This is a genomic window from uncultured Clostridium sp., from assembly GCF_963527835.1.
GTDB lineage: Bacteria > Bacillota > Clostridia > Clostridiales > Clostridiaceae > Clostridium.
Window position 1 is genome coordinate 1 of the sequence record NZ_CAURTC010000003.1, and the last position, 57,671, is coordinate 57,671.

Below are 57,671 nucleotides of genomic sequence, written 5' to 3' on the forward strand. Positions count from 1 at the left end.
ACGGTGGTGTGAGAGGACGCTAAATAAAATAATTATTTAGCTCCTACTCGATTTTGTATAAATAAAAATAAAAGTTTAAAAGCATATCTGAATATTTATTATAAAAAAGGTCTTGACTAATTATAATAAATGTGTGATAATCAATTCAAGTTAGTTACTAAATGTAACTAACTTGAATAAAATACTAAAATAAATTTTTGTAAGATAGTAAAGTTATTATAGAAGGGTTCAGCAATGTTTTAAGTTAAAATTCTAAATAATAATCAGGAGGAGGGATATAGAATGTTAAGTAAGATAAAAAGTGACGATATGGGTAATAGTAATCTTGGATGGCTAAGAACTAAATTCCATTTTTCCTTTGCAGAATATTACAATCCATATAATATGAGATTTGGAGCTTTAAGAGTTATAAATGATGATTTAATTAAACCTGACACTGGATTTGATACTCACCCTCATAAAGATATGGAAATAATAACATATGTAATTAATGGTGAACTTACACATGAAGATAGCATGGGTAATAAAAACACAATAACTCGTGGTCATGTTCAATACATGAGTGCGGGAACCGGAGTGTATCATAGTGAATTTAACTTTAGAGAAGATACATTAAGATTGTTACAGATATGGATTTTGCCAGATAAACAAGGATATAATCCTGACTATGGAGACTATAGGTTTAATTGGACTGATAGACAAAACAAATGGCTTCATATGGTTTCAAGAAAAGATGGAAATGCACCAATAAAAATAAATCAAGATATGAATGTTTATTCTTTAGAACTTGGAAAAGAAAAAGAGATTAATTTCACGGTTAATGAAGGAAGACAGGTATATCTAGTTCAGATAGAGGGCACTTCTATAATAAATGATATTGAGTTAAATGATAGAGATGGAATGAAAATAATTGAGGAAGATATTTTAATCCAAGGAAAAGAAACGTCCCATATTTTAATTTTAGAAATGAAAAAAGAATACTAATATTAAATATGTATATATTAATTATATTAAAAATAATATTTTATATAAGTTCTAATTAATATTCTACAGTTAATTTATCATACGGTTAACAAATATATGTAGTATCTTTAATAGAACATATATAAATTAGGAGGAATGATTAATGTCAAAAGATTTTTTTACTGCTGTGGCAGATAGACGTTCATTTTATGGAATTAGCAAGGAGGCCGTGGTTTCAGATGATAGAATTAAAGAGATTGTAGACCATGCTGTGAAACATACTCCATCAGCATTTAATTCACAAAGTACAAGAGTAGTGTTAGTATTAGGAACTCATCATGATAAATTATGGGATATTACAAAAGAAGCTTTGAGAAAAGTTATACCAGTTGATCAATTTAGTACTACTGAAGATAAAATAAATTCATTTAAAAATGGATATGGGACAGTATTGTTCTATGACGATAATAGTATAGTAGAAGATCTGCAACAAAAATTTACTCTTTATAAAGATAATTTCCCAATTTGGGCTCAACAAACAAATGGAATGCATCAATTTGTTATTTGGACTGCATTAGAAACAGAAGGATTTGGAGCATCATTACAACATTATAATGAACTTATTGAAAATGATGTAAAGAAAGAATGGAACATACCTGATAACTGGAAGCTTATTGGACAAATGCCATTTGGAAAACCAACAGCAGAGCCAAAGGAAAAGGAGTACCAACCGTTAGACGAACGTGTCAAGGTATTTAAGTAAACTGTTCTTAAATAAATACTAAGATTAATATAATTGAAGATAATATAAAATAGGACTTTTTTTATGGGATAATAAAAGAATTAGAGCAAGGCATAGAAAGGAATATATGAATTAGGAGGTAAATCTACTTTTTCACAGTATAGTGGATTTTAAAGGTCGTGCTTCGCCTCCACCATAGAAAAAACTGTACATTTATTTGTACAGTTTTTTATTTTATAGACATAAACTTATTATAAAATTCTTCTTTAAGTCTTAATAATTCATTAGAATATCTACCATTTCCAGGTGTAATAGCTCTATATTTTTCTTTATCCAATTTAATTTATTTTATAATAGTAATTTTATTACAATAATAAGAAAGATTTAGATTAAGGTAAATGTAAAGTTAAAAAGAATTTTAGATATTATTTACTACAATAGATTATATATTATCTGCAGGAAAAACTATATCCAGCTTATTTCTTATTGAATCTATAGTACTAATAGTATCAAGTGTATTATCTAAAGTATTAAGACATGAATAAGTAGCTTTAACATCACTAGAATTAATTAATTTAATAAATTCCTCAATTTCATAATACATATCATTATCATATTGATTTTCACTTAAACTTTCGATAGTTCCGTCATTGTATACTAATTTTACATTTTTGAATGTATTTATTTTGTCAATTATAATACTTCCTTTTTCACCTTGTATCTCTGATAGTATATTAGAGTTTGCTATCTTAGAGTAAAGTATTACTGCATCCATATCACCATAATCAAGTATTGCACTTCCTTGCCCATCAACACCATTACTTAAAAATAATGTATTACATTTTATATCGTGGGGTTTTCCAAATAAATTTATCATGGGTGATAAACAATATATCCCTATATCCATAAGAGATCCATTTGATAATTCTTTTTTAAAAGCATTCATTATAATGCCTTCTTTAAATTTATCATATCTAGATGAATATTGGCAGTAACTTGCAAAATACCTCCTAATTTTACCGATCTTATGAAGGTTATTTTTAACATTTATAAAGTTTGGAAGACAAGTAAGTCTCATAGCTTCCATTATTACTACATTATTTTTTTTAGATGTATCTATAATATTTAAAGCTTGAGCATAATTTGATGCAAATGCCTTCTCACATAAAACATGCTTTTTATTTTCAAGAAAAAGTATAGCTTGATCGTGGTGAAGTGCGTTTGGTGAAGCTATATACACAGCATCTAATTCTTTATCTTTTGACATTTCATTTAATGAAGTAGATGCTTTATAAAAATTATATTTATTTTTAAATCTTTTAGCTGTATCCTCATTTCTTGAATAAAATGTGTGAAAGTTTAAATTTTTAAAATTAGAGGCAGCATCTAAAAAACTTTCAGCTATAAATCCACTACCTATTACACCTAAATTAATAATTTTTTTCATCGTTATCCTCCTAAAACTAATAAGAAATAGATTTTTCAAGTTTAGCAATGGTGGTATCTTTTATTTTTTCATAATGGTCACAAACTTTCTCAACTAAATATTACTTTATTTAGTTTGTTTTATTGTGTTTACTATTTTATATTAACATCATAAAGATAAATTTAAAAGTTACACTAAAAAATTTTTAAAAGGATATAATATCAAAGACAATGATAAGATAAATTATTTTCAACTATATAAGAATTTATAGTAAGTATTAAAGCATAAATATTTATCATTATATTTGATGTTGATGATATAATTAGCCTTAGATAAAATATTAAAATGTAAGGAAGATAAATATGAAAAAAAGTGTTAAAATGATATATCCATCATATATAGATAAGTTTCAGTGTATTGGAGGAAAATGTGAAGATAACTGTTGCATTGGATGGGATATAGATATTGATAAAGAAACATTTAAAAAATATCATAAAGTTAAAGATGAAACGATGAAGAAGATGTTCCAAAAAAATGTTCATAACAATAAATATTGTACTAATGAAGATTTAGATTATGGAAGAATTAAATTAAATAAAAGGAAAAGATGCCCGTTTCTAGATGATGAGAATTATTGTTTGATTCAAGGAAAATTTGGTGAAGATTATCTTTCTAGTGTTTGTACTCAATTTCCTAGAGTACTAAATAAAGTAGATGATTATTATGAAATATGTCTTGATGCAGCATGTCCAGAGGCAGCAAGAATTATTCTTGGAAGTAAAGAGAAAATAGAATTTAAGGAAAGTGAAAAGCGTTTAGGCAAGTACACTATGGCAGGTGTACTTGATACTACATCATCTGAATTCAAAGATACACCTATAGAGTATTTCAAAGAGATACGAGACTTTTCAATAAAAATAATGCAAAATAGAAATTTAAATTTGAGTTCTAGATTATATGTTCTAGGTGATTTTTTAAATGAGCTAGAAGATATAGAAAGTGATAAAATAAAAGAATTTATAAGTAAATATGATATAGAAACTGAATCTAAGTTTTGCAAAAGAGAGCGTATGAATTATGCACTTCAGGTTTCATTTTTGAAGAATGTAGTTGATTCTTTAGATATAGTAAATGAAACTGATAGTAATAAATTTAAAAAGTACACTAAAGAACTTTTACAGGGATATAATATTAAAGATAATGAGGGTGTAATTGAAAATAGAGAGGAATATATAAATGCATTTGAAAAATATACAGAAAAGTATATAGAAATTAACAGCCACATATTCGAAAATTATATGGTTAATTTTATATATAATAATTTATTCCCTTTTTCAGAAAGCGATTTTATGTTTGAAGGATATATTATGCTTTTATTTAGATATTCATTAATGAGATTTTATCTAGTTGGGAAATACATATATAATGGAAAAGATTCTGTAGAAGATATGGTAGAGTTTATTCAAGTATTTGTAAAAGCAGTAGAGCACGATAAGAACTATAGAAGCGAGATTTTAGAATATATTAAAGAAAATAGCTTTGATAATATGGAATTTGCAAAAATGATTTTGTAATTTTAAATAAGTAGATTACAATAAAGATTAACAGATTATATTGCTATTAAGTAACTATAAATAAGTTATAATGGTGGATTTCAAAGGTTACGTATCGCCTCCACCATGAAAACCACGAAAATCTTAATTTGAACTACCCCCTGTCAAGTAGACAGGATAAATAATAAAAAATTATGCTACTAAAGTATGACTTCGATATTCTATTGGAGTCATACTTTTTAACTTTTTCTGTAATCCTTTTGTATTATAAAAATCTATATATTCATCAATAGCTTGTTCAAGCTCTTCATATGTATCGAATTTTCTTAGGTAATACATTTCAGATTTAAGTGTACCCCAAAATCCTTCCATCGGACCATTATCTATGCAACGACCAGCTCTAGACATACTTTGAATTGCATTAATTTTATCTAGTTTATTCTTAAATATTTTATTTGTATATTGAAAACTGCGATCACTATGAAATAGTGGCCTTGCGTCGAGATTATCATCTATAGCTTTATCTAATTCAGTATCCTTATGGTTAAACCATTTATAGTAAGAAGAACGTGCAATATTAGCTAAAACGCATAACTCCGCTATCGGATAGCAATTTTCTTTATGCAATTCTTTTATAGTTATATATTTATTGTCTTGCCTTATTCTTGCATTTATCGCCTTCTTTCTATTTGCTCTAATTTTTTTAAGAAATCATTCTCCATTTTTAAACGTTTATTTTCTGCTTCAATAAGTTTTAATTGCATAGATAATTTTTCAGATTCACTAATATTAGTAGCTTCTTTTCGCTTACCGCGACGGTCTAGTAATGCCTCATATACATTATTTTCATATTTCCTTACCCATGCATAAACCTGTTGGTAAGAAACCTTGAATTTATCTGCAGTTTCCTGATAATCATCATTATTCGCAATGCAGAATGCAACAATTTTAATTCTTTCCTCATAAGTAGTTTTTCGCCCATTAGCCATAATCCTATCTCCTTGCCTTTTACGAGATTCTTCTATATTAGACCATTATACTTCTTAATCCTGAAATTCCATATATGTTACATATACTTCTTAAAGAACCTTCCCTGGCAAGATAATCTTCAACTGCCTTAAGTTTAAGTGAGTCAGAATAACATTTATTTTTTGTAGAAATTATTAAATTTAATTCTCTAAGATCATTATATATTTTTACCCAGTCGTAAAATGTAGATCCATTAATTGAAAGTTCATCACATATCTCTACGACCGATTTTTCTCCTGATAGATATTTCTTAATTCCTTTTAATTTCTCATCAAGAGAACATTTGGTTTTTCTTGACATAAAAAATACCCCTTTATAGAAACAGTTTTATTATTTTAACTGTCTACTATAAAGGAAGCATATCAAATTTGGATTTTTGTGGGTCTTTTTAGTTTGCTGTGATTTAGAGAATCGTTTCACATAAGGCACAATCAAAAAATAACAAACCCAACCTGAATCAAGTTTCACTTAATTGAATATTCTTTAGGATGGGAATTGGTATTTCATCAAGAGAATATTCTTAATAAGTATTTACAGAAATTTCAAAGTGATGAATGAATTTAAGTAGAAGAAATAGGCCTTCGGCACCACAGACAATGGAAAATATATTAATGCTAATATAAAAATTGACATTAATATAAGCTGTCACTTTTCCTCCTCTTATGATAGCAAGAACAATGAGATTTTCATCTTTAAATTTCTTAAGTACTATAGAATAGTGGTGGATTTTAACTATATTATTTATTAAGTAATTTATTTAAGTGATAAAATGGAAATGCAAGAATATGAATATAATACTAATAAATTAAATTGTTGGAATAATTTAATTAATATGGTAAAATATTATATAATCAAAGTAAGATAAATTTTTATTAGAATTACATAATAAAGCATTTTCTATTAGTATGATTTTAGTTGTAATTGTTAATATAGTACTAATTTCGGTAGAAATATTAACACCAATATATGTTTAGGAGGACAGTAGATGATAAAAAAGTTATTAGCTATTGGAGTGAGCATACTTTTAATCATATCAATGGTTTCCTGTTCAAAAAAAGATGAAAAAGTTGATAAATATGCTACTAAAATGGATACTATTATGCATTTAACTGCTTATGGTCCTAATGCTAGCAAAGCAATAGATGTAGCCTTTAATAGAGTAGATGAAATTGAAAAGATGGCAAGTAGCTCAATTAACACCAGCGATGTTAGTAAGATCAACGAAGCTGCAGGGAAAGAATACGTAAAGGTACATTCAGAGATCATTAAGATTATAAAAACTTCATTAGAATACTCTAAGATAAGTAATGGAGCTTTCGATATAACAGTAAGCCCGCTTATAAAACTGTGGGGAATTGGTACAGCTGATGAGAGAATCCCAACAAATTCTGAAATCAATGAGAAAGTAGCTCTTGTAGGTTATAATAATATCAGCATTAATGAGGCTGATAGTAGTATTAAGCTTATGAAAGCAGGTATGTCTATAGATCTTGGAGGAGTTGCTAAGGGCTTCACAGCAGATGAGATTATAAAAGTTTTAAAAAAATATGGAGTTGCGAGCGCCATTATAAATCTTGGTGGGAGCTCTATATATACACTTGGAGAAAAACCTGATAAAACCTTATGGTCAATTGCGATTCAAAATCCAAGAAAAGAAAAAAATGAAGGTAATATTGGTATAATTAATCTGAATCAAGGTGCACTTTCTACATCTGGAGATTATCAAAGATTCTTTATAAAGGATGATAAACGCTATCATCACATATTGGATCCATCTACTGGATACCCAGCAGATGCAGGGGTTATGAGTGATACAATACTTGTTGACAGCAGTATAGATGATTGCAATATGATTGCAGATATTCTTACAAAGATTACTTTTGTAAGTGGGGTGGACAAGGGGCTTAAAATTATTGATAGTCTTGAAGGTATCTCATGCATGGCTGTAACTACAGATTTTAATATTTATAAATCTTCAAAGTGGGGCACTAAAATGGAAGATTTAAGTCCTGAATTTATCATGGCAAATTAAATTCGATACTAATCAGTCTTTTTAAAATTTTGGAAATCATAATTTAATGGAAGGAGTGATAATTTGTCAATAAATAAATTTTTTCAATTGGTGGAAATAAGAACCAAACTGGCAAGTTTTATCCCATTTTCTTTAGGATCAGTCTACGCTATATATAGATATAAGAGCTTTAATTTAAGCAATTTTATAATAATGTTTATTTCATTAATTGCTCTTGACATGGCTACTACGGCAATAAACAATTATATTGATAATACAAAAGAAAAAGATAATCTAGCAAATAATAATTTAATTGCTAAATATGGAGTAAATCAATCAAAAGTGCTACTTATAATTTTTACATTACTAACAATTGCAACTATAGCTGGAATTATGCTGACTTTTAATACTAATATAGTAGTTTTATTTCTAGGGATTATTTCTTTCATTGTAGGGATATTTTATACCTTTGGTCCTATTCCAATTTCAAGAATGCCACTCGGAGAATTATTTTCTGGATTTTTTGAGGGTTTTTTACTTATATTTTTGTCAGTATACATTCACATTTATGACACTAATATAATATCTTTTACATATCAAAATAATATTCTAAATGTTGGTATTAATGTATTAGAAATTCTTTCTATTTTTTTAGTTTCCATCCCTTCTACAACAGGGATAGCAAACATAATGCTTGCTAATAATATTTGCGATTTAGAAGAGGATATTCAAAACAATAGATTTACTTTGCCATATTATATAGGAAAGCCAATGGCTTTAAATCTTTTTAAATTATTATATTATATTGGTTATGCAGATATAGTAGTGCTTGTAGCATTAAAAATGCTTCCATTAGCCTCATTGCTTATACTTTTAACGTTTATTATAGTAAATAAAAATATTAAGCTATTTGAAGATAGACCAATTAAAAGTGAAAATTTTGTCCTATCTGTAAAGAATTTTGTGGTGATGAATGCCTCGCAAGTGATTATAATAGTAATTTTGGTTATGACATCACATTAATTTTTAAATATTGCTTTAAAATTACGTGAATAAGACTAGATTTTGTGGTAATATATAATTGGATGTTTTTTCATTATAAGTAATAATATAGAAAATATTTTATTTTAAAGACTAGTAAAATGAAAAAGATAATGCTACGAATTATTTAGATTACGTAAGTTATTCGTACAATATAAACTCAGATAAATTCTGTTTTATAGACATTTTTATAGAAATGACTTAAAAGATATGATGATATTAGAGTTTTAATGAGTAATAAAATAAATAATACGGGGTGATTAAAGTGGTGTCAAAGAAGAATATTGTCATTTTAGGCGCAGGTTATGGTGGTGTACATGCTGCAAAAATTTTAAGTAAAAAATATAAAAAAAACAAAGATATAGAAATTACCCTAATTGATAGGAATCCAATTCATACACTAATGACTGAACTACATGAAGTAGCCGGTGGAAGAGTAGAGCCTGATTCAGTACAAGTTGATTTAAGAAAGATATTTTACAGGTCTAAAGTAAATATTATCACTGAGGAAGTAAAAAATGTAGATGTTAACAATCAAGTTTTAGCTACAGAATTCGGTGAGTATAAATATGATTATTTAATATTAGGTACAGGAAGTGAAACAGCATATTTTGGAGTACTAGGGGTTCAGGAACATGGATTTTCTCTTTGGTCCCTAGATAATGCAATTAAAATAAGACATCACATTGAAAATATGTTTAAGCTTGCCAGCAGAGAAAGAAATGAACAAAAAAGACAAGCTATGCTTACTTTCGCCGTTGCAGGTGCCGGATTTACAGGCATAGAGATGGTTGGAGAGTTCATAGAGTGGAAGAAGAAACTTTGTAGAGAATATAATGTAGACCCAAACGATGTTAAATTAATGGTTGTAGAAGCATTAGGAAATATTCTTAATATTTTAGATGATAAAATGGCATTAAAAGCAGAAAGATATATGATTAAACATAAGGTTGAGATATTAAAAAATTCTGCTATTACACAAGTCACACCAAATGAAGTAAGTCTTAAGGATGGAAGAAAAATCTCAACAAGAACATTGATTTGGACTTGTGGAGTACAGGGAAATTCCTTCTCTAAAAGTTTTGGGTTATCCTTAACAAATAGAGAAAGAATAAATACTAATGAATTTATGCAATCACTTGATAAAGAAAATGTTTATGTTGTGGGCGATGCAGCTTTCCTAGAAGAAGGAAAATCTAAGGGATTACCTCAAATAGTTGAAGCTGCACTTCAAACTGCTAAAACCGCAGCACATAATATTATAGCGGATATTGAGAAAACTGATAAAAAAGCGTTTAAATCAAACTATCATGGTTTTATGGTTTCAATCGGTAGCCATTATGCGGTTGCCGATGTTGGTGGAATTAAACTTACAGGATTTTTAGCTACAGCAATGAAACATTTGGTGAATTTACACTATTTATTTGGTGTTGGTGGATTTTATTTAATTTTTAGATACTTATTCCATGAATTTTTTGATATTAAGGAAAGACGTTCTATACTAGGAGGACATTTATCTGCTAAATCTCCATCAATATGGCTAATTCCTTTAAGATTATACATTGGTTCAATGTGGGTACTAGAAGGAGCGAAAAAGTTAATTGGTGAAGAAACTTGGACAAAAGCTTCAGGACTTCATAAAATAACTTCCGGAATCGGAGCAGATAGCTGGCTTTTAAATGGAAATGTTAAAATGCCTTTTGAATGGTTACATGTTGCTGCAGATGGTACAGCTAGTGCTTCTGTAGAGGCAACTACTACTAATGTATCTAATGCATTACCTTCACCTATATTAAGCAGTATGCCAGGATTCTTTCAGTCAATTATGAAGGTTTTAATACCAAACCCTGAAGTTGCTGTTTGGTTCCAAAGAATAGTTGTATGTACAGAAATAGGTATAGGTCTATGCCTTCTTGCTGGATTATTTACTTGGCTTGCAAGTGCAGCCTCAGCATTCCTAGTTGTAAACTTTGTTTTATCAGCAATGGCTGGATATGACATACTTTGGTACTTCTTTGGTGCAATAGCTCTTATGGCTGGTGCTGGAAAATCTTTTGGACTTGATTACTTTGTAATGCCTTGGCTTGGCAAACATTTAGGAAATTTTTGGCTTGGTAAACAAAAACCATTATATAGGAATGGGACATCATCTAACCTTTAAAAATAGGTGACGAAAAAGGGGGAATAATGAAAAAATGGGATGTAATCATAATAGCTGCATTAATTATAATATCATTGATTCCTGAAGGAGTTATGTTTATTACAAATAGTAATAAATACAACAGTTCATATGTAGAGGTGTATTCACAGGGGAAGTTATATAAAAAACTTCCTCTAAATGAAGATTCAGGAAAGACATCCCTTACTATTGATAATGAACTAGGGGAAAATGTTATTGAAATAAATAATGAACAGGTAAAAATCATTGATGCAGACTGCCCTGACAAAATATGTGTGAAGGCTCATGCTATCAGCAAACCTGGAGAATCCTTAATATGTTTACCCCATAAGTTAGTTGTAAGAATAATAGGTGAAGGAAAACAGGAGACGGATGAAGTATCCTTTTAAGGTGAATTAAATGACAAAAACGAGAAAGATGGTATTCTTATCTTTGCTTGTGTCACAAGCACTGGTGCTTCATATAATTGAATCTATGATACCAGTGCCATTTATAACTCCAGGAGCAAAACTTGGGTTAGCTAATATTGTGACTGTTGTATCACTATATTTATTTGGTGAAATAGAAACTCTCTTAGTTATTATAGTTAGGTTGCTGCTTTCATCTATGCTTGGTGGAAGCATATCTAGTCTATTATATAGCATTGCTGGGGCATTATTTAGCTTTATTATAATGGTATTAATAAAGAGAATGGGCAAAGATAAGGTAAGTTTAATAGGCGTTAGTACTGCCGGTGCAGTGTTTCATAATATAGGTCAAATTATTATAGCTGCATTAGTAGTTCAAAATGTAAATATGAGTTTATATCTTCCGATTTTAACAGTATCAGGTATAGGTACAGGTTTTTTTGTTGGTTTAACTTCGAGATATATTTTAAACCATTTAAATAAGATAAACACAACTACTAAACTATTTGACGATAAAGGGTGATTGCATGGATAAATTTTGGAATGAATATCCAATTGTAAAAAATGACTTAGAAGAAGTTATTAAAATAATGAAGAAAAATATTAAGTGTAAAGAAAAGGTTGTTGAAAATGCAATTTTAGAACTCATAAATTCAGGTGGTAAGCTTCTTAGACCAGCATTTTTGACTATTGCTGCAAGATTTGGTGAGTTTAAGGAGGAAGAGATTTATTCCCTAGCAGTTGTGCTTGAGATGATTCATATGGCTACTTTGGTTCATGATGATATAGTAGATGAATCTAAACTTAGAAGAGGAGCTGAAACTATTCAGGCTAAGTATGGGAAAGATTATGCTGTATACATAGGAGATTTTTTATTCTGCAGGTGCTTTAAAATTTTATCTGAACATTCTACTTTAAAAAATATTAACGTAGACTCAAATGTTATGTCTAAAATATGCATGGGGGAAATAGAACAATTCTCCTCTAAGTACAACAAACAAGTATCCGTAAGAAAATATTTAAAAAGAATATCTGCAAAGACTGCAGAGCTTTTCGCCTTAAGTTTCTATAGTGGTGCTACGGCAAGTGGATGTGATAATAAACTATGCAGAAAACTTTCCAATATCGGACATAATATAGGTATGGCTTTTCAAATAATAGATGACATCTTAGATTATACAGGGGATGAAATAATAATTGGGAAGTCTATAGGTAATGACATAAAACAAGGTATTTATACTTTGCCGCTAATATATGCTCTTGAGAAGAAAAATCTTAATTTATCCTCCATTCTTGATAAAGAATCCTTTGACGAAAATGATCTTAAGAGCATTGCTGATATCGTAAAAGAGCTTAGGGGGATTGAAAAGTCTAGAGTATTAGCTGAAAAATATACTAATAGAGCTTTTAATTTAATTAATACTTTACCAAACAGTGAAAACAAAAATATCTTATTAAATATAACAGAAAAATTATTAGTAAGATTTTATTAAATAAAGAATAAAATTAAATAAAAATAAAATAAAAGCGAATTCAACATTAAATAGAAATTTTTCAAATATATTAAAAATAGTTATTGTTTGTAATTATAATTATAAATTATAATATCATGGTATTATTTTTTATCAATTATATTATAATAAATTATAAAAAAATAGGGGGGGACTTCTCATGAGGATTAAAGCATTATTATTATCAGCAGTTATGGTTGCTGCATTATTGGTTGGATGTGGTTCCAAAGACTCTTCGCCAAATGTACCAACAAAAGCACCAGCAGAAACAGCAGAAGCTGATGCGGTAACATCAGCATCAGTAACAAGTGATCCAGATGTGTTCACTAAGGCAATAAGCAAGGATGGAAAATGGATTATTGCTATTACAAAGGACTTGACATTCGACAAGGATCTAGTATTAGAAGGTGAATTCAAGAATGGTAAAAAGGATGATGCAGGTAAAGAACTTATACAAAGAAAGATAGCTCTTTATACTCAAGATGAAAGTCGTAAAGTAACAGATAAATTTACTTTAACAGCACCAAAATTAACTATTAAGAGTCCAGTAGCTAGTATTCAATATGGAACTTTTAAAGGTGATATATATGTTGAAACTAACGACTTCCAGTTAGTTGATACTAAAGTTGAAGGAAATATCTATTTTAAAGACGACGCAGCTAAGGCTGGATTTAAAATGGATGATACATCTTCTGTAAGTGGAAAACAAGAAGTAAAGAAATAATTTTATATTATTTAACTTTAAATCTTAGTTGGGTTTTAAATAAGAAAACAGTTAATGGCGGGTATATAACAGAAAAAGAACTTAAACAAATACTTTACAAGATATAATACATTTAAATAAAATCTCTGATTAGTTGAACGAAATTTAATAAGATATAAAGAGGTGGATTTTAAAGGTCGTGCTTCGCCTCCACCATTTAAATCCTTGATAGAGATGTCAGGGATTTTGCTTTTTTGCATAAATTTAAATTATTCAGAATGAACCATAAGTACGGAATTTTTTGTTTAGGGTAGCAATAGTATGCTTTATTTCTGTATTTCAATAACTTATTGTTGGATAATAACATTAGGAATTTCTTGCAGTAAAGATAAAGTTAATGTTTAAAAATTCCATTAACATAATACACTTGAATAGTTTAAGCTATTCGTTTACAAATTAATTCAGTTATGCAATAAAATTGTATTAAAAATGAGTTTTAAACCATAATAAATAATTTAATGAATTATTATGGTTTTATCTAAATTTCATAAATAACTGTCCGTAGGTCAGATTAAAATATATCCTTTACTAAATATTAAATTTTAATCTAATTTTAATCTTTCTTATATTTTAGATTAATCTTCTAAAAGTATTATATAACCAGATGAATGATTAACAAATACATGGAGGTAAATCAAATGGAAAGAAATGAAATGATTGAAATTATAATTGCAAAGGCTAATGTAACTCGTGAAGAAGCAATAGAAGAATTACTTGCAAGGATAAGAACAGCACTTAAAAAGAGAATGGTTACAGCAAAAAAGGATGAAGGCATAATAAGATGTGGTTTATTGTCATTAGATAAAATCAGACATAAAGTAATGTATGATAGCACAGAGATAGAACTTACCAATAGAGAGTTTAATTTGTTACAAATATTAATGGAAAACAAGAATATAGTCTTAACTAGAAACACACTTATGGAAAAGGTATGTGGTTATGATTATATTGGAGAAACGAATGTTATAGATGTCTATATAAGATTTTTAAGAACAAAAATAGACGATGTTTTTAAGGTAAAAATAATAACTACAGTTCGTGGTGTAGGATATGTAATTAAAGATGAGTAGAAAAAATAAAACAAAAAATGTTACATCTATTGCAATAAAACTAAATTCTATTTTTGTAAGAGATTTATTTTTAAAGTTTCTTATCATTGATATATGCATAATTGCTGGATTTATTGGAGTTTGGTGTATTGAAAGTGAACTAAGCTTTTATGGTGAGTTTGTAAAAAATGCTCAAAGGTCCTTTGAGTTTTATCCTATAGAAATAGCAAGTTATAAAGTTGTTTTTGATAATGGAAAAGTTATGATAAGAGAAGCTAGCACTTTTCTTAATCTTCTTATAAGAGTAATTGGCGCTATTGGAATTATAGAAGGAATAATGCTATTAAATCAAATGATATTTGGTACTACAAAAAATAGAAGAATTTTAAAACCACTTAATGAAATAGCAGAAGCTACAAGTAGGCTTAGCGATATAGCTTTTGATGAACAAAAATTTCAAAGTCTTGAGGCTGCTATATCTAAGATTAGTCCTGTTACATCTGATGAAAGAATTCATATTGGAGATAGTGATCTTCAAGGTCTTGAGGAAGCAATTAATAACTTATTAGATAGAATGAGAGATTCTTATAGGCAGCAAGCAAGATTTGTTTCAGATGCATCACATGAGCTTAGAACTCCTATATCTGTAATTCAGGGTTATGCTAATATGTTGGATCGTTGGGGGAAAGATGATGAGGAAGTATTAGAAGAATCTATTGCAGCTATAAAAAGTGAATCAGAAAATATGAAAAACTTAATAGAGCAGTTATTATTTTTAGCTAGAGGTATTAATGGTAAAACTCAACTTAAGGTTATAGAATTTTCACTTAATGATGTGATGAAAGAGGTTTTAGAAGAATCTAAGATGATAGATAAAGATCATATATATAGATATATGGATTCAGAAAATATAAATGTTTATGGGGATATAGCTTTACTTAAACAAACAGCTAGAATATTAATAGAAAATGCAGCAAAGTATACAGATAAAGGTGAAGATATAATATTAAGAATAGGAAAAAATGATAAAAATGAGTCGTATTTTTCTATTCAAGATAATGGAATAGGGATAGATGAAAAAGATATATTACACATATTTGAACGTTTTTTTAGAGCTGATACTGCAAGAGTTAGAAAAAATGGTGGTACAGGACTAGGGCTTTCTATTGCTAAGTGGATTATTGATAATCATAAAGGATATTTTAGCGTTTTAAGTAGGAAAGAAATAGGTACAAGAATAACTGTTTTTTTGTCTGAAGTGCAGTAGAATATATCTATCATCTGATAGCATTTAAAGACAGGATAAATAAGTATAAAACCTTTAATATAGAAATAGTAAGGAGTGAGTTTATGGATTGGCTTGATTCGATGAACAAAGCAGTGGAATACATGGAAGCTAATATTACTGAAAAGCTTGATATTGAAAAGGTAGCTAAGATTGCATTATCATCAACATTTCACTTTCAGCGTATGTACCATATGATAACCGGTGTTACAATAGCTGAATATGTACGCAGAAGAAGACTTACAATGGCTGCACAAGACATTATATCTGGTGAAAAGATTATTAATGTGGCTTATAAGTATGGATATGAAACACCAGAAGCATTTACAAAAGCTTTTCGAAGAATGCATGGAATGAGTCCATCAGCTGCACGTGAGCCAGGAGCAAATCTTAAGGCATATCCAAAACTATCCTTTCACATTTCAATAAAAGGAGATAAAGATATGAATTATAAGATTGTTGAGAAAGAGAGTTTTAGAGTAGTTGGTAAACAAACAAGAATAACTATGGTTGATGGAGAAAATTTTGAACAAGTACCTGAATTTTGGAATAAGTGTATGAAAGATGGTTCATATGAATGGATTTCCTCAAAAGCAGGCAAGCTTGGTGTCCTAGGCATATGTAAGGATTTCAAAAAAGACGAATTTAATTATATGATAGGAGTTGAGGAAATCAAAGGCACTATTCCAAATGAATATATTTCAGCAACAATACCTGCAGCAACTTGGGCTATATTTGAAGCAGTTGGAGCAATGCCTGATGCTATACAAGATCTTACTAGAAGGATATTTACAGAGTGGTTGCCATCTACAGGATATCAGCATGATTGCGCACCAGAGATTGAAGTTTATCCAGAAGGTGATATATATTCTTCAGATTATAAATGTGAGGTTTGGATTCCTATTAAGAAGTAAACGAAGAGAGTTAAAGCTTCATCTCTACTAACAAATCCACGACAGAAATGTTGTGGATTTTAATGTTTTCAATATTTATAGGTTAATAAAAAAACTTTATTTTAGCAATGGCAGTATGTATATTCATATATTCTTTCTTCCCACCATCTGAAAGCAACTATTGCACTATTAAATTCAACTGGTAGAAATCCTTCAAGAAGTATTTTCTTATAGAACATATTTTGAACTTTTAAGATATTTAATAAATTTAATATCTAATTAATTTTATAAATAAATATAGTTAATTTGTAAAAAAATATAACAATAAATACTTATTTTTTAAGGATTTATTATTTAATTAGAGTATTTATTGGAGTTATTCTTAATAACAATATTGACAAAAAGCAAAATATAATGTTAATATGATTAAAAATTACGAAAGGGAGGAAATATTATGAAAATAAAAAAATCACAAGTTATGGAATTACAATTTAATAGAGTACTCTTATTATTAGCCAACTTACTTTAGCAATTGTGTTTATGATTTGATAAATTTATATTTTTACTGTCATAGATACAATTGCTACTTTAGGTAACTGTATCTATGACGGCTAATTTATATTCTATAGAAAAATAGCCTCATAGATTAATATGGGGCTTTTTTATATCCTAGGTTAAAAAGCTCTATAAATACTATGGGCTTTTTTATTTTATAAATATTTAAAATTAACTTAGGGGGATTTATACATGAAAGAAAATCGAGAACAATGGGGATCTAAGCTAGGTTTTATACTTGCTGCAATTGGTTCAGCAGTAGGTTTAGGGAATATATGGAGATTTCCATATGTAGTATATTCAAGTGGGGGAGGCGCATTTTTAATACCTTATTTCTTTGCTATATTTACTGCAGGAATTCCTCTTTTAATATTAGAGTATGGAATGGGTCATAAATTTAGAGGCTCTACACCACTTTCGTTATCAAGAGTTAATAAAAGATTTGAATGGATAGGATGGTGGCCAATAATTAGCTCATCAATTATATTATGTTACTATTCAATGGTATTAAGTTGGGCTATTAAATATGTAGCCCTTAGTTTTAGAAAGGGTTGGGGTGAGGATTCAAATTCATATTTTTACAATTATTTTTTAAAGTTATCTGAGTCTCCTTTAGAATTAGGGGGGATAATTTGGAGTGTATTAATAGGAATAGCATTAGTTTGGATAATAAACTGGTATATATGTTATAAGGGAGTAAAATTAGGAATTGAAAAGTCAAGCAAGATATTATTACCGTGTTTATTAATAATAATGATAATAATAGTTATAAGAGGTATTACATTAGATGGAGCTGTTGTTGGATTAAATAAATTATTTACACCAGATTGGGATAAAATAAAAGATCCTCAAATTTGGATTTCAGCATATGGGCAAGTATTTTTCTCTTTAAGTATAGCTACAGGAATTATGATGACATATTCAAGTTATCTTCCTAAAAAAACGGATATAAATAACAGTGCATTTATGACTGCATTTGCAAATTGTGGATTTGAATTTTTATGTTCTATTGGAGTATTTTCAATTCTTGGAGTAATGGCAACAAGCCAAGGTGTAGGAATTGAAGACGTGGTAACAAGTGGAATTGGACTAGCGTTTATAGCATTTCCTAAAGTATTTTCACTTATGGGAATATGGGGAAATATCTTAGGAATTTTATTCTTTATATGTTTAGTATTTGCGGGAATTACCTCATCAGTTTCATTGGTTGAAGCAATAGCAGCAGCCATAATTGATAAATTTCAATGGAAACGTAAAAAAGTTATTACTATTATGTGTGTAATTGGATTTTCAATAAGTACAGTTTTTGCAACAAATTGTGGTTTATATCTATTAGATATCATGGATAATTTTATAAATAATTATGGAATAGTAACAGTTGGATTATTAGAATCTGTTGTGATTGGATGGATAGTTAAACCTAAGATTATAAGAGATTATACAAATTCTATATCTTATTTTAAGATAGGAATTTGGTGGGATGTAATTATAAAATATGTTACACCAGCATTATTATCTTTCACATTAATTAAAAGTATTATAACAGAAATAATATCTCCTTATGGAGGCTATGATTCAATATCATTATTATTATATGGATGGTTAATTATAGGAATAGGAATTATAGGCGGAATACTAATAAGTAATAAGCCGTGGAAAAGTGAATTTGAAAATATAGTTAGTAAGGAGGAAATCTAAGTGACAAGTGAAGCTATACTATTTTTAATATTAGGAGCAACAATACTTTGGGGAGGATTAGTAATCACCGTACTAATAACTAGAAAAAATGAAAATACGATAAATTAAATGAATAATATGAAGTTTATTTATGATTAAGTTAATGTTGTTTTATAATTTTGTTATCAATTTATAACTAAGGTAAAAAAATTATGCCTCTAATAGTTTGAATGAATTTGATATACTACTGACTATAATAATTAAAATTATAAAATAAGAATGTAAAGTAATTATGAACTTTAAAAAGCTGTGAATTAGTTTCACAGCTTTTTTCGTTAGGATATGTTAAAGAATAGTGTTGATATTATAGTATTTATAAAAGCAACCCTCTGTGGGTTCCTTTATTTTACCTTTTAAGAATATTACGAATTTAATATATTCTCAATTTTTATTCTTACTTCTGATGGTACATTTCCTGTCAATGCTCTCTCTAAAAGAATAGTTTTTTTAATACCGTTAGTTAAATAGATTTGATGTATGTTTTTATTGAGTGTCTTCGTCGCTTTTGTACTCCAAAATATCACCTGGCTGACAATCCAAAGTCTTACATATCGCTTCTAATGTTGAAAAACGAACCGCTTTTGCTTTCTCATTTTTCAGAATAGAAAGATTCGCCATAGTAATTCCAACTCTCTCCGAAAGCTCCGTTACGCTCATTTTTCGTTTTGCTAACATCACATCAATATTAATAATAATTGACATATCCTCCACCTCAGACCGTCAAATCATTTTCTGATTTTATGTTAATCGCTTCTTGTAGAAGCTGTTGGAGGATAGCAGCAAAAACGGCGATAATCAACGAAGCAAAAATGATGATGAGTCCCATTAATGCAATAGGAGGGTCAACTTTCTTCGCTATAAAACGAAAGAGTGGCAAACCTAATACATACAAACCACTGATTGTAATCGCACAGCACTTTATGTTCTTTAACGCCTTTACAGATAATTCTGAAAACGCTGTGTTCTCGCCAATGTACCGTAAAAGATTGAAAGCCTGATAGAGAGCAAAGTAAAAAGGCACAGCCGCTCCATACATCACGATGAAAACGAGATATTTCATTGGGGCAATATTTGGATACAATTTTGCTGCGAAATTCGCCATATGGGGCACTAAAAATATACATAAAGCAAGTACTGCAATTCCAGCCAGAGAAATACTTACCTTTAAGAAAGTGGTTGAACCTCGTTTAACATTCATTTAAAACACCTCACTTATTTAATGACAACATGATTTTATCACATGATTTATCGTTTTACAATAAATTTGTATTGTTTTTTATTATATTATTATTGTTATTATTATATTCTGTTAACTTCAAAAAATTAAAATATTTAGGATTATTGTATAAAAATTACCTCTTTGTATCTAAAATCTCTTATTTTAGTATTTGAATGAGCTGTATGTGCTTGAACCAATAAATTTTTACTTCTAATAGTATCTTTTTCTTGGTTAAATATTTGCAACCACTTAAGCCAATACATATAATTTGAAAGGTATTTCGTTGAAACCCCATTAAACATATCCATCCATTTTTTTAGTTTACTATGGAACGCGTTGATATGTTGAATATGATACACGCCTTCTTTATGTCTACCTCTCTTTATTTGCTTTAATGTAATATCTAAACCTTCAGCAAATCGGATATAACTTTTATGCGAATCTGTACAAAGAATAGATTGGTCTTCTATCCTATCAGCAAAAAGTCTTCGTAAATCTTCATGTGTCATTCTTCCTTTGCAAATAAGTTCAGTAATGATGTTACCTTCTCTATCCATGGCACAAAGCACACAGACTTGATTTCTTGAGATACGACGTCTTCTTGGCTCATCTTCACTACTGCGGCTACCCTTGACCCATCTTTTGTGAGGTCTACGTGGCATAGTGAAAGTTGTGCTACGACTATGATTACCTTTAAACGACTCTTTAAAGAAAGCTTCATCAGCTTCTACTACTCCACCAACACTTCCAACCCCAGTGAAGTTTCGAATTGCCTCAAGTATTTTATGTCTCCAGTAAAATGATGTTGGCAAGCTAATTCCAACTATTTCTGCACATTTTCTTAAAGAATATCCATTTATCATGCATTTAGCGTAAAGAATCCACTTACTATTGTCTTTTTTGCTATTATATCGTGGCGAATATGTAAAGTCAGTAAATGTCTTATTACAAGTCTTACAAATATATCTTTGCTTTCCATTAAACTTACCATTTCTAGAAATTTCGTGATTTTCACAGTGAGGACACACTTTGCCCCTTGAAAATCTACTTTCCTTTACTTCATTAGTAATTTGAGTAGATAAAGAACCTAATATGATATTTTCCTGTAAATAATTAAGAATTTCTTCTCTTTCAGATTCATTTAATGTCTGCAAATCTAATTTTATTGACTCAACTCTTCGCATAATAAGACCTCCGAAATTATTCATATATCTATATTATACCCAGCTGTACAAAAAATATTAAATTTCAACAGCTTTTTTTAACATAGCCTTTCGTTGAAATGATCTCGTGATAAATAAAAGGTTTAATATAAATTAAAATAAAACATTAATTAAAAGCAAATTCTTTTAATCGTTTTTCATCTATAATTTTAACTTCTTTATATCCTAGAGATACTAACCCATCTTTTTGAAATCTATTTAATATTTTGGTTACAGTAACTCTACAGCATCCAATTAATTGAGCTATTTCTTCATGCGAATAATCAATGATATAGCAATTATCATTATTTTTCTTAAAATATGAACCTAAACGTATTAATAGTTGAGCAGTTTTTTTATCAGCTTCTAAAAATGCCATACTATTAATTTGAATCGATAAATTTTGAATTGACAAAGACATAAGATGAAACATTTGAATCATTAATTCAGGATACTTTGTTAAATAAGGATATAGCTGACTTAAGCTGACAGCGATTAATTCCACATCTGTAGCTGCACTACCAGAAGTCATTCTAGAACCATAGGCGAAATAAGATGATTCACCAAAAAGATTTCCTTTCCTTAAAATTTCAATTGTAAGTTCTGTGCCGTCAGGAGAGATTAGAAAAACTCTAACTCTTCCAGATTTAATTAAATAAAAATTTTCAGCTATATCATCTTGAAAATAAATAATTTCATCCTTGCGATATTTCTTTAGTGTACCTGCTTCTTCAAATACTTTATAAAATTTAGAAGTTATACTTATAGTAGAACTGGGAAAAAGTTTTAATTCATTATCCATATAATCACCATTCATAAAAAATTTACTATATAGATTGTAGTATATACTACAATCTATTTTCAAGTATCTAGTTAAAATATTGTAAGGAAAAACGAATATAGGATGGGGATAACGTAATGGATAAAAAAGAAAAACTATGGACAGGTCATTTTATATTAGCATTGTTTATTACAATAGGGGTAAACCTAGCTTGTAATTTATTATTATCAACAATATCAATTTATACAAAACAAATTACTCATGTTGATAGTTATGCAGGAATAATGACAGGTGCTTTTACATTAGCAGCATTATTTATTAGATTACTTGCAGGAAAACTTTTAGATAGGGTTGGAAGAAGGAAAATATTAATATTAGGCGTGACTATAACAGCACTTTCAACAATAGCATATTTAGTTACAAATAATATACAAATGATTATATTATTAAGAATATTTCAGGGGTTTGGATTTGGAATATCTTCTACTGCAGTAGCAACAATTGTTACAGATGTTACACCAAAATCAAGAATGCTTGAAGGAATAGGATATTCTGGAGTAGGAATAACTATAACTACAGCAATAGGACCATCAATTGCCTTAGCTTTAGTTGGTAAGAGTTATGAAAATTTTAGATTGTTATTTATTACAACAACTATTGTGGCAATTATGACTATTTTAATATCTTTAAAATTATCATATAGTGAAAACACTACAAAAATTCAGTTAAATGAGGAGTATAATAAAGTTAAAACTGAAGAAAAAATAAATAAAAAAAATATGTTTGTACCTGCAATTATATTATTTTTAGCAGCAGTTGCAGAAAGTACTATTTTAGCATTTACAGCTTTATATGGAATAGAATTAGGATTTAGTAATATTGGATTATTTTTTACAATAAATGCTTCAGGTATATTAGCATCAAGATTGTTTATAAATCAAATAGTAAGTAAATTTGGAACAAATGCGGTATTATCATATGGATTAATAATTTTTTCGGCATCTATATTTGGGATGTCAATAGTTAAAACAATGCCTCAACTAATAATATTTGGATTTTTATGTGGTATTATGATGGGGTCATTATTACCAATAATTAATCTTATGATATTAGACTCAGTAAGTGAAAATAAAAAAGGAATGGCTAATGCTATTTATTATGCACTATTAGATGGTGGATATGGAGTTGGCTCAATAATTTGGGGTAAAATAGTAATGAATTATGGATATAGAAGTATTTATGCATATGCAGGAGTTACCCTAATGATAGGGGTTGTTATATTTACAATTCATTTAATGAAAAGCAGAAAATTAGCATTAAATAAAATATAATAATTTCATAAAAATTTACATTATGTATTAAAATGTGTGTTGATATATGCATAAGTAAAGTGGACTAAGTAATTGAACTTAGGAATGCTAAAATAAGTATAGTCCTATTTTAGCTTGCTCTTAATATAAAATTAAGACAAGCAGTAAATATGACAATACTTATTAAGAATTCTCAAAGTCCAATTATAATGCCACTTTACCTATTGAATATAGCAACACTTTTTTTATAATATTAAAAATTAAACTCGACTCTAACTTAAGAATTAAATATTTCTTCATCCAATAAGTTTTCTGATTTTGCAACTACCACCGCTGTTGCACTATCCCCTATAACATTAAGGCATGTAATTAACATATCAATTGGTCTATTAATTGCAATAATAAGTGAATATGCAACAACAGTAGCAGGGTTGTTGTAACCCATTCCTGTTAAAATAGAAAATAGTATTATAGATGATGCACCAGGTGCTGAAGGTGTACCAACTGAGGCTATAAGTGCAAGTAGTGCAATAACAAATATATTAGAAATACTTATCTCATATCCAGAAGTAGATGCAATAAATACAGCAGCAATTACTTGCATTATAGCAGTACCATTCATGTTTATAGTCATACCAAGAGGTAAAATGAAGGCTGCAATATCTTCACCAACACCTAATTCTTCAACTGCTGTTTTTTTATTTAATGATAATGCGGCAGCAGAGGAGGCAGCTGAAAATCCTAACAAAGCAACTTTAGCCATTTTTTTCATAAATATAAATGGATTTAACTTTGTTTTTAAGTATACAAATAATGGGTATCCAGTAAATAGAAATAATATAGAAGCAGCTGCAACAGTTAACATATATGCAAAAGCTGGCTTCAGATGTTCAATACCATATACGGCAAAAGTTCTTGTAATAAGTACAAATATAGCTATTGGACCAAGCTTACTTATAACAAAGTTTAAAAACACAGTTACTATGTTATTAATATCTTGAAGTAATTTTTTTAAGACTAATATTTCCTCTCCAAGTTTATTAATACAAAGTCCAGTAACTACAGCTAAAAATACAATTGATAGTACCATTGAATTGCTTGAAAAAACTGAAAATATATTATTTGGAACTGCTTCAATTAAAACAAGTAGAGGGTTAGAACCACTATTTGCTTGAACTGAAGACATTTCACTAATATTTACACTAAATATTCCAGATTTGTGTGCTAAAAAAGCAAATATCCCAGCTACTATAAGTGCAAAAATAGATGTTGTTAGAAAACCAGATAAGGTTTTTGCAGATATACGACCTAACTTTTTAGTATCACTAATATGACACATTGATAGCGTTATTGATGCAAAAATCATAGGAACAATAATTAATTGCAAGGAATTAATAAATAGTTGGCCTAATATGTAAAAAATTCCTATAGCATGTTGTCCTTCTGGTACGCTTATATCTTGAAAAAGTAGATTGTTTATTATATTCCAAACGTTTTCGTTTCCAGAAGAGGTTAGGAATTCTCTTAAAAATAAAAAGGATACACCTACCAATAATCCGAAAAATAGTGAGCAAATCATACGTATTGCTAAAGTATTGGAATCATTTCTTTTGTTAATTTTAAATCTTTTGTTCATAGCATTACCTCAACCATAATATTTGAATTTCATATTATATTAGAAAATTTATTGTGTCAAGTTATTAATTTAACAATAAATCTCTGTAAAAACATTAAATATAATACATATGAAGCATAAAAAATAAAATATATAAGCCAATTTAAGTTTAATTATAGACATATAAAAAGGGCAAAAAAATGAAATAGACTGATTGTAAAGTTGAACTAAAATATTTTTATATAGTTAAATCAGCTTGTTTTACATGAGCTATAAATTTTTTTACAGCAGGATTTAAATATCTGTCCTTCACATAAGCAAGGTATATATATCTATTAATTTCTAAATCTTTTATATGCAATTGCTTTAGAGGAATATTATCTAGTTCAGGCGTCTTAGCAACAACAGCAACTCCAAAATTTTCTGATACTAATCCAGCAATTGCGTGTTCATTTCCACCTTCAAAAATGATATTAGGGGATAGACTTATAGTTCTAAACATTTCTAATGTTAATTTTCCAAGACCAGTTTCTTTTTCATAAACAATTAAAGGATAAGGCTCTATTTCTAACAAGTCTATAGAATCAAATTTACTTAATGGATGATTAAGCGGTGCAATTACTATAAGTTCTTGCTTTAATATTGGTTCAAACATAATTGTTGGTTCATTTTCTGAAAAAGAACAAAAGCCAACATCGTATTTTGATGTTTTTAATCCTTGAATTATTTCAGAAGTTATACCTTCTTTAAAAGTGAAAGTTATGTCTTTATTTTCTTGTATATCTAAGAAGTTTCTAACCGTCTTAGGTATATAAGAAGGGGCTAAAGGGAAAACATAAGAAATATCAACATTTCCAGTTTTGTTATTATTTAATTTTCTAACTTTTTCTTCACCTAATTCTAATACGCTTAATGATTTTTCAACATATTCCAAGAATATTTTACCGTATTTAGTAAGAACAACGTTTCTACCGTGTTTTTCAAATAAACATGTTTCAAGTTCTTCTTCAAGATTTGCCATAGCATAGCTAAGACTAGGTTGAGATATATTTAATTCTTGTGCTGCAAGCCTAAAGTGTTGAAGTCTAGCTATAGTTTTAAAATAGTAAAGTTGATTTAAATTCATGAAACCAATGTCCTCCTCAAATATTTTTTCTAGTATATCACAATTGATAGATAAAATATATCAATTATTATAAAAATAAGTATTAGAATTATCAGAATTTTTAAATTACAATAAGGATAAAGAAACAACCGAATGCAAAAGTGTTAAAAAAATAACTAAATAAATATATAGTTGTGGAGGAAAAAGTAGTGAAAAAGACAGTTGAAGTAAGAAATTTAAAATTAGGTGAAGGAATTCCTAAGATTTGTGTACCACTAGTAGGAAAAACAAATGAAGAAATTTTAACAGAAGCTGAAAATTTAAAAGCTCTTAAATTAGATTTAGTAGAGTGGCGTGTAGATCACTACAAAGATGTTGAAGATATAGAAAAAGTTAAAGAAATTTTATCAAAGCTTAGAGAAACAGTTCAGGATTTGCCAATATTATTTACTTTTAGAAGTGCTAAAGAAGGTGGAGAAAAAGAAGTACCTACAGAGTATTATGCTAAATTAAATAAAAATATTGCAGAAACAGAAATGGTTGATTTAATAGACGTTGAATTATTTACAGGTGATGACGTAGTAACAGATATAGTTGATTATGCTCATGAAAAAAATGTAAAGGTAGTAATGTCTAATCATGATTTTGATAAGACACCAGATAGAGAAGAAATAATAAAGCGTCTTTGCAAAATGCAAGAACTAAATGCAGATTTACCAAAGATAGCAGTAATGCCTCAAAGCACTACTGATGTATTAACTTTATTATGTGCAACAAATGATATGGTAACTAAATATGCAACAAGACCAATTATTACAATGTCAATGGCTGGACTTGGAGTTATAAGTCGTATAGCTGGAGAAACTTTTGGATCAGCACTTACATTTGGAGCAGCAAAAGTAGCATCTGCACCAGGACAAGTAGAAGTAAGTGAATTAGATAAAGTTTTAAAACTTATGCATGAAAGTAAGTAAGAAAAAAGTAGGTTTTAAATATAAAAAAATTATTTTAAGGGGAGAAATATTATGGCAGAAAGAATAACTGGACACACAGAACTTATAGGATTAATAGCAACACCAATAAGACACTCAAGTTCACCAAAGATGCATAATGAAGCATTTGCAAAATTAGGTTTAGATTATGCATACTTAGCTTTTGAAGTTGGTAATGAACAATTAGAAGATACTATAAAAGGATTTAGAGCTATGAGTGTTAGAGGATGTAACGTATCAATGCCTAACAAGACAGTAGTTCATAAGTACCTTGATAAATTATCACCAGCAGCTGAACTTTGTGGAGCAGTAAACACTGTAGTAAATGATGATGGAGTTTTAACAGGTCATATTACTGATGGGATAGGATATATGAGAGCTTTAAAAGATGCTGGAATAAATCCAATAGGAAAGAAAATGACTATAGTTGGAGCTGGCGGAGCTGCAACTGCAATAGAAATTCAAGCAGCTTTAGATGGAGTAGCAGAAATATCTATATTTAATAGAAAAGATGAATTTTTTGCAAGAGCTGAAAAAACAGTTAAAGATATTAATGAAAAAACTAACTGTAAAGCTACATTATATGATTTAACAGATTTAGATAAGTTAAAAGAAGAGATTGCAGGTAGTTATTTATTCACTAATGCAACAGGTATGGGAATGAAACCATTAGAAGGAAAAACTTATATTCCAGATTCATCATTCTTAAGAGCAGATTTAATAGTTTCAGATGTAGTATATGCACCAAGAGAAACTGAACTTTTAAAAATGGCTAGGGAAGTTGGTTGTAAAACAGTTAATGGATTAGGAATGATGTTATTCCAAGGAGCAGCAGCTTTTGAAATGTGGACAGGTAAGGAAATGCCAATAGAATATATGAAAGATATATTAGATATAAGATAGTATTCTAATACGGGGGAGAACAAATGACAAATCAAAAATCGAATAAAAAAATATTATATATAACAGCTTTTTGTATATATATGAACTACTTTATACATGGTATGGGTGCCGCTATTTTAGCACAAAATACTAATTCTTTACAATCATTATGGAGTACTAATGCAGCTGGAGTACTTTATGTAATATCTGCATTAGGAATTGGACGTTTTATAGCTTTACCTTTTTCAGGTGTTATATCTGATAAATTAGGTAGAAGAGTAACTATTATCATAGGAATGATTGTATACGCAGCTTTCTTTGGTGGAATTTTATTAGCACCAAATGCAAAAATAGGTTTCTTAGTAGCCTTATTAGCTGGTGTTGCAAATTCATTCTTAGATTCAGGATGTATTCCAGCAGTAATGGAAATATTAACTGAATCAACAGGTTTAGCTAGTATATTAACAAAATTATTTATATCAGTTGGGCAATATTTCTTACCTATTATGATAGGATTTTTAATTGGGAAAGAAATGTACTTTGGATATTCATTTATATTATGTATAGCAATACTTATTATAAATGGCTTAGTATTACTTAAATTGCCTTTCCCACAAATGGAAAATGTAAGTGCTAAGACTGAAACTGCTACAGAAGAAAAAGAAGTTGTTAAATCTAATTTCTTTGTAGAAGGTATTGCATTAATAGTAATAGGATTTACAGCGACAGCTACATTCCAAATATTTTTAAATGTTAATAAGTCATTTGGAACAGATATTGTTGGAATGAGCCAAATTGCAGCCGGAAAGATTCAATCTAATTATGCAATGGGATCAATATGGGCTGTAATAATAACTGCATTATTAGTTAAAAAATTAATTAAGCCAGCTAGATTTTTAATTATATATCCATTAATATCATTAGTTACTTTAATAACTATGTATATATTAAAGAGTGAGACAGTATCTTTAGTTGGTGGATTTTTAGTAGGATTTAGCGCAGCTGGTGGGGTATTACAACTTGCAGTTTCAACAATGTCAGATTTATTCCCAGTATCAAAGGGAAAGATCACAAGTATGGTAATGATGTCATCAAGTATAGCTACTTTTAGTGTAACAGCTATTGCAGGAATCATTACTCAAACTATGGGAACTGAATATACTTTATTACTTGCAGCAATTGTAACAGCAGTAGGAACAGTACTAGGAGTTGTAGTTAACTTTAGATATAACGGATTAGAAAAAGCAAAAAAACAAATAGCAGCATAGAATTCGGATTCATGATATGTTTTAAAATATCATATTGATATTATAGTATAAAACTCACTGGACTGAGTAATTCACTTTAAGAATACTAAAAATAAAGCTTAGTCTAATTAATGCATGCTCCCAATGAAACATTGTGACAAGCAATTAATTCAACAAATCTTTATTAAGTATTCTAAAAAGCAAATTCCAATGCCAGTTCGCCCTTATACTAAAATATCAATAATTCTTTAAAACATAGTAAATATTATAAAAAAGATGTGTATTAATAACTTATTAATACACATCAAACTTTTTAAGGGATTACTAATGAAAAAATTTAGTGTAAACAATAAGGAGATTGAGTTATGAAAAAGTATAAAAATATATTTTCACCTTTAACAGTAAAACAAATGGCTATGAAAAATAGAATAGTTATGCCACCAATGGGAACTAACTATGGTGGTGAAAATGGTGAATTTACAGATGAACATATAGAGTACTATGAACAAAGAGCTAAAGGTGGAACAGGTTTAATCATAATTGAAAACGCATGTGTTGATTATCCTTTAGGTTCTAATGGAACTACACAAATTAGAATTAATCATGATAGATTTATACCAGGATTATTTAAATTAACTGAAACATTACATAGATACGGTACTTGTGTTTCTATTCAAATTAATCATGCAGGTGCATCAGCAGTTCCGGAAAGAATTGGCGGAAAGACTACAGTATCAGCTTCAGATATTCCGTCTAAAGAAGGTGGAGCTATACCAAGACCTTTAACTAAAGAAGAGATATATGAAATTGCTGATAAATATGCGAAATCAGCTAAAAGAGCTCAAGCTGCTGGATTCGATGCGATAGAAATTCATGGAGGGCATTCATATTTATTAAGCCAATTCTTATCACCTGTATATAATAAAAGGGAAGATGAATTTGGTGGAAGTATTGAAAATAGATGTAGATTTCCGAAACTAGTATTAGATAAAGTGAGAGAAGCTGTAGGTCCAATGTTTCCTATAATGTTTAGAGTTAGTGCTGAAGAATTAGTAGAAGGCGGAAATACTTTAGAAGATACATTAGAAATATTAGAATACTTAAATGAAGAAATTGATATATTTAATGTTTCAGTTGCATTAAATTCTTCACTTCAATATCAAATAGATGCTATGCATTTAGAAGATGGATGGAGAGCATATATGGCTGAAGCTGTTAAAAAGAAGTTTAATAAGCCAACAATGACTACAGGTAATATAAGAAATCCCCAAGTTGCTGAAGATATATTAACATCGGGAAAAGCTGATTTAATTGGTATGGGAAGAGGATTAATAGCAGATCCTTATTGGGTATCAAAGGTTAAAAGGGGACAAGAAGATACTTTGAGAAAATGTATATCATGTAATATTGGATGTGCTGGTAATAGAATAGCGTTAAATAGAGGAATAAAATGTACTATTAATCCAGATGTTATTTATGAAGATTCACATAAAAATAAAAAAGTTAAGAAACAAACTAATGTAGTAGTTATTGGTGGTGGTACAGCAGGACTTGAAGCAGCTTGTACAGCAGCAGAAGTGGGATGCACAACATTTTTAATAGAGCAAAAAAGTTATCTAGGTGGATTAGCTAGAGAAATAGCTAAATTGCCAGAAAAGAATAGAATAAATGATTTTCCAGATTACTTAATTCAAAGAGCAGAAAAATTAAAAAATCTAATAGTATTTACTGATACTAAAGCAGATGCTAAATTAGTTGCAAACTTAAAGCCAGATTTAATAGTTAATGCTACTGGTTCAACTCCATTACTTCCACCTATAAATGGATTATTAGATAATGTTGATAAGGGTGGAAAGGTACATTCTATCTTTAGTCTAATAGAAAATTTAGATAAATTTGAGTTTGAGGGAAAGAAAGTAGAAGTTATTGGTGGTGGAGCAGTAGGTCTAGATGTAGTAGAACTATTCTCTTCAAGAGGTGCCAAGGTTTCTATAGTAGAAAGATTACCTATGCTTGCTCGTGACTTAGATATTATAACTAAATTAGGTATGCTATCTATGGTGAAAGAAAATAATGTAGAAGTATTAACTAGTACATCTTTACTTGAAGTTAAACCAAATAGTTTCTTAGTTGAAAAAGATGGTAAACAAGAAAATATAGAATTTGATTATGGATTTGTTTGCTTAGGAATGAGAAATTATGCTCCAATATTAAATGAACTAGAAGAGTATTTTGAAGATAAAAATGTAGAAATAGTTAATATAGGAGATAGTTTAAGAGCTAGAAGAATAATAGATGGAATTAAAGAAGGAAGAAATATTACTAGTGAATTAGAAAGAATGGGTTCACTTTAGAATTTATAAATTCTAAAGTGAATTGCAATATATTTTAGTATTGGCATTTAATATAAAGTTAGGACAGAGAAATTTACTTTAGAGATTTTAAAAGACAAAGTTAATGCTAATGAATTCTTAGATTAAATATCAATATTAATTAAAAACATAAGTAATAACATAAATAATGATTTTTTAGACTTTAGTAATTAAAATAAATTACTAAAGTCTTTTTTTTGGGGAAAGATAAAAATAGATCTTTAAGATATGTTTAAGTTTAGTATTTATTTTTATAAAAAATCCTATTGACAACATTATTTAAGTAGAATATTATAATAATATAATGAAATTGATAATTGTTCTCAATAAAAGAACAAAGAGGAGGATTTATGAAGATAATTTATTGGAGTGGTACAGGAAATACAGAAGCTATGGCAAATTTAATAGCAAAAGGAATTGAGAAATCAGGAGTTAAAGCTGAAATTATAAATATTTCTAGTGCTAATGTAGATAGTTTAAAAGATGAAAACATAGTAGTTCTAGGATGTCCTTCTATGGGAGATGAAGAACTTGAAGGAGGAGAATTCTTACCGTTCTTAGAGAATGTACAAGAGGATTTAAAAAATAAAAAAGTTGTACTTTTTGGATCTTATGGATGGGGTGATGGACAGTGGATGAGAAGCTGGGAAGAAGAAATGACAGCTTTAGGAGTTAATGTGGCTTTAGAACCACTAATTGTGAATTATACACCTGAAGGTGAAAGTGAAGAAGGGTGTATTGAATACGGAAGAGAAATAGCTAAAATAAGTAATTAATTAATGGAGGAGTAATGATGGAAGAAAAAATTAGTACTTTTTATAACTTATTAAATGGTATGGAGGGAAAAGAATATATTGAAACTTTTATATCTTATAATGTTGCATTAATAAGTGCTAGATTGAAACCATCCATTACACTGAATTTAAGTAAATATGATAATAAAGATATATTTTATTTATGGAGTATATATGGAAAAGATTATTTGAGAAAATTAAATTTAGGTTATATTTCATTAAGAGATAGTGATAAGTCTTTAATAGTATTAATTTATGATAAAGAATTATTAGAAAAATATATCAACAAGAAGGATAATTTGAAATTTCTTAATTGTGTAGGATATGATAGAGAGCTATCAGTAGAAGATGCATTGAACACATTAAAAGATAGATATGAAGTATATAACTGTCCTCATGAATTAGGAATATTTTTAGGATATCCTTTAGATGATGTTAAAGATTTTATGGAATGCTCAGATAAAAAATGCTTAACTTGCGGATATTGGAAAGTATATAATAGTGAACGTAAGGCAAAAACAATTTTTACATTGTTTGATAAAGTAAAAGAGTTCACAGTGACCAATATAATAGAAGGAAATAGAGCAAATAGTTTATCCCGTACATTAAAAGATAACTTTCAAAAAAATCATAGAATAATATTTGATTAAATTAATATTTAATCAAATAACTATAAAAGACCTTATAATAAGCAAAATATTATAAGGTCTTTTATTATTGTATAGAAATTTCATAATATTAAAAAGCTGATAAAGTTTTAAATTGAGTATTAGTTTAGAGTAAAATTTAAAAGGGGATGGGAGGAATACCTATTATTATTTATAAATTTTAAATACAATTGTGGTACAATATATTAATTATTTAATTTATAGGTAATAATTATAATTTGTATATTTTTACACATAATATTTCTATAAATAAATTTAAGATGGAGGATTTTATGAGCGATAAAGATAAGTTTTTATGTGATTTAAAAGATGAAGAGGCTATAGAAATAAATTTGATGGTTATGAGGATAATTTTTAAAGATCCAAATAAGACAGTATGTATACTTGCTGATAAGACAGGAGAAAGCAAATCAAATATAGCTAGTAAAAAACAAGATATTAAGGAAGGTATGGTGCTGAGAGTACATGGAACAAAAGGCGTAAATTTAGATATTAGAAAATATGAATTTATTTCAGAGTACAATTTAGAAGACTACCTACCAACAGTAAAGAGACCAATTGAAGATATAATGAACGAAATTGAAGAATACACAAATAAGTACATAATATCTAAAGAAGGAAAAGCATTAAACGATTATTTTTTTAAGGACGAAAAGTTTCTAAATAAGTTTAAACGAGGAATTGGTGGAGTTTCTATGCACCATAATTATATAGGAGGACTTGCTGAACATACATTAAATGTTATGTATTTAACTGCTATGCTTTGTGAAAGGTATGATTGTAGAAGGCCTGAAATAGCAGTACTTTCTGCTAAACTTCATGATATTGGAAAAATATATGAACTTTACTATGATGGACCTTTTAAATATACACTACAAGGTGAGATGGAAGGACATATTGTAATTGGAGTTCAAATGATAGATGCAGCTACTCGTGAAACTCCTTTTTCTTGTAGTGACGATTTTGTAAGTAGAATAAAAGGATGCATTACTCAACATCACGGTAAGCTTGAATATGGATCTCCTAGAGACATGAAGATGGAAGAATCTTTTATAGTAAATTATGCTGATTCTATAGATGCTACAATGAATAAAATTAGTCAATTAAAAGATAAGACTAAAAGTGGTACATGGTCAGAATATGATAGAAGAATTGAGACTAAACTTTATTTATAGTAAGGATATGGATTTCAAGAGCAGGACATAATTATTCCGTACATAGAAGTACCTGTAAAAGAAGATATAAAGTCAGAAAAAGCTAAAGAATTTTTTTAATTCTCGTTATGATTTATTTGATATTCCTAATGAGTATAGAGAACCTTATTAGATTACGATATTTTTTAATAGGTTTAATCTTAATATAGCGGATAATAATTATTATATAGCAATAATGGTTGATTAATTGTATAATAAAATAAATAAGATATGTTTTAAATATGTGTTGGTATATGCAATAGGTAAAGATTCAAGTACTCTTTCTAGTTTTACTTAAGTATATAGCAACATACTATTAAAACATAACTAATAAATAAACTGCTAGTTAAATATGGAGGATATAATATGTTAAATATAGGATGCCATTTATCTTCATCAAAGGGATTTAAAAATATGGGTGAAAATGCTTTGAAAATTGGAGCAAATACTTTTCAATTTTTTACTCGTAATCCAAGAGGAAGTAAGGCAAAAGATATAGATGAAAATGATGTTAAAGAATTTTTAGAATTAGCAAAGGAAAATAAATTTTGTAAGATATTAGCTCATGCACCATATACGTTAAATGCATGTTCAGCTGATGAAAGAAATAGAGAATTTGCAATAGAAATAATGGCTGATGACTTAAAAAGAATGGAATATATACCTAATAATTTATATAATTTTCATCCAGGTAGTCATGTTAAGCAGGGAACAGAAGTTGGTATAGAGTATATTTCGAATGCTTTAAACTCTATTTTAAAAAAGGATCAAACAACTAAAGTTCTTTTAGAAACTATGTCAGGAAAGGGAACTGAAGTAGGGAGAAACTTTGAAGAAATAGCTGAAATTATAAAACGTGTTGAATTAAAAGAACATATAGGAGTATGCTTGGATACATGCCATATTCATGATGCTGGATATGATATAGTAAATGATTTAGATAAAGTTTTAGATGAATTTGATAATATAATAGGATTAGATAAATTATATGCAATTCATTTAAATGATAGTAAAAATCCATTTGAAAGTCATAAAGATAGACATGAAACTATAGGAAATGGGTATATAGGATTAGAAGCTGTAACTAATATTATTAATCATCCTAAATTACGTCATTTACCATTTTTCCTTGAGACACCTAATGAGCTTGATGGATATAAGAATGAAATAGAATTATTAAAAAGTGAATATAAAGAATAAATTTTAAAGGGATTCTGATTAGAATCTCTTTTTTATTCTTTAGGAAATTATATCGCCTGAAAATCTGTGGATAACTTATAGAATACTGTATTTTAGAGGCATGATGGGTACATCTAAAGAATAAAAAATAATCATATGCTGCACCATTATTCCTGCATTGCATTTGGAAAGGGTGCATGGCTAAAAAAATCGACGGCTCCACAGTCGCCTTGGCGATTTTTTTTATAGTTAAAAACAATTTATAAAATTAACTAATAGAGCTTGTATAGTCACTTTTAAAAGTATACTAAAAATTTTCTAGAAAAAAATATAATTGACAGGTATTACAACAGCTTTATTACAATATGAATTAGATGAAACGGTTATAGACTTGGAACAGTATACTACTGTTGAAAGTGTAATACAATCATATAAATTAGGAATAAAAGCATTTAATGAAATTGAAGAATTTATAAAACAATACGATAATAAATGTAATTATAAAAAAAGGAATACTTTATTTTATACAGTCAAATCTAGTGATATAGCACAGGTAAAAGAAGAATATGAAATAAGAAAAGAAAATGGGTTCAATTTAGAAAAATTATTTTATGTAATGTTATAATGCTAAACATTTATTTTTTAAGAACTATTAACATAACACTTTACAAATGGAAAAAAATGTATAATAATAGATATAAAATTATAATTGTTTAAATACGTTGTAGTTTTATTCAATAAATATAAACACTATGATAAAAAATAGTGATTATATCTAATATCAAAATTTTAGGGGGATTATTTTTATGGAGAAAGAAATTAATAATTATAATAAGTTCATAAGTAAATGCTTAGCTACTTTTTTGAGTCTGATTTTAACATTGAGTATACTCTTTATTAATACTACAAATGTTTATGCGAAAACTTTAAGTTCTGCATCAGATGATGAATATGTATTAAAATTAATACAAAGAGGTGGAACTACTGAAGAAATTAAAGGAAAAGATATAAATTTAAAATTCAACTCTACAGATGCTATCACAATTTCTTATGATGAACAATTATTAAAACAATGTATAGACAATTTACATTGTTTAAATCCAGCTAATGTAACTGAACCACAAAGTTCAAAATTAGAATATAGAAATTATGATTATATAATTACACCAGAAGTTATAGGAAGTAAATTAAATAAAGAAACATTATATAATAATGTAGTGTCAGCTATAAAAAATCAAGAAATAGAATTAAATTTAGAAACAGCAGGTTGCTATGAACGACCTAAATATACAGCTAACTCACCTACAATGATTTATGCAGCAGATACTATTAATAAGTATTTAGCTTCTAACATAACTTACAACTATGCTGGAATGGCACAAGTTGTAGATAAATATAAAATAATAGATTGGATTTCAACTGATTCAAATTTTTCAATCATACTAGATGAATCTAAAGTTAGAAGCTTTGTAGAAGGCTTAGCTAGTTCTTATAGAAATTCACTAGGAACTTCAATAAAAGTTGGTGGTGGATATTCAGGAAATAATCATGGATGGGCAATTAATGTTGATACTGAAACTACAGAGTTAATTAATCTCATAAAAAGTGGACAAACTGTGACTAAAAACCCAACGTACTATCAAACATCAGTAGCAAGTTATTTTAATAATGCATCAGATACTTTTGTTGAAATAGATATGACTAATCAACATTTATGGTTTTATAAGAATGGATATCTTGTTGTACAAAGTGATATTGTTACAGGGAATATGAGTGCAGGATATGCAACACCAAGTGGAACTTACAAATTATATTATAAACAAAAAGATACTGTATTAAGAGGTCCGGGCTATGCATCACCAGTAAGCTTTTGGATGCCATTTAATGGTGGAATAGGACTTCATGATGCTACTTGGAGATCAGAATTTGGTGGAGAAATCTATAAGAATGGTGGTTCGCATGGATGCATAAACTTACCATATAGCACAGCGAAATCTATTTATGATAATATAACACCGAAAACTACAATTATTTGTTATTATTAAATATAGGATAAAAAGTCTAATGTAGAATAAAACTACATTAGGCTTTTTATTTTTTTATTTGTATTTTAAAATGAAGTTAATATATGTAATAGGTAAAGTGGCATTGTAATTGGGCTTTGAGAATCCTTAAGTGAGAATATAAAAGTAAGTGTCCAAATTTTACATTTGACTACACGAACTTTCACACAGTGCATTTTATATTTAGCTTTTCGAACTTACTCAGCGAAGTCGAGTTTCATTTTGATAATCACATTTACTGCTTGTATCAATTTTATATTGGGAGCAAGCTAAAATGGGACTGTACTCATTTTAGTATTCCTAAGTTCAGTTACTCAGTCCACTTTACTTATGCATATATCAACTTCTATTAAATAATAATTTTTTTAATAAAATAATTGACATTGGAAACGATATAGCATATTATATTGGTATAGACCAATTGGTATATACCAATATAATATACCAAGGTGGGGGAGATAAAATTGAAAATAGTAGACAAAAATTTAAATATACCATTACATACTCAATTATCTTTGATAATTAGAGATATGATAGAAAGTGGTGAATTAAAAGAAGGTAACTATTTAATGCCAGAAAGAGAAATTTGCAAGATTCAAAACGTTAGTAGAATGACAGTTAATAAAGCAATACTAAATCTTGTATCTGAAGGTTTATTAGATAGAAAACAGGGAAAAGGAACATTTGTTGCTTATAAAAAGAAAAAACATAAATTCCAAAAGTTACAGGGATTTACGGAAGTAATGAATGAAAAGGGATTTATAGTAAAAAGTAAATTATTAAAGTTTCAATTAGATTTTCAAAATAAAAGTATAAGAGAAAAACTAAATGTTAAAGATAAAGACACATTAATATATAAAATTGAAAGAATAAGATATATAGATGAGGACCCTTTTGCATTAGAAATTGTTTATATATTAAAAGACATGTGTGAAGACTTAAGTGAGGATTTAGTAAAAGAAAATTCTTTGTATACATTATATAGAGAAAGGTATGACCATAAAACAAAAAGAGCAGAACAAGTAATAAGTCCAATAATTATAGATGAATTTACATCTGATTTATTAAATCAAGAAAAAGACACATTAGCACTTAAAATAGATAGATTAGTATATACAGATAAAGAAGAAATAATGGAATATACGAGTTCAATATTTATGACAGGCAAGCATGAATACGAAATAGTATTGCATGAAAACTAAAAAAAATTGATAGGAAGGGTTGAATATGAAAGCAATAATAAATGGAATAATTGTAACTAAGAGTGGAGTTTTAGAAAATAAGGTTCTTTTATTTGATAAAAAAATAATTAGTATATGTGATGAAATACCGGAAAATTGTGAGCTTATTGATGCAAAGCAAAAAATAGTAACACCTGGTCTTATAGATATACATGTACATGGTAGCTGTAATTTTGATACTATGGATAATTCAATAGAAGCAATAGAAGCTATAAGTAGTGGAATTTGTAAAAATGGTGTTACTTCATTTTTACCAACAACAATGACAATGACTAAAGAACATATTTATAATTCTTTAAATATAATAAAAAAATGTATGGAAAAAGATATTGTTGGTGCAAAAGTTATTGGAGCCCATATGGAAGGGCCTTTTATAAATCCAATTTATAAAGGTGCACAAGATGCTAGTTATATATTAAAACCAAATTTTCAATTTATAAAAAACTACACTGATGTTATAAAATTAATTTCATATTCACCTGAACTAGATGATGATTATGAATTTACAAAAGAAGTTAAAGAAAATACTAAGATTACCTTATCAATTTGTCATAGTAATGCTTCATATAAGCAAGCAATGGAAGCAATAAATTTAGGGGCTTCTAATATAACTCATTTATTTAATGCTATGACTCCATTAAATCACAGAGAGCCAGGGGTAGTTGGTGCCGCTCTTATGAGTAATGCTTATTGCGAAATAATAGCAGATAAGATACATGTAGATAAAAACTTGTTTCAATTTATATTAAATAATAAAGGTAAAGAAAAGGTTATTCTTATTACTGATAGTATGAGAGCAGGATGTATGAAGGATGGTAAATATGAACTTGGAGGACAAGACGTTTATGTTAAAGATGGTGCAGCAAGGTTAATTAATGGAACTTTAGCAGGTAGCATTTTAACTTTAAATAAGGCAGTTTATAATTTCTTTGAAAATACTAATTTGCAGCTTAATGAAGTTATAAATATGGCTTCTCTAAATCCAGCTAAATCTATAGGAATAGATGGTAAAAAGGGAAGCTTAGATATAGGAAAAGATGCAGATATATGTATTTTTGATGATGAGATGAATTGTCATCTTTCAATATCAGAAGGAAAAATTATTTTTAATTCTTTAGAAAATTATCTTATTAAAGAATTTGTGGATAACTAAGATTATAAATTTAGTTAAAGTTTAAGAAATGTATCCTAAAGAATTAAAAAAGAATCATATGCCGCACCATTATTCCTTCACTGCGTTTGGAAAGGGTGCATGGCTAAAAAAGAATCGACGGCTCCAAAGTCGCCTTGGCGATTTTTTTATAAATTAAATTAGAGGTGGGTTAAATTATGAAAATATTAGTTTGTGAAAATTATGATAAGTTAAGTGAAAAAGCAGCTCAAATAATAATGAGCCAAATAACTTTAAAGTCTAATTCAATATTAGGTCTTGCAACAGGAAGTACTCCAATCGGGATGTATAAAAAATTAGTTGAAATGTATGAAAATAAAATGATAGATTTTTCAGAGGTAAAAACATTTAATTTAGATGAATATCAAAATTTACCTATAAATAATGATCAAAGTTATCATTATTTTATGAATGAAAACTTATTTGATTACATTAATGTTCAGAAGGAAAACATTCATATACCAAATGGAATGGCTAGTGATATTGAAAAAGAATGTGTAGAATATGATGAATTAATAAAAAAATCAGGTGGAATAGATATACAAGTATTAGGCATAGGAAATAATGCTCATATAGGATTCAATGAACCAACTGTAAGTTTTGAAAAGAAAACTTATGTAGTTGAATTAGAGGAATCTACTAAAATTGCAAATGCAAGATTCTTTAATAGTTTAGATGATGTACCTAGTAAGGCAATAACAATGGGAATAGGTTCAATATTTGAAAGTAAGAAAATTATGCTTTTAGCAACTGGAGAAAATAAAGCAAAAGCTATATATGACACTATTTATGGAAAAGTAACTCCAGAAGTTCCAGCTTCAATACTTCAATTTCATGATGATGTAATAGTGATCTTAGATAAAGAAGCTGCTAGTTTATTAAACCCTAAGGACTATAAATTAGTATAAAAATTAATTTTTTATAGATTAACAATTTAAGGGGGAGGAATAATTTATGATTAAATTTTTACAACGTATAGGAAAATCACTTATGCTTCCAATAGCATGTCTGCCAATTGGTGGACTAATGCTTAGAATTGGGCAGCCAGATGTTATTAAAGCATTAGGTTTTATGCCATTCTTAGCACAAATATTACCTTTTTTCAGAGCTGCTGGAAGTGCTCTATTTGATAATTTACCGTTATTATTTGCAGTGGGTGTTGCTGTAGGGTTATCTGATGACCAAAATGGTTCAGCAGGATTAGCTGGTGTTATTACTTATTTAACTTTAACTAATGTAACTAAACAATATTGGATTATGAATTATGAAGCAGAATTTGCTTCAACATTAAATATATCGTTTTTAGGAGGTATACTTGCAGGTGTCATAGGTGGATTATCCTATAACAAATTTAGAACCGTAAAGTTACCAGAGTTCTTAGCATTCTTTGGTGGAAGAAGACTTGTTCCAATCATGTCAGGATTAATTGCATTTGCAGTAGCAATACCCCTTGGAATGGTTTGGCCATCAATTCAAAATGCATTAGGAAGTGCATCTGCTGGAGTAGCGGCATTAGGTGCAGTTGGTGTAGCACTCTTTGGATTCTTTAATCGTTTATTACTACCTATGGGACTTCATCATGTTTTAAATTCATTTTTCTGGTTCCAATTAGGAGAATTTAATGGGAAAGCTGGAGACTTAAATAGATTTTTCCAAGGAGACCCTACTGCAGGACACTTTATGGCAGGATTTTTCCCAGTAATGATGTTTGGTATGCCAGCAATAGCACTTGCAATTTATTTTGCAGCTAAAAAAGAAAAAAGAAAAGCAGTATCAGGAATGTTAGTATCATTAGCTCTTACAGCTTTCTTAACAGGTGTTACTGAACCATTAGAATTCTTATTTATATTTTTATCACCAGTTTTATTAGTAGCACATGCTTTATTAACCTCTTTATCTTGTTTCATAGTAGACTCTATGGGAGTATTACATGGATTTACATTCTCAGCAGGGTTCATTGATTATGGATTAAACTTTAATTTAGCAACTAATCCATCATTAATAATACCAATAGGACTTGGAATAGGACTTCTTTATTTCATAATATTCTTTGTGTTAATAAAGAAATTAAATTTACCAACTCCAGGTAGAGAAGAAGATGGTGATGAATTTACAGAAAACATAACTTTAAGTACGTCTGATGAAAACGTTTATGGAAAGTATATAGAATATTTAGGAGGAAAAGAAAATATATTAAAAGTTGATAATTGTGCAACTCGTTTAAGATTAGAAGTAGAAGATTCAAGTTTAATTGATGAGAAAAAATTAAAATCTATTGGTGCAAGAGGGGTCGTTAGATTAGATAAAAATAGTGCTCAAGTTATAGTAGGAACTAATGTAGAATTTGTTGCTGATGGAATTAAAAACATAATGAGAGTTTAATTAAAAATATAATTTAGATTTTAAAACATAATTAAAAATATATAATAAGGAGTCGTAAGATACACGACTCCTTTAAATTACTTGAGGTGATATATAATGTTAGAAATAATAGGAATGACAATAAATGATGCAAAAATTATAGAATATTGTGGAGCCGATAGAATAGAACTTGTAAGTGCTTTAACAGAAGGTGGACTTACTCCGAGTTTGGGGATGATAGAAAGTGTAATAAGAAATGTAAAAATACCTGTAAATGTAATGATACGCAATCATGCAAAAGGATTCGTTTATAGTGATGAAGAAATAGATATAATGTTAAGGGATATTGATATAGTAAGAAAATTAGGTGCTAATGGTGTTGTGCTCGGAATGTTAGATAGAGATAAAAATATATCAGAATTACAGCTTAGAAAAATACTTGAAAGTTGCAAGGATATAGATGTAACATTTCATAAAGCTATAGACGAAACTAACGCAATAGAAAGTGTAAAAACACTTAGTAAATATAAAGAGATAAAAAATATATTAACTTCTGGTGGAACTGGAGATATTGTAAAAAATATATCTGTAATAAAAGAGATGATAAAAAATTCAAAACACATTAATATACTTTTAGGTGGTGGATTGAATTTTAATAATATAGAGATGATTAAGGAAAATACAGAATTTACAGATTTTCACTTTGGAAATGCTGTAAGAATTAATAATAGTCCATTTGAAGAGCTTAGTGAAGAAAAATTAAATAGGTTAGTAGAAATAATAAAAAAGTAATTTAAAGTTATATATGATTGAAAAAACTAGAACAGTCAATTAAGGATATGTTCTAGTTCTTTTTATATATTAAGGTTTTTAAATGGGCTTATTTAAATAGTAGTTTTAGCTACATAAGTTCTAGCAGCTAATTCTTCATCCACCATAATCGGTTTTATCTTAAAGTACTTATTATATAATATCTCGTTATTATTATATGCTACTTGATGGGTATTTATAAAATATTTAAATAATTTATTTATTGTAAACTATAAATATAAATAAGGTTAACTAAGTTAAGGAGTATTGTAATTGAACTTTTAAAATTCAGTCTAACTTTATTCTATTAAGATGGAGTCATAATTCTAAGTTTTAGATATGTAAAAAATTTATATAAAACTTAGAATTTTATTTAGTATTAATTTCAATTGAAATTTCTGTTAAGTAATTATCATAGCCTTTTACAGAGGCCTCATCTAAAATATATTCTTCGTAAGCATAGGCACCAATATCAAGATTAAACCTATCTAAGAATGATGATATTTTTTTATATGTAGAATCAATGGTTTCATAGCAGCCTTTATGATATGCTATAGCGTAAATTCCTTTTGGTTTAATAAAAGCTGAAGGGCAATTTTTCTGTGAGTCTATCTTTGTGTAAAGATAGGAATAGTTTTCGTTTACTCCTTGCAAGATATTTTTTCTATTAATCATAGCACCAAGAGAATAACTAGTATTTAATTTATTAGAAGTGCAATACTTCATATGTTCTGATACTAATCTTAAGTACTCTTTATAACTTACATTCTCTATAGATTTACTAATAATTAAATGCTCCTCTTCTTCAAAATTTAAGCTTATCTTTATTGGGTTAATTTCACATGCTTTTTGCGTAACATCAATTTTAGTTTGCATAAGTTTTTTTATTCTATTTAAGTTTTCAATTTCACTATCTATTTCTAACATTTTATTTTTAAATAAATTTATTAATAAATCAGGAGTTCTATTATCAAGATAAGATTTAATGTCTTTTAATGGCATATTAATTCCTTTTAGAATCATAATAACATTAAAGATTTCAAATTGATGGTGTGAATAATACCTATATCCATTTTTATCTTTTATCTCGGGCGAAAAAATTCCTATGTCATCATAGTGAAAAAGCGTTTGTTTATTTACGTTACATAGCTTAGCAAATTCTCCAGTATTAAAATATTTTTTTAATTTTTCGCTCATTTTTATTATCCTCCTATTGACTATATGGTTACTATATACCTTATGATTATATAATAATATTTCTATAAAGATTTTTCAATAATGTAAATTTTATATGGTAAAATTAAGAAATATATAAAATAATATAGTAGTTGTAAAATTAATATTAATAACTTGAAATCAAATAGTATATATTAAAGTTAATTATATATTAAAGTTAATTATATATTAAAGTTAATTATATATTAAAGTGAATTATGTTTTTAATAGTTCTCATATTTTAGCATAAATAAATTAAAATAAAACTAATTAATAATATAAATGTTTAATTAAATATAAGAAAGATTTAGTATAAACTAATTAGGAATAATTTAAGATGTAATAATAGTTTTAATATTTTTGAAACACTATAATCAATAAAAAAAGATAGGAGAAAATTACAGAATGAAATTAATTTTAAAATACTTAAAAAATTATAAATTATTAATAGTTTTAAATGTAATATCTGTATTTGGATTTGCTTTAGTTGAATTAGGAATTCCAACTGTTATGGCTAAAATTATTGATAATGGAATAGCTAACAGTGATGTACAGTACATAAAAAATATGGGATTGGTTATTGTTTTAATTTCTATTTTAGGAGTAATAGGAACAATAATTCTTGGATATTGCTCAGCAAAAATTTCTACAAGTATAACTAGAGATATAAGAAATGATATATTTAAAAAATCTCAAGAATTTTCACATAGTGAATACAACAAATTTGGAGTTTCTTCAATGATTACAAGAACTACAAATGATGCTTATCAAGTTATGCAATTTACAAATACGTTGCTTAGAATGGCATTGCTTACTCCTGTTATGTTTGCAGTAAGTTTAATTATGATATTGAGAACTAATATGAAATTGTCAACAGTACTATTAATTGCAGTACCATTTATAATAGTAGGAGTTATTATAATTGCAAAATCATCTCATCCTATATCAGAAAAACAACAAAATAGATTAGACAAGTTAAATAGAATATCTCGAGAAAATTTAACTGGTATAAGAGTTATTAGAGCATTTGGAAATGATGATCATGAGAAAGAAAGATTTTATGAAACCAATAATGAGTATGCTAAAATATCTAAAAATTTATTTAAATTAATGGCAGTATCACAACCAGCATTTTTCTTATTGCTTGATGTAGCTATAATAACTATTTTTTGGCTATCAAGTAACATGATAAATATAGGTACTCTTCAAGTTGGACAGCTAGTAGCATTTATAGAATACTTATTTCATGCTATGTTTTCAATGATGTTATTTTCAATGATATTTATTATGTATCCAAAGGCACAAGTATCTGCAAATAGAATTGAAGAAATACTAAAAGAAGAGCCTATAATAGAAAATCCTAAAAATGGTATTAAGAGTACGAAAATTAGAGGCTTAGTAGAATTTAATAATGTAACATTCACTTATCCAGGTGGAGAAGAAGCTGTACTAAAAGATATATCTTTTATTGCTAAAAAGGGTGAAACAGTAGCTTTTATAGGAAGTACAGGTAGTGGGAAATCCACTTTAATTAATTTGATTCCAAGATTTTATGATGTTACTGAAGGTAATATAAAGATAGATGATGTTGATGTTAGAGATTATGATTTAAATTGTCTTCGTAAAAAGATAGGTTTTATACCACAAAAAACTTTATTATTTACAGGAAGTATATCTAATAATATTAAGTTTGGTAAAAAAAATGCAAGTACTGGAGAAGTAGAATATTCAGCTAAAGTATCACAAGCTTATGATTTTATTTCACATAAACCTAAGATGTTTGATGAAATGATAACTGAAGGTGGAGCTAATGTATCTGGTGGTCAAAAACAAAGATTATCTATAGCAAGAGCTATAGTTAGAAAACCAGAAATATATGTATTTGATGACAGTTTTTCAGCACTTGATTTTAAAACAGATTCATTGCTTAGAGAGAAATTAAAAGAAGAAACAAAAGAATCAGTGGTTCTAATAGTAGCACAAAGAGTAAGTTCAATAATGGATGCAGACAAAATTATAGTCTTAAATGAAGGAAAGATCGTTGGAATAGGTAAACATAAAGAACTATTAAATAGTTGTAATATATATAATGAAATTGCCTCATCTCAGCTTACAAAGGAGGAATTAGCATAATGAAAAAATTTAAATATACAGTAAACAAGATATCTCCTTTTGTAAAACAATATAAAAAAGGATTTATAGGAGCAATTTTATTAATAATAATAGCAGCAGTATTTACAGCCATTTCACCGGTTGTAGAAGGACTTATAATAACACAACTTACAAGTGATTCAATTAATATAGTTAAAGGAATTGATGGAGCAGCAGTAAATTTTAGTTATATTATAAAGGTGCTTATATTATTAGGAGTGGTTTATATATTTAGTGCTGTCTCAACTTATGGAGCTAGTTTTTTATTAACTAATTCTATACAAAATACAATGAGAGATTTGAGAAATGCAGTTCAAAATAAAATAAGAAAATTACCAATAAGTTATTTCGATAAGAATAGTCAAGGGGATGTATTAAGTAGAATTACTAATGATATAGATACAATATCTAATGCTCTCCAACAAAGTTTTAGTCAAGTAATTAATGCTGTATTATCATTAACATTAGCAGTAATAATGATGTTTACAATTAATGCTAAATTAGCATTAATTGCAATATTAATTATTCCTGCAAGTTATTTGATATCAAAAATAGTAGTATCAAAATCTCAAAAGTTATTTTATCATCAACAAAACGCATTAGGTAAATTAAATGGTAATGTTCAAGAGATGTATACTGGATTTAACGAAATAAAATTATATGGAAAACAGGAAGATGTTATTAAAGAATTTTCAGATATAAATGAAGAGCTGTATAAAACAGGATTTAAGGCACAATTTATTTCAAGTACTATGTCTCCATTTATTTCATTAATAACTTATCTTGGAATTGCTGTCATAGGCGTTTTAGGAGCATTTTATTCTGTAGCTGGAATATTAACAGTAGGTAATTTACAAGCATTTATACGTTATATATGGCAAATAAATCAACCGCTTTCACAAGTAACACAATTATCTTCTGCAATTCAATCAGCATTTGCAGCTATAGAGCGTGTGTTTGAAATATTGGATGAAGAAGAGCAAATTCCTGATAAAGAAGATTTCAAAAAGTTAACTGATCCTAAAGGAAATGTTTCTTTTGAACATGTTAAATTTGGATACTCTAAAGATAAACCTTTAATAACTGATTTAAATGCAGAAATAAAAAGTGGTCAAATGGTTGCAATAGTAGGTCCAACAGGGGCAGGAAAAACTACATTAATTAATTTATTAATGAGATTTTATGAAATTCAAGGTGGATCTATAAAAATAGATGGTGTAGATAGTAGAGATATGAAGCGTGAAGATTTAAGATCTATTTTTGGAATGGTTCTTCAAGATACTTGGTTATTTAATGGAAGTATTTATGAAAACATAGAATATGGTAGATTTGGGGCTACTAAAGAAGAGATTAAAGAAGCAGCAAAAATAGCAAATGTACATCATTTTATTAAAACATTGCCAGATGGTTATAATATGTTTATTAATGAAGAGGGATCTAATATATCTCAAGGAGAAAAACAGCTGTTAACTATAGCTAGAGCGATAATATCTGATCCGGCAATCTTAATATTAGATGAAGCAACTAGTTCAGTAGATACAAGAATTGAGTTAATGCTTCAAAAAGCAATGAAGAATGTAATGAAGGGTAGAACAAGTTTTGTTATTGCACACAGACTTTCAACCATTCGTAATGCAGATTTAATTTTAGTAATAAATGATGGTAATATTATTGAACAAGGAAATCATGAAGAATTAATGAAAAAAGGTGGATTTTATGAGAAATTATATAATAGCCAATTTTCTAATAAAGATGTAATTTAATATATAACAGAGAAAATATATGATATAATAATTATTATTAATAAATAAAAGGAGAAAATTATGAGCAATAAGGTAACATTACTATATGAAGATGGAAAATTTAGTGTATGCATAAATGAAAAATTAATAAGTGAAGATAAAGATTTAGAAAAATCATTTGATAGATTTAAACAAGTAATTAGAGATAACGTAGTTGCAAAATCAACAACTTGGGAAAATATAGTTGATAGTATTAAAGATATTAAAAATGATGAGTTAGAAATTAATAATGAATATAAGACATTAACATTTGGATTTTTGAAATATTTTTATAATACAGGAAAAATATTTTATGCTAAAGACAATAAAATGACTCCATTAATGGGTGGATGCGAGCTATTTTGTTTTGTTGCACAAATGAGCGATAATGGCGAAATTGATAATTATGAAGACTTTTTAGAGTTTTGCAAAGAAATTTTAGAAAATAAGTCTACATATAGAGTAAGTGAGTCAAGTTTATTTGTTTCAAATGCAGGCTTTAATTATGGATATGCAGAGTATAATTTTAGTAGCAAAAAAATAAATAAAGGTGCATCTATTGATAAATGTACTTTTGGTGAATTTAAGTCATATGTATTAGATATAATAAAATAAATTAAATAGTGAATAAATCATAGTCCTTATTTTTAGAAGTTAGATTCTAGAAATAAGGACTATTTTTAAATTATAAAAGCAGTATTATAATAAAATATGAAATTTTATTTCATGAAAAAATAATTGACGAAATAAAACAATCATAATATCATATAAGATAAAAGATATTATGTTAAGGAGGACTAATACTTGGATAATGATTATTTAAAGAAAAATTGTGCAAAAGAAGCTCTAAGATATGTAGAAGACAATATGATAATAGGCTTAGGTGGTGGAAGTACAATATCATATTTAATAAATTATATTAAAGAAAGTAAACTTAATATTAAAGTCGTAACCCCTTCTTCTAAAACAAGAATATTATGTATAAATGACGGGTTAGAAGTATTGCATACCAGTTCTGTTGATAGAATATCTGTAGCATTCGATGGATGTGACGAAGTAGATGAGAGTTTAAATGCATTAAAAAGTGGTGGAGGAATTCATACAAAAGAAAAATTAATTGCAAGTATGGCTGATGACTATATACTTCTTGTAGATGAAAGTAAATTTTTTAAAAAATTAAAATTTAATCATCCAGTTGTATTAGAAATTTTAGAAGATGCTTTAAAATATGTTGAAAAAAAAGTTATAGAATTAGGTGGAACTACAAGTGTTAGAAGTAGCAGTATAAAAGATGGATTTACAATAACTGAAAATGGAAATATATTGATGGATGTTAATTTTAGTAATGTTAGCAATATAGAAAGCCTTGAAAAAACTTTAAAAAATATTTGTGGTGTTATTGAAACGTCTATATTTACTAATAACATAGTTACAAAGGTAATAATAACTAATAAGTATGAAAGTAAAGTGATTTCTGAAAAGTAGATTACAAAGAAATACATATTAATAAATAAGAGGTGAAATATATGAAAATTATAAATTGGGCAATATTAGGACCTGGAACAATAGCAAATGAATTTGCACAGGCCATAGAAAAAGTAAATGGAAGTGTTTATGCGGTAGGATCAAGAAGCATAGAAAAGGCAAATGAATTTGCACATAAGCATAATGTTAAGAAGACATATGGAAACTATGAAGAGATGTTAAATGATAAAAATATTGATATAGTGTATATATCTACACCGCATTGCAATCATTATGAATATATAATAAAAAGTCTTAACAATAATAAAAATGTATTTTGTGAAAAAGCAATAACAGTTAATGGTGAGCAATTAAAAGAAATAGTTAATTTAGCAAATGAAAAAAATCTGATTGTTGCTGAAGCTATGACTATATACCATATGCCATTATATAAAAAGTTAAGTGGAATTATAGGTAGTGAAAAGTTAGGGAAAGTAAAGATGGTTCAAGTTTCTTTTGGTAGTCTAAAGGAGTATGACATTAATAATAGATTTTTTAGTCCAGACTTAGCTGGAGGGGCTTTATTAGATATTGGAACATATGCATTATCATTTACTAGATATTTTCTTTCAAGTCAACCAAATGAAATTTTAACAACAGTTAAAAAATTTGAAACTGGAGTAGATGAACAATCTGGAATAATACTTAAAAATTCAAATGATGAAATGGCTGTAATTTCATTAACAATGAGATCAAAGCAACCTAAAAGAGGTGTCGTAGCTTGTGAAAAAGGTTATATAACTGTAGAGAATTTTCCAAGAGGTGATAAGGCAACAATAACTTATCCCAATGGAAATGTTGAAATTATAGAAGAAGGAAACAACGAGAACGCATTAATATATGAAGTTGAAGACATGAATAAATGTGTATTAAATAAGAGTAAATGTAATACATTAGATTTATCAATTGATGTAATGAATATAATGGATGAAGTTAGATGCCAATGGGGATTAAAATATTCATTTGAGTAATAAATATATATATTTAGAAAACATAATAAAATTATAACTTTCGTATAAAAAAGGGAGAAATAAAATTGAAAAGTATTGAAAAAAGTGTTTTAGATAAAATTTTATCATCTTATAACAATTTATATGAAGCAGAAAAGAAAATAGCAGATTATATTATTGATAATAAGGAAAAGATCATAGAGATGACAGTTTCGGAGCTATCGTCTCAAAGCAATGTAAGTGAAGCTACTATTGTGCGATTTTGTAAAAAATGCAATTTTAAAGGATTTCATGATTTAAAGATAAATATTGCAAAAGAAATGATGAATTCTGAAGAAAAAGAAGTATCGAATGATTTAGATTGTAATAATATAAAGCAATCACTTCAAAATATACTAGCAAATAAAATTGAAGAGTTAAAGCAGACAATATCAATGATGAATGAAGATGATATTAAAGAGATTTTAAATAGAATTAAATGCGCTAGGCTTGTTCAATTTGCAGCAGTAGGAAATACTATACCAGTTGCATTAGACGGTTCATATAAATTTAATCAGCTTGGAATAGCATCTTTTTCAAATACAATTTGGGAAACACAATTAGCTTTTTCATATACTTTAACTAAAAAAGATGTTGTTATAGTTATATCAAATTCAGGGGCATCTAAAAGTTTGTTAACATTACTTGATATTGCAAATGAAAAAGGTGCAACTACAATTTCTATAACAAATCATGAAAGTTCACCAGTTGCCAATAAAAGTAAATTTCATATAAATACAGCCACAAGAGAAAAATTATTTTTAGATGAATTTAGTTTCTCTAGAGTATCTTCTATGGTAGTTATAGAAATTTTATATTTACTTTTAACTACAGATAAAAAAGATGCATATGATTGTATAAGTAAACATGAAGAATCTATTGCAGATGATAAGGTATAATAATACAATAAAATAATTTTAAAAAATGTAGATAATTTTTAAAAATTATCTACTTATTTATGCACTTTAATTGTTAATTATATAATATTTTATATAATTATATGATTAAATGTTATAATTTATAAAGTAATTTTTACAAACTATCAATAAAATTGTTGTAAAAATTTAGATAAAATAGAATTATATATTAAAAATTTAAGTCAATAATTGATATGTGTACGTTTAAATTCATCATAAATCATTAAATAATAAATTAATGGAAATTTTATGTTGATACTACTTAGGTTTTGTGATAAAATAATAATTTTATAAAAGTAACTAAATGTGGTATACTATAATAGTAAAACCAAAGGAGGTTATTTTTTGTTTAATATAGGAGATAAAATTGTATACCCTAGCCAAGGGGTAGGTATAATAGAATTAATAGGTGAAATGTTATTTAAAGGGGAAGTTCAAAATTATTATAAAATACATATATTTAATAATAATATGACATTAACATTACCAGTTAATAGAGTAGAAGAGTTAAACATAAGATTAGTAAGTGATTCAGAAACTTTAGATAGCGTTCTAGAAAATGTAAAAGACTTTACAACTAATATAGAAGAATTAAATAAATCTGATTTTAAACAAAGAGCAGCTATTAATAATCAAAAAATAAAATCAGGAACATTAACTGATTATTTAGAAGTTATTTATAATCTTACTAAAGTAAGAGAACAACATTCTTTAAATTCAAGTGAAAAGGATACTTTACGTAAAACTGTAAAAACACTAGTTGAAGAGATAAGCCAATCTAAAAATTTATCAAATGATGATGCTAGTAGTTTATTAAATTTAGCAATTAATTTTTAATAATAACATTTATAAGATAAAAAAGGCTTGCTATTTATCAAAAAAGTGTTATTATAAGAATATCGGTAAAAGATATAAGTAAATTATAGAAATATCGATAAAGATAAAAAGGTTTTTAATATAGATGTATAAATTTCTCCTTTTAGAGAATGATATTAATCAATATATTAATCTTTTAATTAACAAGGAGGAATTTTAAAATGGAAGATAAGACTTTAGTATGTAGAGATTGTGGTAAGGAATTTGTTTTCACAGTAGGAGAACAAGAATTCTACAAAGAAAAAGGATTCACTAACGAACCTACAAGATGTATCGATTGTAGAAGAGCTAGAAAACAACAAAACAACAGAAGATAGTTTTGTTTAATATAGAAGTGCTTTTAGTAAAGTAATTTACTAAAAGCACTTCTTTTTTTTCTCTAAAGTTATTTTTTAATACTTTAGAGAAACATATTTAGGTTTAATTTATCCAAGCTTCATTAGAGTTTAGTTTATAGGTACCTATTGTTGTATTACGTGCCATAGCACCATTTGAGTATAGATAATATACCAAGTGCCGTTATCATTAATCCAATCTGTAGCCATAGAGTCATTAGAATTTAAGTAGTACCAAGTTCTTTTGTCATTTAACCAACCAAGTAACATAGAACCACTTGAATTTAAAATAAAAATAGATCTATCTTTAAATGATTAGTTATTTAAGAGCATGGGTCTATTTTTATTTTATAAAATTTATAAGAGCTAAATACATATGTTTTGTTTCATGAATAATTTAAAGAATTATAAACAAATTATAAGTAATATTAAATTTATTTATATAGGAGATAAACACTTATGAGAATTTACAAAGAAAATAATAAATATAATTTGTTTACAAAGTTAATGTTAAAAGTTAATAAACTAACTATAAATATACAGGATTACTCTTTATGATTAATAAAATAATAAATAAATACCATATTAATGTTTATTCAATGTTAAAGCATGGAACTGTAGCTGTAATAACAATGTTTGGCGTTGGACTATTGTTTGGAATAAAAAATATAATGTTAGCTTTTCCAATAGCTTTAACATCAACAGTTTTGAGTAGGCAAAACTTACAAGTTAAAACTACAAGTAAAATTTTAAGACTAATTCTTGTTGATGTAGCCATTGTATTAGCAGCATTTATTTCATCACAAAATGTTTATTTGGGAATTATAGTAAACTTTATATCTATATTTTTAATAATGTATAATATAGTGTCCCCTTATGATATGGCTTTTTATAAACCGTTTATTATGTTATATATATTTACTCAATATGCACGTGTATCTTTAGAAGAATTACCTCTTAGAATATTAGCAGTTGTCTTTGGCATATTAGTTATAGAATGTAGTAATATAATAACAAAAGTTAATGAAAAATCTAAGTTAGGAAATAGCATAACTTCATCTTTATTATTAATAAAAAGTCAGCTTAATAATATTATTAATGGTAAATTTGAAGAAAATACAGTAAAAAAATGTTCGAAGATTATGAGAGAACTAGTATATAAAGTTTATATTACAAGACATAAAAAATATCTAACAACAAATTTGGGAAGAATACAGTTTAATATATACATAAACATGGAGTATTTTAATCTTTATTTAAGAAATGTATATTCTGAATATAATAAGAATGATATTAAAAAGAATGAAATTGAGGATTTAATAAGTGTAATAGAGGATATATTAGATTATTCTAATTATAATATAAGTGTAGAAGAATTAGAGGATAGAATAAATTTATTTGAAGATTTATATAATAATGAATCTAAAACCCTAAGTGAGCTATGCAATATAATCAATTCTTTAAAAATTAGTATAAAAGAATTAAAAGAATTAGGAAACAAAGAAATAAATAAAATCTATAGTGAGTGGGAAAAGTGGAATATAGGAAATATTAAAGAATCATTTCATAAAGGTATGAGATTTAATTTTGCAATGAGAATGGCAATAACTTTAACAATAGTTTCATTTGTTGGTGAAATTTTAGGATACTATAAAATAATATGGGCCATCATAACAATAATGTCTGTAATTCAACCATATTATGAATATACTTTAAATAAAACTAAGGAAAGAATAATTGGAAATGTTATAGGAATATTATTTACAGGAATATTTATAAACTTAGTAAATGTAAAATGGGTGACTATATCAATTTTAATAGTATCATTGTATTTATTATATGGGTTTAAAGAATATTATAAAATATCATTATTTGCTTCAATTGCGTCTATATGTATAGCATCATTAACAGAAAATATAAATGTTCTTCTTATTTATAGAGTAGCTTATGTAATAATAGGAGTAGTAATAGTTATAATAGTAAATAAAAAAATATTTCCATATAAATTAAAAGAAGGAATAGATGAACTTATAGTTAAAATTGATAAATTAAATACTATGCTAATAAATTATAGTATAGCTATTTTAAATGGAACAGAGAATCCTAATAAAGTTAGGAATATAATAATACATTCTACTTTGTTATGTGAAAAATTAGAAATTAGAAATATAAATTTTAATGATAATAATATAAATAGAATTGTAAATATTAATAATGAATTTGTTATTCAAATAGGTTATAGAGTTCTTAGATAATCATTGTATTAGATTTTAAAATATAATATTAATTATTGGTTTAATATTTATAAAAATTATGTAGTGAAAGTTGGCAAATTTAATACATTAACAATTAAATAAAAAAAATGTTTTAAATTTTTAATAAAATATTTAAAACAAATAGATAAAATGAAAGAGTGATAAAAAAATAAGCGAAATATTGACAATTAAAATGGAAAGGTATATTCTAAATATAGATTTAATAAAATAAATTCTAAGAAGAGAAAGAGTAAGTAATATTTTTGTTCTACAGAAAGTTAGCGTATGATGAAAGCTAATGTGCAATATATAACTGAAGATCATCTCAGAGAATTGAAACTGAAATTTTAATGAAAATTGAGTAAGTTTCAACGGAGTTTCACCGTTAAAAGAAAAACGTATTATTTAGTACGTGTTCGAGTGCTATAAAATGATTTTAATATTTTTATATATTATTTTATAGAATTAGGGTGGTATCACGATTTAACCTCGTCCCTTTATTAGGGACGGGGTATTTTTATATGCAAAAAAGGGGGAATTTAAATGGATATTGAAGGTGACATTAAGCATTGACTTAATAATGAAATCAGAATTTAGGGGGATCTTAAAATGAAAAATTTATCAAAGAAAAATTTAGTACTTGTAAGCTTTATGCTTTTTTCAATGTTTTTTGGAGCAGGAAATCTAATATTTCCACCATTTCTAGGACAATCAGCAGGAACTCAAACGTGGATAGCCTTGTTAGGATTTTGTATAACAGCAGTTGGATTTCCTATTTTAGGAGTAATTGCAGTTGCTAAATGTGGCGGACTTAAAAATTTGGCAAGTAGAGTTAATCCAGGTTTTGCAATCATATTTACAATATTAATATATTTATCAATAGGACCATGTCTTGGGATACCTAGAGCAGGAAGTTTACCTTTTGAAATGGCAGTGGCTCCATTTTTACCAAAAGAATTTTCAATTACACTATCAAGATTAATCTATACTTTTATATTTTTTTTAATTGCTTATTGGTTATGTTTATCACCAGGAAAATTAGTTGATCGTGTAGGAAAATTTTTAACACCAACATTATTATCACTTATTTCAATTGTATTTATAGGAAGTTTATTTAAACCGTTAGGAGGATATGGCGCAGCAAGTGGTGAATATTTATCATCACCTTTAGCAAAAGGATTTTTAGAAGGTTATATGACAATGGATACAATTGCTGCATTAAATTTTGGAATAGTAATTGCATTTGCAATAAAATCTAAGGGGATTGATGATGAAAAAGGAGTAATTTCAACATCAATAAAGGCAGGTATAATTTCAGGCTTAATGCTAATAATTATTTATTCAATGTTAGCACATTTAGGTGCAGCTTCAGGTGGAATGTTTGGGGCAACTGAAACTGGTGCAGAAACACTTACTATTGTAATGACATATTTATTTGGGAAAACAGGGGTTATTCTATTAGCTGCAATTTTTACAGTAGCATGTTTAACAACTTGTGTTGGTCTTATAACATCTTGTAGTGAATATTTTACAACATTAAATTCAAAAGTAAATTATAAAACATGGGTTAGAATACTTACACTTTCAAGTATGATACTTGCCAATATGGGATTAAGTAAAATTCTTGCAATATCAGTACCTGTATTAAATGCAATTTATCCAATATCTATAATGCTTATATTACTAGGCATATTAAATAATGTTTTTGGAGGAAGTTCAATAGTTTATACTTTAACACTTTTGTTTACAGGAATAGTAAGTATTGTTGATGCATTTAGTCAAGCAGGAATAACAATAAATATCTTGGTAAATATATTTTCTAAGTTACCACTTTATTCTCAAGGATTAGGCTGGATTTTACCAGCAATTTGTGGAATGGTCTTAGGATTAGTATGTAAATTATTGAAAAGTAAATTCAGTAAAAGAAATTTGTTAGTAGAAGATATTTAAATAGTAGATATTATTTTAGTATTGCAAATATTAAATTATATTTTAAAACAACAATAATATTTAAGTATAAATAATAATTTAAAATATAGATAAATATTATATTAATGATATAATATAAATTAAAATTTAGAAAAAAATACATTTAATATAATGTGTGTTTTTCTTTTTAGAAAGGTGTAATTTACATGAAAGATTTAATAAATAAATTAACTAAAAATAATTTATTTCGAGGAATTAATGAAGATGAAATAAGTTATGTTATATCTGATAAAAATTATTTTATTAAGTCATATAAAAAAGGAGAAATTATTGCTTCAGAAGATGATGAA

At 27.5% G+C, this 57,671-nt stretch carries 53 protein-coding genes, 1 pseudogene and 1 other annotated feature (1 of these 55 running past the window's edge); of the genes and pseudogenes, 42 read left to right on the forward strand and 12 right to left on the reverse strand.

The genetic code is table 11. The features are described from left to right. Positions 1 to 282 precede the first annotated feature (282 nt). Positions 283 to 984: a pirin family protein gene (locus RYM86_RS02420; protein ID WP_315077449.1), complete on the forward strand. Its 702-nt coding sequence runs from the start codon at positions 283 to 285 to the stop codon at positions 982 to 984. Positions 985 to 1,126: 142 nt separating this feature from the next. Continuing rightward, a complete protein-coding gene (locus RYM86_RS02425; RefSeq protein ID WP_315077451.1) occupies positions 1,127 to 1,726 on the forward strand; it encodes a nitroreductase family protein in 600 nt (199 codons plus the stop codon). A 421-nt stretch (positions 1,727 to 2,147) separates the two neighbouring features. On the opposite strand, the gene RYM86_RS02430 is transcribed toward RYM86_RS02425, so the two are convergent. Then, positions 2,148 to 3,152 carry a Gfo/Idh/MocA family oxidoreductase gene (locus tag RYM86_RS02430; RefSeq protein WP_315077453.1) on the reverse strand — a complete coding sequence of 335 codons (1,005 nt, stop codon included), beginning with the start codon at positions 3,150 to 3,152 and terminating at the stop codon, positions 2,148 to 2,150. Between the two features lie 341 nt (positions 3,153 to 3,493). On the opposite strand from RYM86_RS02430, the gene fliB reads away from it, so the two are divergent. After that, entirely contained in the window at positions 3,494 to 4,705 is a 1,212-nt protein-coding gene (gene fliB, locus RYM86_RS02435; protein WP_315077455.1) for a flagellin lysine-N-methylase, read from the forward strand. Between the two features lie 171 nt (positions 4,706 to 4,876). Here fliB and RYM86_RS02440 read toward each other — a convergent pair whose 3' ends face one another. From RYM86_RS02440 to RYM86_RS02450, 3 genes are read right to left on the reverse strand one after another with little or no spacing between them, the layout of a single operon-like run. Beyond that, on the reverse strand, positions 4,877 to 5,311 hold the full coding sequence (locus tag RYM86_RS02440; protein WP_315077458.1) for an IS3 family transposase: 435 nt from the start codon (positions 5,309 to 5,311) through the stop codon (positions 4,877 to 4,879). Between the two features lie 44 nt (positions 5,312 to 5,355). Further along, a complete protein-coding gene (locus RYM86_RS02445) occupies positions 5,356 to 5,673 on the reverse strand; it encodes a helix-turn-helix domain-containing protein (RefSeq protein WP_315077460.1) in 318 nt (105 codons plus the stop codon). Between the two features lie 37 nt (positions 5,674 to 5,710). Then, positions 5,711 to 6,013, reverse strand: coding sequence for a transposase (locus tag RYM86_RS02450; RefSeq protein ID WP_315077463.1), 303 nt, complete (start codon positions 6,011 to 6,013; stop codon positions 5,711 to 5,713). Between the two features lie 685 nt (positions 6,014 to 6,698). Between RYM86_RS02450 and RYM86_RS02455 the strand changes: the two genes are divergently transcribed. The 12 genes and pseudogenes from RYM86_RS02455 (at position 6,699) to RYM86_RS02510 (ending at position 19,213) form a co-directional block, all read left to right on the forward strand. Beyond that, positions 6,699 to 7,745 (forward strand): FAD:protein FMN transferase, encoded by a 1,047-nt coding sequence (locus tag RYM86_RS02455; protein ID WP_315077465.1) that lies wholly within the window; start codon positions 6,699 to 6,701, stop codon positions 7,743 to 7,745. Between the two features lie 63 nt (positions 7,746 to 7,808). Then, positions 7,809 to 8,747: a 1,4-dihydroxy-2-naphthoate polyprenyltransferase gene (locus tag RYM86_RS02460; RefSeq protein WP_315077468.1), complete on the forward strand. Its 939-nt coding sequence runs from the start codon at positions 7,809 to 7,811 to the stop codon at positions 8,745 to 8,747. A gap of 286 nt (positions 8,748 to 9,033) precedes the next feature. Beyond that, complete coding sequence (locus RYM86_RS02465; protein ID WP_315077470.1) at positions 9,034 to 10,926, forward strand: FAD-dependent oxidoreductase; 1,893 nt, start codon at positions 9,034 to 9,036, stop codon at positions 10,924 to 10,926. 26 nt (positions 10,927 to 10,952) lie between these two features. Next, positions 10,953 to 11,333 (forward strand): NusG domain II-containing protein, encoded by a 381-nt coding sequence (locus RYM86_RS02470; protein ID WP_315077473.1) that lies wholly within the window; start codon positions 10,953 to 10,955, stop codon positions 11,331 to 11,333. Positions 11,334 to 11,343: 10 nt separating this feature from the next. Next, positions 11,344 to 11,874 carry a Gx transporter family protein gene (locus tag RYM86_RS02475; RefSeq protein WP_315077476.1) on the forward strand — a complete coding sequence of 177 codons (531 nt, stop codon included), beginning with the start codon at positions 11,344 to 11,346 and terminating at the stop codon, positions 11,872 to 11,874. A gap of 4 nt (positions 11,875 to 11,878) precedes the next feature. Further along, positions 11,879 to 12,844, forward strand: a complete 966-nt coding sequence (locus RYM86_RS02480) for a polyprenyl synthetase family protein (protein WP_315077477.1) — start codon at positions 11,879 to 11,881, stop codon at positions 12,842 to 12,844. Between the two features lie 178 nt (positions 12,845 to 13,022). Then, a complete protein-coding gene (locus RYM86_RS02485) occupies positions 13,023 to 13,586 on the forward strand; it encodes a hypothetical protein (RefSeq protein ID WP_315077478.1) in 564 nt (187 codons plus the stop codon). Positions 13,587 to 14,308: 722 nt separating this feature from the next. Further along, positions 14,309 to 14,695, forward strand: a pseudogene (locus tag RYM86_RS02490) (winged helix-turn-helix domain-containing protein); the annotation flags it as partial. Beyond that, positions 14,688 to 15,941: a HAMP domain-containing sensor histidine kinase gene (locus tag RYM86_RS02495; RefSeq protein WP_315077481.1), complete on the forward strand. Its 1,254-nt coding sequence runs from the start codon at positions 14,688 to 14,690 to the stop codon at positions 15,939 to 15,941. The pseudogene RYM86_RS02490 and the gene RYM86_RS02495, both read left to right, overlap by 8 nt. Before the next feature lie 83 nt (positions 15,942 to 16,024). Beyond that, a complete protein-coding gene (locus RYM86_RS02500) occupies positions 16,025 to 16,873 on the forward strand; it encodes an AraC family transcriptional regulator (protein ID WP_315077483.1) in 849 nt (282 codons plus the stop codon). 726 nt (positions 16,874 to 17,599) lie between these two features. Further along, on the forward strand, positions 17,600 to 19,105 hold the full coding sequence (locus tag RYM86_RS02505; RefSeq protein ID WP_315077485.1) for a sodium-dependent transporter: 1,506 nt from the start codon (positions 17,600 to 17,602) through the stop codon (positions 19,103 to 19,105). Beyond that, entirely contained in the window at positions 19,106 to 19,213 is a 108-nt protein-coding gene (locus tag RYM86_RS02510) for a MetS family NSS transporter small subunit (protein ID WP_315077487.1), read from the forward strand. It abuts the gene before it with no gap. A gap of 414 nt (positions 19,214 to 19,627) precedes the next feature. Here the strand turns inward: RYM86_RS02510 and RYM86_RS02515 are convergent, their stop codons facing one another. The 4 genes from RYM86_RS02515 to RYM86_RS02530 form a co-directional block, all read right to left on the reverse strand. After that, the gene (locus RYM86_RS02515; protein ID WP_315077490.1) at positions 19,628 to 19,846 is read right to left on the reverse strand and encodes a helix-turn-helix transcriptional regulator; all 219 of its coding nucleotides are present in this window, start codon (positions 19,844 to 19,846) and stop codon (positions 19,628 to 19,630) included. 10 nt (positions 19,847 to 19,856) lie between these two features. Beyond that, positions 19,857 to 20,342 (reverse strand): DUF2975 domain-containing protein, encoded by a 486-nt coding sequence (locus RYM86_RS02520; protein WP_315077492.1) that lies wholly within the window; start codon positions 20,340 to 20,342, stop codon positions 19,857 to 19,859. A gap of 140 nt (positions 20,343 to 20,482) precedes the next feature. Beyond that, the gene (locus RYM86_RS02525) at positions 20,483 to 21,547 is read right to left on the reverse strand and encodes an IS1595 family transposase (protein WP_315077495.1); all 1,065 of its coding nucleotides are present in this window, start codon (positions 21,545 to 21,547) and stop codon (positions 20,483 to 20,485) included. Between the two features lie 145 nt (positions 21,548 to 21,692). Continuing rightward, entirely contained in the window at positions 21,693 to 22,367 is a 675-nt protein-coding gene (locus RYM86_RS02530) for a Crp/Fnr family transcriptional regulator (protein WP_315077498.1), read from the reverse strand. Positions 22,368 to 22,483: 116 nt separating this feature from the next. Here RYM86_RS02530 and RYM86_RS02535 point away from each other — a divergent pair, with 116 nt between their 5' ends. Next, positions 22,484 to 23,677, forward strand: coding sequence for an MFS transporter (locus RYM86_RS02535; protein ID WP_315077501.1), 1,194 nt, complete (start codon positions 22,484 to 22,486; stop codon positions 23,675 to 23,677). Between the two features lie 256 nt (positions 23,678 to 23,933). On the opposite strand, the gene RYM86_RS02540 is transcribed toward RYM86_RS02535, so the two are convergent. After that, a complete protein-coding gene (locus tag RYM86_RS02540) occupies positions 23,934 to 25,292 on the reverse strand; it encodes a dicarboxylate/amino acid:cation symporter (protein ID WP_315077503.1) in 1,359 nt (452 codons plus the stop codon). Between the two features lie 217 nt (positions 25,293 to 25,509). Next, the gene (locus RYM86_RS02545; protein WP_315077505.1) at positions 25,510 to 26,397 is read right to left on the reverse strand and encodes a LysR family transcriptional regulator; all 888 of its coding nucleotides are present in this window, start codon (positions 26,395 to 26,397) and stop codon (positions 25,510 to 25,512) included. A gap of 188 nt (positions 26,398 to 26,585) precedes the next feature. Here RYM86_RS02545 and aroD point away from each other — a divergent pair, with 188 nt between their 5' ends. The 15 genes from aroD (at position 26,586) to RYM86_RS02620 (ending at position 43,331) form a co-directional block, all read left to right on the forward strand. Next, complete coding sequence (gene aroD, locus RYM86_RS02550) at positions 26,586 to 27,350, forward strand: type I 3-dehydroquinate dehydratase (protein WP_315077507.1); 765 nt, start codon at positions 26,586 to 26,588, stop codon at positions 27,348 to 27,350. A gap of 51 nt (positions 27,351 to 27,401) precedes the next feature. Further along, positions 27,402 to 28,271, forward strand: a complete 870-nt coding sequence (locus tag RYM86_RS02555; protein ID WP_315077509.1) for a shikimate dehydrogenase — start codon at positions 27,402 to 27,404, stop codon at positions 28,269 to 28,271. 23 nt (positions 28,272 to 28,294) lie between these two features. Next, the gene (locus RYM86_RS02560) at positions 28,295 to 29,518 is read left to right on the forward strand and encodes an MFS transporter (RefSeq protein WP_315077510.1); all 1,224 of its coding nucleotides are present in this window, start codon (positions 28,295 to 28,297) and stop codon (positions 29,516 to 29,518) included. Positions 29,519 to 29,862: 344 nt separating this feature from the next. Then, on the forward strand, positions 29,863 to 31,851 hold the full coding sequence (locus tag RYM86_RS02565; RefSeq protein ID WP_315077513.1) for an NAD(P)/FAD-dependent oxidoreductase: 1,989 nt from the start codon (positions 29,863 to 29,865) through the stop codon (positions 31,849 to 31,851). A gap of 368 nt (positions 31,852 to 32,219) precedes the next feature. Then, entirely contained in the window at positions 32,220 to 32,645 is a 426-nt protein-coding gene (locus RYM86_RS02570; RefSeq protein WP_315077515.1) for a flavodoxin, read from the forward strand. A gap of 17 nt (positions 32,646 to 32,662) precedes the next feature. Continuing rightward, a complete protein-coding gene (locus tag RYM86_RS02575; protein ID WP_315077517.1) occupies positions 32,663 to 33,313 on the forward strand; it encodes a DUF3793 family protein in 651 nt (216 codons plus the stop codon). Between the two features lie 290 nt (positions 33,314 to 33,603). Continuing rightward, positions 33,604 to 34,506 carry a 3'-5' exoribonuclease YhaM family protein gene (locus tag RYM86_RS02580; RefSeq protein WP_315077520.1) on the forward strand — a complete coding sequence of 301 codons (903 nt, stop codon included), beginning with the start codon at positions 33,604 to 33,606 and terminating at the stop codon, positions 34,504 to 34,506. 384 nt (positions 34,507 to 34,890) lie between these two features. Further along, positions 34,891 to 35,724, forward strand: a complete 834-nt coding sequence (locus tag RYM86_RS02585) for a deoxyribonuclease IV (RefSeq protein ID WP_315077523.1) — start codon at positions 34,891 to 34,893, stop codon at positions 35,722 to 35,724. A 313-nt stretch (positions 35,725 to 36,037) separates the two neighbouring features. Further along, positions 36,038 to 36,328: a hypothetical protein gene (locus tag RYM86_RS02590; RefSeq protein WP_315077524.1), complete on the forward strand. Its 291-nt coding sequence runs from the start codon at positions 36,038 to 36,040 to the stop codon at positions 36,326 to 36,328. Between the two features lie 181 nt (positions 36,329 to 36,509). Continuing rightward, positions 36,510 to 37,748: a L,D-transpeptidase family protein gene (locus tag RYM86_RS02595; protein ID WP_315077527.1), complete on the forward strand. Its 1,239-nt coding sequence runs from the start codon at positions 36,510 to 36,512 to the stop codon at positions 37,746 to 37,748. A 482-nt stretch (positions 37,749 to 38,230) separates the two neighbouring features. Beyond that, positions 38,231 to 38,968: a GntR family transcriptional regulator gene (locus tag RYM86_RS02600; RefSeq protein WP_315077529.1), complete on the forward strand. Its 738-nt coding sequence runs from the start codon at positions 38,231 to 38,233 to the stop codon at positions 38,966 to 38,968. A gap of 25 nt (positions 38,969 to 38,993) precedes the next feature. Further along, on the forward strand, positions 38,994 to 40,160 hold the full coding sequence (nagA, locus tag RYM86_RS02605) for an N-acetylglucosamine-6-phosphate deacetylase (RefSeq protein WP_315077532.1): 1,167 nt from the start codon (positions 38,994 to 38,996) through the stop codon (positions 40,158 to 40,160). Positions 40,161 to 40,336: 176 nt separating this feature from the next. After that, positions 40,337 to 41,086, forward strand: coding sequence for a glucosamine-6-phosphate deaminase (gene nagB, locus RYM86_RS02610; RefSeq protein WP_315077534.1), 750 nt, complete (start codon positions 40,337 to 40,339; stop codon positions 41,084 to 41,086). 46 nt (positions 41,087 to 41,132) lie between these two features. After that, on the forward strand, positions 41,133 to 42,560 hold the full coding sequence (gene nagE / locus RYM86_RS02615) for an N-acetylglucosamine-specific PTS transporter subunit IIBC (RefSeq protein ID WP_315077536.1): 1,428 nt from the start codon (positions 41,133 to 41,135) through the stop codon (positions 42,558 to 42,560). A gap of 96 nt (positions 42,561 to 42,656) precedes the next feature. Beyond that, complete coding sequence (locus RYM86_RS02620) at positions 42,657 to 43,331, forward strand: copper homeostasis protein CutC (protein WP_315077539.1); 675 nt, start codon at positions 42,657 to 42,659, stop codon at positions 43,329 to 43,331. A 387-nt stretch (positions 43,332 to 43,718) separates the two neighbouring features. Here RYM86_RS02620 and RYM86_RS02625 read toward each other — a convergent pair whose 3' ends face one another. After that, positions 43,719 to 44,546, reverse strand: coding sequence for a MerR family transcriptional regulator (locus RYM86_RS02625; protein ID WP_315077541.1), 828 nt, complete (start codon positions 44,544 to 44,546; stop codon positions 43,719 to 43,721). Positions 44,547 to 44,969: 423 nt separating this feature from the next. Here RYM86_RS02625 and RYM86_RS02630 point away from each other — a divergent pair, with 423 nt between their 5' ends. The 8 genes from RYM86_RS02630 (at position 44,970) to RYM86_RS02665 (ending at position 53,119) form a co-directional block, all read left to right on the forward strand. Then, entirely contained in the window at positions 44,970 to 46,697 is a 1,728-nt protein-coding gene (locus tag RYM86_RS02630; RefSeq protein ID WP_315077542.1) for an ABC transporter ATP-binding protein, read from the forward strand. Then, positions 46,697 to 48,478, forward strand: a complete 1,782-nt coding sequence (locus tag RYM86_RS02635; RefSeq protein ID WP_315077543.1) for an ABC transporter ATP-binding protein — start codon at positions 46,697 to 46,699, stop codon at positions 48,476 to 48,478. The genes RYM86_RS02630 and RYM86_RS02635 overlap by 1 nt, the downstream gene beginning before the upstream one ends. A gap of 60 nt (positions 48,479 to 48,538) precedes the next feature. Beyond that, the gene (locus tag RYM86_RS02640; RefSeq protein ID WP_315077545.1) at positions 48,539 to 49,111 is read left to right on the forward strand and encodes a hypothetical protein; all 573 of its coding nucleotides are present in this window, start codon (positions 48,539 to 48,541) and stop codon (positions 49,109 to 49,111) included. A 189-nt stretch (positions 49,112 to 49,300) separates the two neighbouring features. Then, positions 49,301 to 49,981, forward strand: coding sequence for a ribose 5-phosphate isomerase A (gene rpiA / locus RYM86_RS02645; protein ID WP_315077546.1), 681 nt, complete (start codon positions 49,301 to 49,303; stop codon positions 49,979 to 49,981). 41 nt (positions 49,982 to 50,022) lie between these two features. Next, positions 50,023 to 50,991, forward strand: coding sequence for a Gfo/Idh/MocA family oxidoreductase (locus RYM86_RS02650; RefSeq protein ID WP_315077548.1), 969 nt, complete (start codon positions 50,023 to 50,025; stop codon positions 50,989 to 50,991). A gap of 65 nt (positions 50,992 to 51,056) precedes the next feature. Beyond that, a complete protein-coding gene (locus tag RYM86_RS02655) occupies positions 51,057 to 51,908 on the forward strand; it encodes a MurR/RpiR family transcriptional regulator (protein ID WP_315077550.1) in 852 nt (283 codons plus the stop codon). A 363-nt stretch (positions 51,909 to 52,271) separates the two neighbouring features. After that, a complete protein-coding gene (locus tag RYM86_RS02660) occupies positions 52,272 to 52,763 on the forward strand; it encodes a CarD family transcriptional regulator (RefSeq protein WP_315077551.1) in 492 nt (163 codons plus the stop codon). Positions 52,764 to 52,963: 200 nt separating this feature from the next. Then, on the forward strand, positions 52,964 to 53,119 hold the full coding sequence (locus tag RYM86_RS02665; RefSeq protein ID WP_003372054.1) for a zinc-ribbon domain-containing protein: 156 nt from the start codon (positions 52,964 to 52,966) through the stop codon (positions 53,117 to 53,119). Between the two features lie 144 nt (positions 53,120 to 53,263). On the opposite strand, the gene RYM86_RS02670 is transcribed toward RYM86_RS02665, so the two are convergent. Continuing rightward, entirely contained in the window at positions 53,264 to 53,407 is a 144-nt protein-coding gene (locus tag RYM86_RS02670; RefSeq protein WP_315077561.1) for a hypothetical protein, read from the reverse strand. A 284-nt stretch (positions 53,408 to 53,691) separates the two neighbouring features. On the opposite strand from RYM86_RS02670, the gene RYM86_RS02675 reads away from it, so the two are divergent. From RYM86_RS02675 to RYM86_RS02685, 3 genes are all read left to right on the forward strand, one after another. Next, positions 53,692 to 55,392: an FUSC family protein gene (locus tag RYM86_RS02675; protein WP_315077563.1), complete on the forward strand. Its 1,701-nt coding sequence runs from the start codon at positions 53,692 to 53,694 to the stop codon at positions 55,390 to 55,392. Between the two features lie 228 nt (positions 55,393 to 55,620). Further along, positions 55,621 to 55,892: a binding site (T-box leader), on the forward strand. 109 nt (positions 55,893 to 56,001) lie between these two features. Continuing rightward, entirely contained in the window at positions 56,002 to 57,342 is a 1,341-nt protein-coding gene (gene brnQ / locus RYM86_RS02680; RefSeq protein WP_315077564.1) for a branched-chain amino acid transport system II carrier protein, read from the forward strand. A gap of 185 nt (positions 57,343 to 57,527) precedes the next feature. Then, positions 57,528 to 57,671 carry the beginning of a Crp/Fnr family transcriptional regulator gene (locus RYM86_RS02685; protein ID WP_315077566.1) on the forward strand. The gene runs 537 nt beyond the window's last position, so only the first 144 of its 681 coding nucleotides appear in the window; the start codon lies at positions 57,528 to 57,530; its stop codon lies off the right edge, out of view.

Coding starts and splice junctions, on each gene's coding strand:
- RYM86_RS02420 (WP_315077449.1), top strand. CDS start 283: ATGTTAAGTAAGATAAAAAGTGACGATATGGGTAATAGTAATCTTGGA.
- RYM86_RS02425 (WP_315077451.1), top strand. CDS start 1,127: ATGTCAAAAGATTTTTTTACTGCTGTGGCAGATAGACGTTCATTTTAT.
- RYM86_RS02430 (WP_315077453.1), bottom strand. CDS start 3,152: ATGAAAAAAATTATTAATTTAGGTGTAATAGGTAGTGGATTTATAGCT.
- fliB (WP_315077455.1), top strand. CDS start 3,494: ATGAAAAAAAGTGTTAAAATGATATATCCATCATATATAGATAAGTTT.
- RYM86_RS02445 (WP_315077460.1), bottom strand. CDS start 5,673: ATGGCTAATGGGCGAAAAACTACTTATGAGGAAAGAATTAAAATTGTT.
- RYM86_RS02450 (WP_315077463.1), bottom strand. CDS start 6,013: ATGTCAAGAAAAACCAAATGTTCTCTTGATGAGAAATTAAAAGGAATT.
- RYM86_RS02455 (WP_315077465.1), top strand. CDS start 6,699: ATGATAAAAAAGTTATTAGCTATTGGAGTGAGCATACTTTTAATCATA.
- RYM86_RS02470 (WP_315077473.1), top strand. CDS start 10,953: ATGAAAAAATGGGATGTAATCATAATAGCTGCATTAATTATAATATCA.
- RYM86_RS02475 (WP_315077476.1), top strand. CDS start 11,344: ATGACAAAAACGAGAAAGATGGTATTCTTATCTTTGCTTGTGTCACAA.
- RYM86_RS02480 (WP_315077477.1), top strand. CDS start 11,879: ATGGATAAATTTTGGAATGAATATCCAATTGTAAAAAATGACTTAGAA.
- RYM86_RS02485 (WP_315077478.1), top strand. CDS start 13,023: ATGAGGATTAAAGCATTATTATTATCAGCAGTTATGGTTGCTGCATTA.
- RYM86_RS02495 (WP_315077481.1), top strand. CDS start 14,688: ATGAGTAGAAAAAATAAAACAAAAAATGTTACATCTATTGCAATAAAA.
- RYM86_RS02500 (WP_315077483.1), top strand. CDS start 16,025: ATGGATTGGCTTGATTCGATGAACAAAGCAGTGGAATACATGGAAGCT.
- RYM86_RS02505 (WP_315077485.1), top strand. CDS start 17,600: ATGAAAGAAAATCGAGAACAATGGGGATCTAAGCTAGGTTTTATACTT.
- RYM86_RS02515 (WP_315077490.1), bottom strand. CDS start 19,846: ATGTCAATTATTATTAATATTGATGTGATGTTAGCAAAACGAAAAATG.
- RYM86_RS02520 (WP_315077492.1), bottom strand. CDS start 20,342: ATGAATGTTAAACGAGGTTCAACCACTTTCTTAAAGGTAAGTATTTCT.
- RYM86_RS02525 (WP_315077495.1), bottom strand. CDS start 21,547: ATGCGAAGAGTTGAGTCAATAAAATTAGATTTGCAGACATTAAATGAA.
- RYM86_RS02530 (WP_315077498.1), bottom strand. CDS start 22,367: ATGGATAATGAATTAAAACTTTTTCCCAGTTCTACTATAAGTATAACT.
- RYM86_RS02535 (WP_315077501.1), top strand. CDS start 22,484: ATGGATAAAAAAGAAAAACTATGGACAGGTCATTTTATATTAGCATTG.
- RYM86_RS02540 (WP_315077503.1), bottom strand. CDS start 25,292: ATGAACAAAAGATTTAAAATTAACAAAAGAAATGATTCCAATACTTTA.
- RYM86_RS02545 (WP_315077505.1), bottom strand. CDS start 26,397: ATGAATTTAAATCAACTTTACTATTTTAAAACTATAGCTAGACTTCAA.
- RYM86_RS02555 (WP_315077509.1), top strand. CDS start 27,402: ATGGCAGAAAGAATAACTGGACACACAGAACTTATAGGATTAATAGCA.
- RYM86_RS02560 (WP_315077510.1), top strand. CDS start 28,295: ATGACAAATCAAAAATCGAATAAAAAAATATTATATATAACAGCTTTT.
- RYM86_RS02565 (WP_315077513.1), top strand. CDS start 29,863: ATGAAAAAGTATAAAAATATATTTTCACCTTTAACAGTAAAACAAATG.
- RYM86_RS02570 (WP_315077515.1), top strand. CDS start 32,220: ATGAAGATAATTTATTGGAGTGGTACAGGAAATACAGAAGCTATGGCA.
- RYM86_RS02575 (WP_315077517.1), top strand. CDS start 32,663: ATGGAAGAAAAAATTAGTACTTTTTATAACTTATTAAATGGTATGGAG.
- RYM86_RS02580 (WP_315077520.1), top strand. CDS start 33,604: ATGAGCGATAAAGATAAGTTTTTATGTGATTTAAAAGATGAAGAGGCT.
- RYM86_RS02585 (WP_315077523.1), top strand. CDS start 34,891: ATGTTAAATATAGGATGCCATTTATCTTCATCAAAGGGATTTAAAAAT.
- RYM86_RS02595 (WP_315077527.1), top strand. CDS start 36,510: ATGGAGAAAGAAATTAATAATTATAATAAGTTCATAAGTAAATGCTTA.
- nagA (WP_315077532.1), top strand. CDS start 38,994: ATGAAAGCAATAATAAATGGAATAATTGTAACTAAGAGTGGAGTTTTA.
- nagB (WP_315077534.1), top strand. CDS start 40,337: ATGAAAATATTAGTTTGTGAAAATTATGATAAGTTAAGTGAAAAAGCA.
- nagE (WP_315077536.1), top strand. CDS start 41,133: ATGATTAAATTTTTACAACGTATAGGAAAATCACTTATGCTTCCAATA.
- RYM86_RS02620 (WP_315077539.1), top strand. CDS start 42,657: ATGTTAGAAATAATAGGAATGACAATAAATGATGCAAAAATTATAGAA.
- RYM86_RS02625 (WP_315077541.1), bottom strand. CDS start 44,546: ATGAGCGAAAAATTAAAAAAATATTTTAATACTGGAGAATTTGCTAAG.
- RYM86_RS02630 (WP_315077542.1), top strand. CDS start 44,970: ATGAAATTAATTTTAAAATACTTAAAAAATTATAAATTATTAATAGTT.
- RYM86_RS02635 (WP_315077543.1), top strand. CDS start 46,697: ATGAAAAAATTTAAATATACAGTAAACAAGATATCTCCTTTTGTAAAA.
- RYM86_RS02640 (WP_315077545.1), top strand. CDS start 48,539: ATGAGCAATAAGGTAACATTACTATATGAAGATGGAAAATTTAGTGTA.
- RYM86_RS02650 (WP_315077548.1), top strand. CDS start 50,023: ATGAAAATTATAAATTGGGCAATATTAGGACCTGGAACAATAGCAAAT.
- RYM86_RS02665 (WP_003372054.1), top strand. CDS start 52,964: ATGGAAGATAAGACTTTAGTATGTAGAGATTGTGGTAAGGAATTTGTT.
- RYM86_RS02670 (WP_315077561.1), bottom strand. CDS start 53,407: ATGTTACTTGGTTGGTTAAATGACAAAAGAACTTGGTACTACTTAAAT.
- RYM86_RS02675 (WP_315077563.1), top strand. CDS start 53,692: ATGATTAATAAAATAATAAATAAATACCATATTAATGTTTATTCAATG.
- brnQ (WP_315077564.1), top strand. CDS start 56,002: ATGAAAAATTTATCAAAGAAAAATTTAGTACTTGTAAGCTTTATGCTT.